Annotated in this window: 54 protein-coding genes, 1 pseudogene and 1 riboswitch (1 of these 56 cut by a window edge); of the genes and pseudogenes, 26 read left to right on the forward strand and 29 right to left on the reverse strand. The window is 63.8% G+C overall.

Annotated elements, in window-relative coordinates; all coding sequences use genetic code 11:
• A pseudogene (locus AC1DX6_RS23510) lies at window positions 1-741 on the forward strand (hypothetical protein); the annotation flags it as partial.
• A 107-nt stretch (window positions 742-848) separates the two neighbouring features.
• On the opposite strand, the gene AC1DX6_RS23515 reads toward AC1DX6_RS23510, so the two are convergent.
• Window positions 849-2,669, reverse strand: coding sequence for an ABC-F family ATP-binding cassette domain-containing protein (locus AC1DX6_RS23515; protein WP_477317758.1), 1,821 nt, complete (start codon window positions 2,667-2,669; stop codon window positions 849-851).
• A gap of 1 nt (window position 2,670) precedes the next feature.
• Complete coding sequence (locus AC1DX6_RS23520; protein WP_477317760.1) at window positions 2,671-3,315, reverse strand: thiamine diphosphokinase; 645 nt, start codon at window positions 3,313-3,315, stop codon at window positions 2,671-2,673.
• Window positions 3,316-3,402: 87 nt separating this feature from the next.
• Window positions 3,403-3,517: riboswitch (TPP riboswitch) on the forward strand.
• Between the two features lie 43 nt (window positions 3,518-3,560).
• Between AC1DX6_RS23520 and thiB the strand changes: the two genes are divergently transcribed.
• The 4 genes from thiB (at window position 3,561) to AC1DX6_RS23540 (ending at window position 8,706) form a co-directional block, all read left to right on the forward strand.
• Window positions 3,561-4,574 carry a thiamine ABC transporter substrate binding subunit gene (thiB, locus tag AC1DX6_RS23525; protein WP_477317762.1) on the forward strand — a complete coding sequence of 338 codons (1,014 nt, stop codon included), beginning with the start codon at window positions 3,561-3,563 and terminating at the stop codon, window positions 4,572-4,574.
• A gap of 8 nt (window positions 4,575-4,582) precedes the next feature.
• Window positions 4,583-6,202 carry a thiamine/thiamine pyrophosphate ABC transporter permease gene (gene thiP / locus AC1DX6_RS23530; protein WP_477317764.1) on the forward strand — a complete coding sequence of 540 codons (1,620 nt, stop codon included), beginning with the start codon at window positions 4,583-4,585 and terminating at the stop codon, window positions 6,200-6,202.
• The gene (thiQ, locus tag AC1DX6_RS23535; RefSeq protein ID WP_477317766.1) at window positions 6,199-6,978 is read left to right on the forward strand and encodes a thiamine ABC transporter ATP-binding protein; all 780 of its coding nucleotides are present in this window, start codon (window positions 6,199-6,201) and stop codon (window positions 6,976-6,978) included. Before thiP ends, thiQ begins: the two co-directional genes overlap by 4 nt.
• 321 nt (window positions 6,979-7,299) lie before the next feature.
• Complete coding sequence (locus AC1DX6_RS23540) at window positions 7,300-8,706, forward strand: M48 family metalloprotease (protein WP_477317768.1); 1,407 nt, start codon at window positions 7,300-7,302, stop codon at window positions 8,704-8,706.
• 97 nt (window positions 8,707-8,803) lie between these two features.
• Here AC1DX6_RS23540 and AC1DX6_RS23545 read toward each other — a convergent pair whose 3' ends face one another.
• Entirely contained in the window at window positions 8,804-11,104 is a 2,301-nt protein-coding gene (locus tag AC1DX6_RS23545; protein WP_477317770.1) for a caspase family protein, read from the reverse strand.
• Window positions 11,105-11,276: 172 nt separating this feature from the next.
• Window positions 11,277-12,140, reverse strand: a complete 864-nt coding sequence (locus tag AC1DX6_RS23550; protein ID WP_477317772.1) for an RNA polymerase factor sigma-32 — start codon at window positions 12,138-12,140, stop codon at window positions 11,277-11,279.
• A gap of 342 nt (window positions 12,141-12,482) precedes the next feature.
• Between AC1DX6_RS23550 and AC1DX6_RS23555 the strand changes: the two genes are divergently transcribed.
• The 3 genes from AC1DX6_RS23555 (at window position 12,483) to AC1DX6_RS23565 (ending at window position 14,823) form a co-directional block, all read left to right on the forward strand.
• The gene (locus AC1DX6_RS23555) at window positions 12,483-13,256 is read left to right on the forward strand and encodes an amino acid ABC transporter substrate-binding protein (RefSeq protein ID WP_477317774.1); all 774 of its coding nucleotides are present in this window, start codon (window positions 12,483-12,485) and stop codon (window positions 13,254-13,256) included.
• Window positions 13,257-13,387: 131 nt separating this feature from the next.
• On the forward strand, window positions 13,388-14,068 hold the full coding sequence (locus tag AC1DX6_RS23560; RefSeq protein ID WP_477317776.1) for an ABC transporter permease subunit: 681 nt from the start codon (window positions 13,388-13,390) through the stop codon (window positions 14,066-14,068).
• On the forward strand, window positions 14,065-14,823 hold the full coding sequence (locus tag AC1DX6_RS23565; RefSeq protein ID WP_477317778.1) for an amino acid ABC transporter ATP-binding protein: 759 nt from the start codon (window positions 14,065-14,067) through the stop codon (window positions 14,821-14,823). The genes AC1DX6_RS23560 and AC1DX6_RS23565 overlap by 4 nt, the downstream gene beginning before the upstream one ends.
• An 86-nt stretch (window positions 14,824-14,909) precedes the next feature.
• Here AC1DX6_RS23565 and AC1DX6_RS23570 read toward each other — a convergent pair whose 3' ends face one another.
• From AC1DX6_RS23570 to AC1DX6_RS23585, 4 genes are all read right to left on the reverse strand, one after another.
• Window positions 14,910-15,491, reverse strand: a complete 582-nt coding sequence (locus AC1DX6_RS23570; protein ID WP_112559634.1) for a CarD family transcriptional regulator — start codon at window positions 15,489-15,491, stop codon at window positions 14,910-14,912.
• Between the two features lie 368 nt (window positions 15,492-15,859).
• Complete coding sequence (fdxA, locus tag AC1DX6_RS23575; RefSeq protein WP_477317780.1) at window positions 15,860-16,198, reverse strand: ferredoxin FdxA; 339 nt, start codon at window positions 16,196-16,198, stop codon at window positions 15,860-15,862.
• A gap of 150 nt (window positions 16,199-16,348) precedes the next feature.
• Window positions 16,349-16,735: an RNA-binding S4 domain-containing protein gene (locus AC1DX6_RS23580; RefSeq protein ID WP_477318295.1), complete on the reverse strand. Its 387-nt coding sequence runs from the start codon at window positions 16,733-16,735 to the stop codon at window positions 16,349-16,351.
• 27 nt (window positions 16,736-16,762) lie between these two features.
• Entirely contained in the window at window positions 16,763-20,188 is a 3,426-nt protein-coding gene (locus tag AC1DX6_RS23585) for a helicase-related protein (RefSeq protein WP_477317782.1), read from the reverse strand.
• Window positions 20,189-20,770: 582 nt separating this feature from the next.
• Between AC1DX6_RS23585 and AC1DX6_RS23590 the strand changes: the two genes are divergently transcribed.
• Window positions 20,771-20,986 carry a hypothetical protein gene (locus AC1DX6_RS23590; protein WP_477317784.1) on the forward strand — a complete coding sequence of 72 codons (216 nt, stop codon included), beginning with the start codon at window positions 20,771-20,773 and terminating at the stop codon, window positions 20,984-20,986.
• Window positions 20,987-21,068: 82 nt separating this feature from the next.
• On the opposite strand, the gene phbB is transcribed toward AC1DX6_RS23590, so the two are convergent.
• Together phbB and AC1DX6_RS23600 are read right to left on the reverse strand one after the other, a co-directional pair.
• A complete protein-coding gene (phbB, locus tag AC1DX6_RS23595; RefSeq protein ID WP_477317786.1) occupies window positions 21,069-21,794 on the reverse strand; it encodes an acetoacetyl-CoA reductase in 726 nt (241 codons plus the stop codon).
• Between the two features lie 83 nt (window positions 21,795-21,877).
• Window positions 21,878-23,062 (reverse strand): acetyl-CoA C-acetyltransferase, encoded by a 1,185-nt coding sequence (locus AC1DX6_RS23600; RefSeq protein ID WP_477317788.1) that lies wholly within the window; start codon window positions 23,060-23,062, stop codon window positions 21,878-21,880.
• Between AC1DX6_RS23600 and AC1DX6_RS23605 the strand changes: the two genes are divergently transcribed.
• Window positions 23,043-23,249 (forward strand): hypothetical protein, encoded by a 207-nt coding sequence (locus AC1DX6_RS23605; protein WP_477317790.1) that lies wholly within the window; start codon window positions 23,043-23,045, stop codon window positions 23,247-23,249. The genes AC1DX6_RS23600 and AC1DX6_RS23605 overlap by 20 nt on opposite strands.
• Before the next feature lie 117 nt (window positions 23,250-23,366).
• Entirely contained in the window at window positions 23,367-23,978 is a 612-nt protein-coding gene (phaR, locus tag AC1DX6_RS23610) for a polyhydroxyalkanoate synthesis repressor PhaR (RefSeq protein WP_477317792.1), read from the forward strand.
• Window positions 23,979-24,039: 61 nt separating this feature from the next.
• Here phaR and AC1DX6_RS23615 read toward each other — a convergent pair whose 3' ends face one another.
• Window positions 24,040-25,179: a citrate/2-methylcitrate synthase gene (locus tag AC1DX6_RS23615; protein ID WP_477317794.1), complete on the reverse strand. Its 1,140-nt coding sequence runs from the start codon at window positions 25,177-25,179 to the stop codon at window positions 24,040-24,042.
• Window positions 25,180-25,256: 77 nt separating this feature from the next.
• On the opposite strand from AC1DX6_RS23615, the gene AC1DX6_RS23620 reads away from it, so the two are divergent.
• Together AC1DX6_RS23620 and AC1DX6_RS23625 are read left to right on the forward strand one after the other, a co-directional pair.
• A complete protein-coding gene (locus tag AC1DX6_RS23620; RefSeq protein WP_477317796.1) occupies window positions 25,257-26,345 on the forward strand; it encodes a citrate synthase/methylcitrate synthase in 1,089 nt (362 codons plus the stop codon).
• A gap of 199 nt (window positions 26,346-26,544) precedes the next feature.
• A complete protein-coding gene (locus AC1DX6_RS23625) occupies window positions 26,545-27,675 on the forward strand; it encodes a patatin-like phospholipase family protein (protein ID WP_477317798.1) in 1,131 nt (376 codons plus the stop codon).
• Window positions 27,676-27,680: 5 nt separating this feature from the next.
• On the opposite strand, the gene AC1DX6_RS23630 is transcribed toward AC1DX6_RS23625, so the two are convergent.
• A complete protein-coding gene (locus AC1DX6_RS23630; RefSeq protein ID WP_477317800.1) occupies window positions 27,681-28,274 on the reverse strand; it encodes a TetR/AcrR family transcriptional regulator in 594 nt (197 codons plus the stop codon).
• A gap of 128 nt (window positions 28,275-28,402) precedes the next feature.
• Here AC1DX6_RS23630 and AC1DX6_RS23635 point away from each other — a divergent pair, with 128 nt between their 5' ends.
• The 6 genes from AC1DX6_RS23635 (at window position 28,403) to AC1DX6_RS23660 (ending at window position 36,491) form a co-directional block, all read left to right on the forward strand.
• Window positions 28,403-28,864, forward strand: a complete 462-nt coding sequence (locus tag AC1DX6_RS23635; RefSeq protein ID WP_477317802.1) for a (2Fe-2S)-binding protein — start codon at window positions 28,403-28,405, stop codon at window positions 28,862-28,864.
• 2 nt (window positions 28,865-28,866) lie between these two features.
• The gene (locus AC1DX6_RS23640; RefSeq protein ID WP_477317804.1) at window positions 28,867-31,140 is read left to right on the forward strand and encodes a xanthine dehydrogenase family protein molybdopterin-binding subunit; all 2,274 of its coding nucleotides are present in this window, start codon (window positions 28,867-28,869) and stop codon (window positions 31,138-31,140) included.
• Window positions 31,137-31,745, forward strand: coding sequence for a hypothetical protein (locus tag AC1DX6_RS23645; protein ID WP_477317806.1), 609 nt, complete (start codon window positions 31,137-31,139; stop codon window positions 31,743-31,745). Before AC1DX6_RS23640 ends, AC1DX6_RS23645 begins: the two co-directional genes overlap by 4 nt.
• Window positions 31,746-31,901: 156 nt before the next feature.
• On the forward strand, window positions 31,902-33,035 hold the full coding sequence (locus tag AC1DX6_RS23650) for an efflux RND transporter periplasmic adaptor subunit (RefSeq protein WP_477317808.1): 1,134 nt from the start codon (window positions 31,902-31,904) through the stop codon (window positions 33,033-33,035).
• Between the two features lie 36 nt (window positions 33,036-33,071).
• Window positions 33,072-36,236 (forward strand): efflux RND transporter permease subunit, encoded by a 3,165-nt coding sequence (locus tag AC1DX6_RS23655; RefSeq protein ID WP_477317810.1) that lies wholly within the window; start codon window positions 33,072-33,074, stop codon window positions 36,234-36,236.
• A 96-nt stretch (window positions 36,237-36,332) separates the two neighbouring features.
• Entirely contained in the window at window positions 36,333-36,491 is a 159-nt protein-coding gene (locus AC1DX6_RS23660) for a DUF3309 family protein (protein ID WP_477317812.1), read from the forward strand.
• Between the two features lie 35 nt (window positions 36,492-36,526).
• Here AC1DX6_RS23660 and AC1DX6_RS23665 read toward each other — a convergent pair whose 3' ends face one another.
• The gene (locus tag AC1DX6_RS23665; RefSeq protein ID WP_477317814.1) at window positions 36,527-37,483 is read right to left on the reverse strand and encodes an NmrA family NAD(P)-binding protein; all 957 of its coding nucleotides are present in this window, start codon (window positions 37,481-37,483) and stop codon (window positions 36,527-36,529) included.
• Between the two features lie 107 nt (window positions 37,484-37,590).
• On the opposite strand from AC1DX6_RS23665, the gene AC1DX6_RS23670 reads away from it, so the two are divergent.
• Window positions 37,591-38,499 (forward strand): LysR family transcriptional regulator, encoded by a 909-nt coding sequence (locus AC1DX6_RS23670; protein WP_477317816.1) that lies wholly within the window; start codon window positions 37,591-37,593, stop codon window positions 38,497-38,499.
• Here the strand turns inward: AC1DX6_RS23670 and AC1DX6_RS23675 are convergent.
• From AC1DX6_RS23675 to AC1DX6_RS23685, 3 genes are all read right to left on the reverse strand, one after another.
• On the reverse strand, window positions 38,463-39,638 hold the full coding sequence (locus AC1DX6_RS23675) for an MFS transporter (protein ID WP_477317818.1): 1,176 nt from the start codon (window positions 39,636-39,638) through the stop codon (window positions 38,463-38,465). The two genes, AC1DX6_RS23670 and AC1DX6_RS23675, sit on opposite strands and share 37 nt — an antisense overlap.
• 435 nt (window positions 39,639-40,073) lie before the next feature.
• Window positions 40,074-40,382: a DUF1244 domain-containing protein gene (locus AC1DX6_RS23680; RefSeq protein ID WP_477317820.1), complete on the reverse strand. Its 309-nt coding sequence runs from the start codon at window positions 40,380-40,382 to the stop codon at window positions 40,074-40,076.
• 156 nt (window positions 40,383-40,538) lie between these two features.
• Window positions 40,539-41,336, reverse strand: coding sequence for an N-formylglutamate amidohydrolase (locus AC1DX6_RS23685; RefSeq protein ID WP_477317822.1), 798 nt, complete (start codon window positions 41,334-41,336; stop codon window positions 40,539-40,541).
• Between the two features lie 287 nt (window positions 41,337-41,623).
• Here AC1DX6_RS23685 and AC1DX6_RS23690 point away from each other — a divergent pair, with 287 nt between their 5' ends.
• Window positions 41,624-42,070, forward strand: a complete 447-nt coding sequence (locus tag AC1DX6_RS23690; RefSeq protein ID WP_477318297.1) for a DUF1036 domain-containing protein — start codon at window positions 41,624-41,626, stop codon at window positions 42,068-42,070.
• Window positions 42,067-43,503, forward strand: a complete 1,437-nt coding sequence (pyk, locus tag AC1DX6_RS23695) for a pyruvate kinase (protein ID WP_477317824.1) — start codon at window positions 42,067-42,069, stop codon at window positions 43,501-43,503. Before AC1DX6_RS23690 ends, pyk begins: the two co-directional genes overlap by 4 nt.
• Here the strand turns inward: pyk and AC1DX6_RS23700 are convergent.
• The 3 genes from AC1DX6_RS23700 to ykgO all read right to left on the reverse strand — a co-directional run bounded on the left by AC1DX6_RS23700 (window position 43,500) and on the right by ykgO (window position 45,479).
• Window positions 43,500-44,567, reverse strand: coding sequence for an alpha/beta fold hydrolase (locus tag AC1DX6_RS23700; RefSeq protein ID WP_477317826.1), 1,068 nt, complete (start codon window positions 44,565-44,567; stop codon window positions 43,500-43,502). The genes pyk and AC1DX6_RS23700 overlap by 4 nt on opposite strands.
• 90 nt (window positions 44,568-44,657) lie before the next feature.
• The gene (locus AC1DX6_RS23705; protein ID WP_477317828.1) at window positions 44,658-45,239 is read right to left on the reverse strand and encodes a tetratricopeptide repeat protein; all 582 of its coding nucleotides are present in this window, start codon (window positions 45,237-45,239) and stop codon (window positions 44,658-44,660) included.
• Window positions 45,240-45,353: 114 nt separating this feature from the next.
• The gene (gene ykgO / locus AC1DX6_RS23710) at window positions 45,354-45,479 is read right to left on the reverse strand and encodes a type B 50S ribosomal protein L36 (protein ID WP_006327841.1); all 126 of its coding nucleotides are present in this window, start codon (window positions 45,477-45,479) and stop codon (window positions 45,354-45,356) included.
• A gap of 205 nt (window positions 45,480-45,684) precedes the next feature.
• Here ykgO and AC1DX6_RS23715 point away from each other — a divergent pair, with 205 nt between their 5' ends.
• Window positions 45,685-46,146 (forward strand): lysozyme inhibitor LprI family protein, encoded by a 462-nt coding sequence (locus AC1DX6_RS23715; RefSeq protein ID WP_477317830.1) that lies wholly within the window; start codon window positions 45,685-45,687, stop codon window positions 46,144-46,146.
• Between the two features lie 9 nt (window positions 46,147-46,155).
• On the opposite strand, the gene AC1DX6_RS23720 is transcribed toward AC1DX6_RS23715, so the two are convergent.
• The 9 genes from AC1DX6_RS23720 to AC1DX6_RS23760 form a co-directional block, all read right to left on the reverse strand.
• Window positions 46,156-47,232: a 5-(carboxyamino)imidazole ribonucleotide synthase gene (locus AC1DX6_RS23720; RefSeq protein ID WP_477317832.1), complete on the reverse strand. Its 1,077-nt coding sequence runs from the start codon at window positions 47,230-47,232 to the stop codon at window positions 46,156-46,158.
• A complete protein-coding gene (gene purE / locus AC1DX6_RS23725) occupies window positions 47,229-47,726 on the reverse strand; it encodes a 5-(carboxyamino)imidazole ribonucleotide mutase (protein ID WP_477317834.1) in 498 nt (165 codons plus the stop codon). The genes AC1DX6_RS23720 and purE overlap by 4 nt, the downstream gene beginning before the upstream one ends.
• A 96-nt stretch (window positions 47,727-47,822) precedes the next feature.
• Window positions 47,823-48,176, reverse strand: coding sequence for a cupin domain-containing protein (locus tag AC1DX6_RS23730; RefSeq protein WP_477317836.1), 354 nt, complete (start codon window positions 48,174-48,176; stop codon window positions 47,823-47,825).
• 99 nt (window positions 48,177-48,275) lie between these two features.
• Window positions 48,276-49,481, reverse strand: a complete 1,206-nt coding sequence (locus tag AC1DX6_RS23735) for an aminotransferase class V-fold PLP-dependent enzyme (protein ID WP_477317838.1) — start codon at window positions 49,479-49,481, stop codon at window positions 48,276-48,278.
• A gap of 25 nt (window positions 49,482-49,506) precedes the next feature.
• Window positions 49,507-49,968: a RidA family protein gene (locus AC1DX6_RS23740; RefSeq protein ID WP_477317840.1), complete on the reverse strand. Its 462-nt coding sequence runs from the start codon at window positions 49,966-49,968 to the stop codon at window positions 49,507-49,509.
• Window positions 49,969-50,063: 95 nt separating this feature from the next.
• Window positions 50,064-50,858 (reverse strand): amino acid ABC transporter ATP-binding protein, encoded by a 795-nt coding sequence (locus AC1DX6_RS23745; protein ID WP_477317842.1) that lies wholly within the window; start codon window positions 50,856-50,858, stop codon window positions 50,064-50,066.
• A gap of 4 nt (window positions 50,859-50,862) precedes the next feature.
• Window positions 50,863-51,513: an amino acid ABC transporter permease gene (locus AC1DX6_RS23750; protein WP_477317844.1), complete on the reverse strand. Its 651-nt coding sequence runs from the start codon at window positions 51,511-51,513 to the stop codon at window positions 50,863-50,865.
• A 1-nt stretch (window position 51,514) separates the two neighbouring features.
• Complete coding sequence (locus AC1DX6_RS23755) at window positions 51,515-52,180, reverse strand: amino acid ABC transporter permease (RefSeq protein WP_477317846.1); 666 nt, start codon at window positions 52,178-52,180, stop codon at window positions 51,515-51,517.
• Window positions 52,181-52,251: 71 nt separating this feature from the next.
• A complete protein-coding gene (locus AC1DX6_RS23760) occupies window positions 52,252-53,133 on the reverse strand; it encodes a transporter substrate-binding domain-containing protein (protein WP_477317848.1) in 882 nt (293 codons plus the stop codon).
• Between the two features lie 125 nt (window positions 53,134-53,258).
• Here AC1DX6_RS23760 and AC1DX6_RS23765 point away from each other — a divergent pair, with 125 nt between their 5' ends.
• A complete protein-coding gene (locus tag AC1DX6_RS23765) occupies window positions 53,259-54,062 on the forward strand; it encodes an IclR family transcriptional regulator (protein WP_477317850.1) in 804 nt (267 codons plus the stop codon).
• A 34-nt stretch (window positions 54,063-54,096) separates the two neighbouring features.
• Here AC1DX6_RS23765 and AC1DX6_RS23770 read toward each other — a convergent pair whose 3' ends face one another.
• A complete protein-coding gene (locus AC1DX6_RS23770; RefSeq protein WP_258606863.1) occupies window positions 54,097-54,300 on the reverse strand; it encodes a YdcH family protein in 204 nt (67 codons plus the stop codon).
• 240 nt (window positions 54,301-54,540) lie between these two features.
• On the opposite strand from AC1DX6_RS23770, the gene AC1DX6_RS23775 reads away from it, so the two are divergent.
• On the forward strand, window positions 54,541-54,723 hold the full coding sequence (locus AC1DX6_RS23775; protein ID WP_477246239.1) for a YdcH family protein: 183 nt from the start codon (window positions 54,541-54,543) through the stop codon (window positions 54,721-54,723).
• Between the two features lie 246 nt (window positions 54,724-54,969).
• Window positions 54,970-55,186: the 5' end (the start) of a flavodoxin-dependent (E)-4-hydroxy-3-methylbut-2-enyl-diphosphate synthase gene (gene ispG / locus AC1DX6_RS23780; protein WP_477317852.1), read on the forward strand. It continues 1,037 nt past the right edge of the window; only the first 217 of its 1,254 coding nucleotides appear in the window; its start codon is at window positions 54,970-54,972; its stop codon lies beyond the right edge, outside the window.

Consider the following 55,186-nt stretch of genomic DNA (forward strand, 5'->3'; position numbering starts at 1 on the left):
GCGCCGGCGACGCCGCCCGCCGAGGGCGCCGCGCCGGCAACACCGCCCGCCGAGGGTGCTACGCCGGCTACACCGCCTGCAGCGGGCGCCGCACCGGCGGCGCCGACCGATGCCGCAGCGGCTCCGCCGGCGCCAGTTGCCGCCGCCCCGACGACACCGGCAGCGGCACCTGCCGAGACCTCGTTGCCGGTCGGCCAGAAGGCAATCTTCTATGAGGAGCGCACCAGCACGGCTCAGGGTTCGGCCGAGCCCGGCAGCATCGTCTGGTCGCTGGTGCAGGAATCGCCCGGCGGTGACCTGCCGCCGGAACCGGCGATCCGCGCCGAAGCGACCATCCCCGGCAAGGATATCCAGTTGCGCATGACCATCCGCCGCAACACCGACCAGACGCTGCCGGCCAGCCACATCATCGAGATGATTTTCCTGACGCCGGATGGCTTTGAAGGCGGTGGCGTCGACAATATCCTGCGCGTCGCCATGAAGAGCTCGGAACAGGATGCCGGCAGCCCGCTGATCGGCATTCCGGCCAAGATCGCCGACGGCTTTTTCCTGGTGGCGCTGAACGACACCAAGGCGGATGAAGACGCCAATCTGACCTTGCTCAGGGGCCAGGACTGGATCGACGTGCCGGTGGTCTACAAGACCGGACGCCGCGCTCTGCTGACCATGGAAAAAGGCATTCCCGGCGAGAAGGTGTTCGACGAGGCGATCAAGGCCTGGCAGGCGAAGACGGCGGGCTGAGGATCGAGGAATGGGTCGGCTTTCCCGGCCCTTCGCTATGGCTCCGGGCGTTCGTCGCTTCAATCGACAAATCGTTGTCGATTGATCGGCCTACGGCCGAACGCTCCTCACCCTTCCATCTCCTCGCGCAGCATTTCCAGTTCCAGCCATTCTTCCTCAAGCGCCGCCAGCGTCGCGCGCTCCTTGTCGAGGGCGGCGATGGTCTTCTGGAACGAGGCCGGATCGCGCTCGTAGTAGGCCGGATCGGCGATGTTGTTCTCCAGCCGCGAGATCGACGCCGTCACCGCCTCGATTTTTTTCGGCAGCGATTCCAGCGCGAACTTCTGTTTGAACGACAGCTTTTTTGCCGGGCCTTTTGGCGCGGATGCTTCCGTCCTGACAGCGGCAGTCATTTCGCCAATCTCTGCCTTCGCCCGCGCCTTGCGATCGTCGAGCCTGGTGCCACCGCGCTGCGCCAGCATGTCGGAATAGCCACCGGCATATTCGATCCAGCGGCCGTCGCCGTCCGGCGCGATCAGGCTGGTCACGGTGCGGTCAAGGAAATCGCGATCATGGCTGACCAGGATGACGGTGCCGGCAAAGCCGGCGACCAGTTCCTGCAACAGTTCCAGCGTCTCCATGTCGAGATCATTGGTCGGCTCATCAAGCACCAGAAGGTTTGCCGGCCGCGCCAAAACGCGGGCGAGCAGCAGGCGCGCCCGCTCGCCGCCGGAGAGCTCACGCACCGGCGTGCGCGCCTGCTCCGGCTTGAACAGGAAATCCTTCATGTAGGAGACGACATGGCGCTGCTCGCCATTGATGACGAGGTTTTCACCGCGCCCGTCGGTGAGGTATTGCGCCAACGTCTCGGCCGGATCGACAGCCTCGCGCTTCTGGTCCAGCGTGGCGATCTCCAGATTGGTGCCGAGCCGCACCGATCCCGCATCCGGCTTCATCTCACCGGTCAGCATCTTTAGGAGTGTCGTCTTGCCGGCGCCGTTTGGCCCGACCAGGCCGACGCGGTCGCCGCGCTGGATGCGGGTCGAAAAGCCCTTGACCACGGTGAGGTCGCCAAAGCTCTTCTCGATGTTTTTCGCCTCGATCACCAGCTTGCCGGATTCGGCGGCGTCGCTGGCCACCATGTTTGCCGCGCCCTCGGCGCCGCGATGGCCGCGAAAGCGCTGGCGCATGGTCTGCAGTTCGCCGAGCCGGCGCATGTTGCGCTTGCGCCGCGCCGTCACGCCATAGCGCAGCCAGTGTTCTTCGCGCACGATCTGGCGGCCGAGCTTGTGCTGCTCGCGCTCTTCCTCTTCCAGCACCACGTCGCGCCATTCCTCGAAATGGCCAAAACCCTTGTCGAGACGGCGGGTCTGGCCGCGGTCGAGCCAGATGGTGGCGCGCGACACGCGCTCGAGAAAGCGGCGATCGTGCGAGATGACGACCAGTGCCGAAGAGGTGCGGGCGAGCTCCTCTTCCAGCCATTCGATCACCGAGAGATCGAGATGGTTGGTCGGCTCATCAAGCAGCAGGATGTCTGGCTCGGGCGCCATGACGCGGGCAAGGGCGGCGCGGCGCGCCTCGCCGCCGGAGAGGTCGTTCGGCCGTTCTTCGCCGGACAGGCCGAGATGCTCCATCAGATAGGTGGCGCGGTAGGGATCGTCGGCGGGTCCGAGCCCTGCCTCGACATAGGCGCGCACGCTGGCGAAATCATCCATGTCGGGCACTTGTGGAAGGTAGCGCACGGTCGCCGAGGGCTGGCGGAACACTTCGCCGTCCTGCGGCTCGATCAGCCCGGCGGCGATCTTCAAAAGCGTCGACTTGCCGGAGCCGTTGCGGCCGACCAGCGCGATCTTGTCGCCGGCCGATGCGGTCAGCGCGGCGCCATCGAGCAGCGGCGTGCCGCCAAAGGTCAGTTTTATCCCGTCGAGATTGAGAAGCGGCGGCGCCATGTCAGCTTTCTGGAAGAGGGTAGGGGTGAGCGAGCAACAGCGCGCGGCCACCACCCAGTGCAATTTCGAGCCGGCCCTTGACCTCGTTGGAAATGGTCAGCGAGGAGCCGAAGGCAACTTCGACATGGGCGAGCGGCCATTTGGCGCCAGTGACGGTCAGGCCGGACAGATCGGAAAAGCCAAGGATCGAAAACAGCGTGCCGTCGGCATAGTCGAAACCGGCTTTGCCCGGCAGCAATGGGATGCCCTCCTGCGCGCCGCTGGTCAACAGCACCTGCGTACCGGCCTCAGCCAGCCGGAGGCTGAGCGCCAGATGCAGGAAAGCGTGGTCGGCGCGTTTGCCGCCGAAGGCGCCGGCGAGCACAAGGCTGGTCGCCCCGCGTTCGAGCGCGGCGGCGATGGCAAGTTCGCCGTCGGTCTTGTCTTTTTCCGGCGGAAACACCTGGCGGGGCACGGACGCCAGGTCATCCGGCAGATCGGCCGGCACGGAATCGAAATCGCCGACCCAGAGTTCCGGCATCAGGCCCAGCATTCGGGCATGGCCAATGCCGGCATCGGCGGCAATGACGCGCGAGCCTTCGACCTGGCGGTCGAGCAGCGGCGTGCGGATGAGATCGCCGCCAAGCAGGATGGTGAATGTGCTCATATCTGGTGGCCCTTACCAGCCCGGCACGAGAAACGGAAGGCGGCAAACTCCCACTTGCGCGGTCGATCGGCCGGGCCTATGTGTCGACACGCTCTAACGGGGTGCCGGACGCGATCTTCGCGGACCGGCTGAGAGGCAGATCTGCCAACCCGCTGAACCTGATCCGGTTTGTACCGGCGGAGGGATTAGACGCTTCGGACAGCCCGGCGCCTCAATTCCTTTCAACGCGAACGAAGGAGGCGCCGATGCGCACGCTTTTTTACTCTCTTGTCTCCGCAACAGTTCTTGCGGCATCCGTTCTTGCCACGTCCGGGCCGGCATCCGCCCAGGAAAAGCTCACCGTCTACACCTATGAGAGCTTCACTGCTGACTGGGGTCCCGGCCCTGCGGTAAAAAAGGCCTTCGAGGCCGAATGCGCCTGCACCCTCGACTTCGTCTCGGTCGCCGATGGCGTGGCATTGCTCAACCGCGTCAGGCTCGAAGGTGCCGCGACCAAGGCCGACATCGTGCTCGGCCTCGACACCAATCTCACCGCTGAGGCAAAGGCCTCCGGCCTGTTTGCGCCGCATGGCGCGGTGTCTGAAAACAACGTGCCGGGTGGCTGGAGCGACGACACTTTCGTGCCGTTCGACTATGGCTATTTCGCTGTCGTTTACGACACCGAAAAGCTGAAAGTCCCGCCCAAGAGCCTGAAGGAATTGGTTGAGGGCAGCGCCGACGAGAAGATCGTCATCCAGGATCCGCGCACCTCGACGCCGGGACTGGGCCTGCTGCTCTGGGTGAGGTCAGTCTATGGTGACAAGGCGCCGGAGGCCTGGGCCAAGCTCAAGGCGAAGGTGCTGACCGTGACGCCGGGCTGGAGCGAGGCCTATGGCCTGTTCACCAAGGGCGAGGCGCCGATGGTGCTGTCCTACACCACCTCGCCGGCCTACCACATGGTTGCCGAAAACACCGAGCGCTACCAGGCGGCGTCCTTCGAAGAGGGCGAGTATCTGCAGATCGAGGTCGCCGGTATCACCACCACAGGCGCGAAGAACCCGCTGGCGGAAAAGTTCATCGCCTTCATGACCGGGCCGAAATTCCAGGATGTCATCCCCGAGACCAACTGGATGTTCCCGGCCGGCAAGACCGACAAGCCGCTCAACCCGGCCTTTGACAAACTGGTCAAGCCGATCAAGACCTTGCTGTTCAGCCCGGAAGAGGTCGCGGCCAACCGCAAGGCCTGGGTCGACGAATGGCTGGCGGTGATGAGCAAATAGGAATCGGAATGGTGCCGGCGCGTTCGACCGATCCTCGCGTCACTGCCGGCATCATTGCGCTGGCGGCGATCGCGCTGTTGATCGGCGGCGCGTTCGCCGGGCTCGTCCTCGAAGGCGGGCGGGACCTGTCCGGCGCGGTGTCGGCCTTCGATCCCTATCTCCTGCGCGTCGCCCGCTTCACGCTGTGGCAGGCGGCCCTCTCGACGCTGCTTTCCGTCGTACCCGCGCTGTTCGTCGCCCGCGCGCTGTCGCGGCATCCGCGCTTCTTCGGACGCGGTTTCATCCTGCAGCTGTTCGCCGTGCCGCTGGCGCTGCCGGCGATCGTCGCTGCACTTGGTATTCTCGCCCTCTACGGCCGCGCCGGCTATTTCGCCGGCGTGCTCGGCACGATCGGTGGCCAAAGCTGGCCCGGCATCTATGGCCTGTCCGGCATCTTGGTCGCCCATGTCTTCTTCAATCTGCCGCTCAGTGTACGGTTGTTTCTCGAAGCGCTGGGCACGGTGCCTGCCGATCAGTGGCGGCTGGCGAGCCAGCTTGGCATGGGCGCGGCGCCGGCCTTCCGGCTGATCGAGTGGCCGACATTGCGCGCGGCCCTGCCGGGCGTCGCCGGGCTCGTCTTCATGCTCTGCATCACCTCGTTCACCATCGTGCTGATCCTCGGTGGCGGGCCGGCCGCGACGACGCTGGAGGTCGCCATCTACCAGGCGCTGCGCTTCGATTTCGATCCCGCACGGGCAGTGACACTGACGCTGCTGCAGATCGCCTTGACCTTTATCGTCGTGCTGGCCTTAATGCGGCTCGGCGCCAACACCGTTGGCGACGCCAATTTGCCGGTGGCGTCGCGTCGCTATCTTTCGGCAGGTGCTGCAGAGACCGCGCTGAATGCCACGTTGATCGTCCTCGCACTGCTGTTTGTCGCCGGACCGATGGCGGCGACCGTGATGTCAGGCCTTGGCGCCGATCTCGGCCGTCTCGCCGGTGAGAGCGCGGTGCGCCAGGCGACGCTGACCAGCGCCGTGCTGGCCTTCCTGTCGGCGCTGCTTTCGGTGGCGCTGGCGCTGTCTCTGATCATGGCACGGCGGGCGTTGTCGCTTCGCCGCCGCGTTGGCGCCAGAACGCTGCTCGAACACGCCACCGACACCGGCGCCGGTTTTGTTCTTGTCGTGCCGCCGATCGTCATCGGCGCTGGCTGGTTTTTGGCCCTGCGCACGGTCAGCGATGTCTTTGCCATTGCTCCGATCATGGTCGTCACTGTCAACGCGGTAATGGCGATGCCGTTTGCGCTTCGCGCCGTCCGCCCCGCCTATGATGCGGCGAGCGAACGCCATGAGCGGCTTTGTGCACAACTCGGCATTTCCGGCTGGAGCCGGCTGCGGCTGATCGACTGGCCGTCGCTGCGGCGGCCGCTCGCCACCGGCTTTGCCTTTGCCATGGCGCTGTCGCTTGGCGATCTCGGCGTCATTGCGCTGTTCGGCAGCGATTCCGTGCAGACGCTGCCCTATCTGCTGCTGTCGCGCATGGGCAGCTACCGCACTGCGGACGCCGCCGGCCTGGCGCTGCTGCTCGGCGTGGTTTGCCTGGCGCTGGTTCTGGCGGCAGACTGGCTGGGGCGGGGAGAAAGATCATGACGTCCGCGAACCGGGGCGCCGGCAACGAAGGAGGCGCGGCCGTACGGCTGGACAATGTCACCTTCAGCTATGCTGAAGTGCCGTTCTCATTCGACGTCGAGTTCGCCGCGTCAAAAATCACCGCCATCATAGGCGCGAGCGGCTCGGGAAAGTCGACACTGCTCAATCTGGTGGCCGGCTTCGAGACGCCGCAGTCGGGCCGAGTGCTGATCGGCGGCGCCGACATCAGCGCCGAGCCGCCCTCGGCGCGGCCGGTGTCGATGGTGTTCCAGGAAAACAACCTCTTTGCCCATCTTTCGGTGGAACGCAATGTCGGGCTCGGCCGCTCGCCTTCGCTCAGCCTGAGCGAGGCCGACCGTGCCGCAATTGCCGAGGCGCTCAAGCGCGTCGGCCTTGCCGGCAAGGAGAGACGCCTGCCGCGCGAACTCTCCGGTGGTGAGCGGCAGCGCGTCGCACTCGCCCGCGTTCTGGTGCGCGACCGGCAAGTGCTGTTGCTCGACGAGCCTTTCGCCTCGCTCGGACCGGCGCTGCGCGATGACATGCTCGACCTGGTTGTGGGCGTTCACGCGGAACGGCAGATGACGGTGCTGTTCGTGACCCACCAGCCGGAAGATGCGCGACGCATCGCTCAGAATATCGTGTTCCTGGACAACGGCGCCGTTGCGGCAACCGGGGCTGCGGCTGATTTCTTCGCCGGGGCTGGCCCGGATGCCTTTCAGCGCTATATCGGCACGGGTCCGGGCGGATCACGAGATGTTGCCCGGAAGCGGACATAATTTACGGCCAAACCGGGTAGAGGCGAGGTGGCGCTTGCTTGCCATGGTCGGAGTAGTGTGGCTAGGTCCGCCCAGTACTGGTCCGGCACAGGCCGTGATTTGCCCCTACAGCGTCGTGTCCATTCGGACGACAAGGATGCTGTAGGTTTTTTGATTTTGTGCGTGATCTCCAAGCCGCCGACGCGAACCTTCGGTTCGGGATCATGTGTTGAGAGCCGAAAGGAAGCTGTTCTGCCGACCGGCACAGACACAGTACGACGCAGTCCGCTGGCGCGCTTTCTCACGCTGGCCGGCTTGGCCGTGGCGCTGGCAAGCTGCCAGATGTTCACGCCTCCGGACGTGCAGGAATCCGGCTTCCAGCCGTCCGACAAGCCGATTACGGTCGACAATGTCGCCGCCAACAGCAAGCTCGCGGAGCTGGCGAAGGCGCAGCACCCGCGCATCCTCGCCACCTATGGTGGTGAATATTCCGATGCCAAGCTCGAACGCATGGTCGCCAAGGTCGTCGGCCGCCTGACTGTGGTGTCGGCCAACCCGACGCAGACTTATCGCATCACCATCCTCAATTCGCCCAACGTCAACGCCTTCGCGCTGCCGGGCGGCTATCTCTACGTCACGCGTGGCCTGTTGGCGCTGGCCAATGATTCGGCCGAGCTTGCCGCCGTCATCGCGCATGAGATGGGCCACGTCACCGCCAACCATGGCCTGCAGCGCCAGCAGTTGGAGGCCGAGGAAGGGTTGGCAACCAAGGTCGTCTCCGACGTGCTCGGCGACAGCCCGACCGCCAAGGCGGCGCTGATCCGTGGCAAGTTGAAGCTGGCCCAGTTCTCGCGCAACCAGGAGCTGGAGGCCGACGCCATCGGCATCAAGTCGATCGGCGAAGCGGGTTTCGACCCGTTTGCCGCCGGCCGCTTCCTGCAGTCGATGTCGGCCTATACCGATTTCCGTTCGATCAGCGGCGCCACCGACGCCAGCCTCGACTTCCTGGCCACGCACCCCAACACGCCGCAGCGCATCGATCTGGCGCAGCGCCATGCCCGCCAGTTCGGCGCGCCCGGTGTCGGTACCCGTGACCGCGATTCCTTCCTGGCCGGTATAGACGGCCTGCTCTACGGCGACACGCCGGAGGAAGGCTATGTGCGCGGCGAAACCTTCATGCATCCGGGCCTCGGCGTCTCCTTCTCGGTGCCGGATGGTTTCATCATCGACAATTCGGCCGCGGCGGTGACCGCCACCGGTCCCGGCGACATGGCGATCCGTTTCGACGGTGTGGCGATCGACAAGAACCGCCCGTTGACCGACTACATCCGCAGTGGCTGGGTTGCCGGTCTCGTCGACAGCAGCGTCAAGCAGGAGACGATCAACGGCAACGAGGCCGCGACTGCGCATGCCGGTGCCGAAGGCTGGCAGTTCGATATCGCGGTGATCCGTGCCGGCGGCCAGGTCTACCGGCTGCTGACCGCGGCACCCTCCGCCAGCACTTCGCTGGACCCGGTGGCGCGCTCGGTCAGCGGCTCTTTCCGCATTCTAAGCGCTGCCGAAAAGGCAGCGCTGAAGCCGCTGCATATCCGCGTCGTCACGGTGCAGCCGGGGCAGACCATGGGTTCGCTGTCGGCGCAGATGGTCGGCGTCGATCGCAAGCTCGACCTGTTCCGGGTGCTTAACGCGCTGTCGCCCGGAGCCGCCGTTTCGGCCGGCGACAAGGTCAAGATCGTCACCGATAAGTAAGAATCGGGCGGGCAGGCGGTGCGATAGCTCGCCAGCGGGTGGTGGCGAAGGTGGTTTCCACTCACATTGTCTGGTCGGCCGCCAATGACCGCCGCCGTCAGCCAGGGCTGCCGCCGCTGCGTTGTCCGCCACTGCCACTGCCACTGCCGCTACCACCGCCACGCCAGGGCGCGATGAATGGACCGGGTTCGCTCGGTACCGGTCCGAGAAGTTTCGGGAGGGGCTCCCTTTTGGGTTTGGCGACCTTGGGCGGTTTCGTGCGAATGACCTTTACCTTCGTGATTGTTTTCGTTTCGGGCGTGCAGGCTGCGATCGCCAGGGCATTGCGCCCAGCAGGACCGAGAATGCTCATCGCATAGATGTTCTGCCGTTCGATACCGGCCCTGAGGAAAGCCACGGCACGGGCCGAGTCGGCGGGCACGCCATTGCGGCCTTCCTTGAAGATCACGGCGAGATCGTTCATGGCATTGCTATGCCCCATCGCCGCCGCCTTGAGCAGCAGGTCCAATCCCTTGCCGGTATCGCGCTTCACGCCGAGGCCATTGAACAAGGATCGTCCCCACGCTGTCAGCGCGTAAGGGTCTCCCTTGGCGGACGCTTCTGAATAGAGGACGTTGGCTTTCGTGGTATCCGCAGTCGTCCCTATTCCGGACGAGGCGATGCGGCCGAGTTCGAAGACAGCCCGGACATGTCCCCTGTCGGCAGCCTGCTGGATTGCCTTTCTGGCTTCGTCGACCTTGTCTGACGCCAGCAAGGCACGCCCCAGTTCGTAGTGGAAGCGGGCGATGTCGGGGTAGGCCTTCACCGCCGCCTGGCAAAGCTCGACCGCGTTGCCGCCGATCTCGTTGGGCAGCAGTCCCGGGACCACGCCTTGCAGGTCGAGGGGTTCGCCTGCCGCCTGGTCGCAAGGGTCGACGCTTGGCGACAGCGTCATCGTCGCCCGTTTCGACGAATTGTTGGCTCGGATTTCGAAGCCGATCTCGACGGCAGCTGTCGAGCCGACCTGCGGCTCATAACGCAAATCACTGACTTCATTGGCCATCAGGCTCGATTGAGGCGACAGGATGCGGCCCGGTAGCGACAGCGTTCCCGTTGCCGGATAGCTGGCGAGCTTCAGGCTGATGCCTGGATCCTTTGCCGGCAGATCCAGCTTCAGCGGCACCGGGCCTATTCCGACCGGAACCTTGAAATCGCGATCCCCGATCGCCTCGGCGGCGCTGGAGATATGGATGCCGCGCTCAAGCACCCGCTGCTTCTGCTCAGCCTTGAGTGAGGCGATGATCTGCTTGCCGTCGGCGCCCTCGCCGCTCTTGACCCGCAGCACCAGAACGCCTTTGGATTCGCCACCCCAGTCGTCATGCGTGGCGTAGGCCAGCGTGTCCACTTGTTCCTGCTCGCCGACGCCCTTGGGGACTTCCATCTTCAGACGCGGCAGATCCTTGCTCTGGATCGGCTGGCCCACTTCTACGGGTTTGCCATCCAGCGTCAGCCGGCCGAGCGTCGGCGGGCTTTCAATGCTGACGGTGACCGCGCCGCCGTCGACGTCGACAGGCTGCGGCAGGTCCAGCGCGACAGGACCGACGCCGGACGGCACGACCTGCTCCAGCACCGGCGGCAGCGAGGGCCGGGTCACGCGACGCATCAGCACGACGTCGTCGATCAGCGAGGAGTTTTCCCACGGAACCTGCTTGCCATCCGTGGCCTTGACGACATCACGGCGCACCGCGGCCATGACCGTGCGTATCTCCTGATTCGGCGCCAGCGCCCTGCGCGAGAATGCCGACGAGAAGGGGCTGAGATCGCCGGTTCCGTCATAGGCGATTGCTCCCGGTTCCGTGGCAAAGGCGATCAACGTGTTCTGCGAGCTTTTGACTTGCGCGAGGCCGGTGCCGCCGGTGATGGTCAGCTGGTCGCGCAGCCAATAGTCCTTGCGTGGGAATGGATTGTTGCGGCAGGCATCGAGAATGATCACCTGGATCTTGGATTTCGAGCGCAGCTGCTCAAGCACATCATCCAGCTTGACAGCCTGGACCTCGATGTCGGCTGCATCCTTGAGCGAGGCATCGACCGGGATCAGGAAATTCTCGCCGCCGATCTGGAAGCCGTGGCCGGAGTAGTAGACGACGGCCAGATCGGCGCCGTCCGCGGCCGCGAGATAGTTGCGGAACTGCTCCTCGAACTGAAGCCTGGTGACGTCCTTGGCAAGGAACACATCGAAGCCAGCCTGCCGAAAAGTGTTCGACACATCGTCGGCGTCCTTGTCCGGATTCTTGAGAGCGGGAATGTCCCGGTACTCGGAATTGCCGATGACAAAGGCAACCCGTCGATCGGCGCGGACATCGAATGTCGTGAGGCCCAAGAGGACCAAGGCTGCAAGGATCGCATAGCATCGCAACATGACAAATCCCCATCCGCTATGACCTGTTCGGTCGCAAGAACGCACTTGCAGCGGCCGGGTCTGTAAAATGGGTCACAATCTAAAAATATATTGTAGAGGGATGCCGCCATTGCGGCGATATATTCTTATTTAATCAAAATCTTGCTTCTCTCCTCAGAGATCATACGTGCGTTCAGGCGGCCGTCGCCAGGAATTCCGGATTTTGCTCGACCAGCGCCACCTTCAGCTTTTCCATGGCGCGCGCCTCGATCTGGCGCACCCGCTCCTTGGAGATGCCCAGCGTCTCGCCGAGCGCTTCGAGCGTCGCGCCCTCGTCGCTTAGCCGACGTTCCTCGATGATCCTGAGCTCACGGGCGTTCAGCGCGCCGAGCGCCGTCTTCAGCCAACCGGACCGGCGCTCGACATCGATGGTGTCGCCGGCGACCTCGTCGGGCAGCGGATCGTCCGAAATCAGGAAGTCCATCCGCTCGGTCGCGCCGGCGTCGTCGGCGAGCGGCGCATTGAGCGAACTGTCGGGCGCCGAAAGGCGCGAATCCATCATCGCCACATCGGCTTCCGAAACGCCCAGCGCCACAGACACTTCGCGGTAGAGCGTGGCGTTGGAGATCGGCTCGGCGCCTTGCGCCAGCCGGGCGCGCAGGCGCCGCAGGTTGAAGAACAATGCCTTTTGCGCCGAACTGGTGCCGCCGCGCACGATTGACCAGTTGCGCAGGATGTAGTCCTGCATCGACGCGCGGATCCACCAGGTCGCATAGGTCGAGAACCTGACTTCGCGCTCCGGTTCGAAGCGCGCCGCCGCTTCCAGCAGGCCGACATGACCCTCCTGGATCAGGTCGCCCAGCGGCAGACCATAGTGACGGAATTTGGAAGCCATGGAGATGACCAGCCGCATATGGGCAACGGTGATCTGGTGTAGCGCGTGCTGGTCCTGGTTCTCCTTCCAGCGTAGCGCCAGGAGGTGTTCCTCGTCGCGCTCGAGATAGGGAGCTTTCATCGCCGTGCGGACCATGGTCCGGCCTGCCGTGTCTTCCATCATGCGCCGCGCTCCCTGTTACGGGCATTGCGGACGGCTTGGCGACCGCGATCCCTGGTTTGGCGTCGGGGTGGTTGAAATGGGGACGCCGCGCCCTACAACAGCCATGAACGTGCCATGCGCGGGATTGGTTCCGCCGCTCGTGTCGCGTGGGTTGTGCTGCCGGCAGGACGGTTGCAGCGACGCGAAGCCAGGCTGGTTGGCGCGAGCCGGCAGGGTTTTGAGAATTCGATTTCAGACGCGGCCTATTTTTGAAATCTGGTTCCTTATTTTGCCGCTCAGCATCTGTCAGTTTCCGGCTCTCACAATGCGCCGGACACCGGCCAAGGACGGGATCACAGAAAAATGAAATGGCTTAACTCACTCATCGTCGCCGGAACGCTGCAGGTTCTGGCTGTCACCGCTGGCCATGCCGGCGCCAATCTCGACCAGATCAAGCAGGCCGGCACCCTCAAGATCGGCACCGAAGGCACCTATGCGCCGTTCACCTATCATGACGCCTCCGGCTCGCTGGTCGGCTTCGACGTCGAGATCGCGCAGGCGATCGCCCAAAAGCTCGGCGTCAAGGCCGAGTTCCTCGAAGGCAAATGGGACGGGCTGATCGCAGGCCTCGACGCCAACCGCTACGACACCGTCATCAACGAGGTCGGCATCACCGATGCGCGTAAGGCCAAGTATGATTTCTCCGATCCGTACATCGCTTCCAAGGCGGTGCTGATCGTCGCCGGCGACAACACCGACATCAAGGGTTTTGCCGATCTCAAGGGCAAGAAGTCGGCGCAGTCGCTGACCTCGAATTTCGGCAAGCTGGCTGAAAGCAACGGCGCCGAGCTCGTCGGCACCGACGGCTTCGACCAATCGATCCAGCTGCTTTTGACCGGCCGCGCCGATGCCACCATCAATGACAGCCTGTCCTTCCTTGACTTCAAGAAGCACAAGCCAGACGCCAATGTGAAGATCGCCGCGCAGGAAGAAAACGCCGACTATTCCGGCGTCATCGTGCGCAAGGGCGATCCGGAACTGGTCGCCGCCATCAACAAGGCGCTGGCCGACATCAAGGTGGACGGCACCTACAAGAAGATCGCCGACACCTATTTCGGCCAGGACGTTTCGAAGTAGGCGTAGCCCATCGAGCTGACATGTAACGCGGCGAGCTGTCTTTGACGGCTCGCCGCTTTTCGCGTGATATGCAGCCTGCATTTGCGCTTCGATGAGCCGCTACGGCGTAATCTGGCAGGGAGATGCCTTTCGTGCCCCATTGGCTGCAACTGATGCTGGACTCGCTGCCTTCGCTATTGTGGGCAGCGCTGATCTTCACCGTGCCGCTGACGCTGCTGTCGTTTGCGCTCGGTCTTTTCGTTGGGCTCGGTGCAGCGCTGATCCGGCTGTTCGGTCCGAAGCCGCTGGTCGCGGTGGTCCGCTTCTATGTCTGGATTTTTCGCGGCACGCCGCTTTTGGTGCAGTTGTTCCTGATTTTCTACGGCCTGCCGTCGGCGGGCATCCTGCTCGATGCCTTCCCGGCGGCGCTGATCGGCTTCACGCTCAACATCGGCGCCTACACCTCGGAAATCATCCGCGCCGTCATCGGCTCGGTGCCGAAGGGACAGTGGGAAGCGGCCTATTCGATCGGCATGACCTGGGCCCAGGCGATGCGGCGCACGATCCTGCCGCAAGCCGGCCGGGTCGCGGTGCCGCCGCTGTCCAACACCTTCATCTCGCTGGTCAAGGATACGTCGCTGGCCGCCGCCATCACCGTGCCGGAGATGTTCCAGGCGGCACAGCGTATCGTTGCCACCACCTATGAGCCGCTGATCCTCTATGTCGAGGCGGCGGCGCTCTATCTGGTGCTAAGTTCGGTGCTGTCCGCGCTGCAGACGCGGCTGGAAACGCGGCTTAACCGCTATGGCGGCTTTCTGGAGGCGCGGACATGATCGGCCTCACCAGCATCGAGAAGCGGTTTGGCGACAATCTTGTGCTGAAAGGCGTCAGCGTCGCCATCGAAGAGGGCAGCGTCACCGCGCTTGTCGGCCCCTCCGGCGGGGGAAAAAGCACGCTTCTACGCTGCATCAACCTCTTGGAAATCCCGACTGCGGGCACGGTGCGCATCGGCGATGAGACGCTGGAATTCCGCCCCGGCATCAAGGTGTCCACGAGGGATATCCAGCGGCTGCGGCTGCAGACCGGCATGGTGTTCCAGAATTTCCAGCTGTTCCCGCATCGCACCGCGATCGAGAATGTCATGGAGGGGCTGGTGACGGTGCTGAAATGGCCGACTTACAAGGCGCGCGAGCGGGCGCTCGCCTTGCTCGAAAAGGTCGGCATGGCGCACAAGGCCGATGCCTGGCCGGCGACACTGTCAGGCGGCCAGCAACAGCGGGTGGCGATCGCCCGGGCGCTTGCGCCTTCACCGAAAGTGCTGCTTTGCGACGAGCCGACCTCGGCGCTCGATCCGGAACTAGCGCAGGAAGTGGTCGATGTGCTTGGCCAGCTTGCCAGCGAAGGCACGACCATGGTGATGGCGACGCATGATCTCAGGCTTGCCTCCAAGATCGCGCAGGAAGTGGTGTTTCTCGATGCCGGCGTCGTGGTCGAAAAAGGTCCGGCAGCGGTGCTGTTCAGCAATCCGGAACACGAGCGGACCAAGCGTTTCATTGCGACGCTGAAGCAGGAGGCGGGCGAGGCGTAGGTACGTGACCTCGCTTCAACCCTATTTCCAGAAACAAAAAACCCGGCGCGAGGCCGGGTTTTTCATGAATTGTGAGATCAAAGCGATCAGGCAGCTTCTTCCTGTTCGGATTCCTCGTTGTCGGCCTTGGCGCCACGCTTCGGACCCTTGTTGAGGTTCACCTCGATGAGGCGCACCGCTTCGGTTTCCGACATGCGGTTGACGGCCGCGATCTCGCGGGCCATGCGGTCGAGTGCCGCTTCATAAAGCTGACGCTCGGAATAGGACTGCTCCGGCTGGTTATCGGCGCGGTAGAGGTCGCGCACCACTTCCGAGATCGAGATCAGGTCGCCGGAATTGATCTTGGCATCATATTCCTGGGCGCGGCGCGACCACATGGTGCGCTTGACGCGGGCGCGGCCCTGAACGACCTTCAGCGCGCGCTCGACATAATCCTCTTCCGACAGCTTGCGCATGCCGATGGAGGTCGCCTTGGCGACCGGCACCTTGAGGCGCATCTTGTCCTTCTGGAAGTCGATGACGAAGAGTTCCAGCTTGTGACCCGCAACTTCCTGCTCGTCGATCGAGACGATCTGGCCTACGCCGTGCGCCGGATAGACGATGTACTCGCCGGTCTTGAAACCGTGACGCGCCGCGGTGGACTTCTTCTGCGGGGTGATCGTTGCCATACGCCGTGAACTCCTTGTGTGGTGCCAGCATTCTGCCGGCAGAAACTCGCGTGATCGGGGTTACCGACCGTTAGCCGCACAACGGATGAACCCACCGGAAAAGCCGAGACCGGCAAACCGCACAGAATGCGACCGCCCGCCCCAGATCGCTCTAGTCCGGATTGAGAAATTCACCTTTCAGTGATTTGGGGCGTTTGCGCCATAAATCGACGTTGTGTCACCGGCATGTTGGACTGATGTAACACAAAAAGTCGGAAGAATCAAGGTTTTGCTGCATTCGCGAAGGCCAAGCACTATCTCTGCCTGTCAAGGCAGTTGATGTGTCACGTCCGTTACGCAGCGTTATGCCGGCCAAACCGGCACTTTCGTCAGTCGCCTTCGCCGGGCTCGGCCGAGAAATATTTCTCGAATTTTCCAGCCTCGCCATCGAAGGATTTGGCGTCTCCCGGCGGTTCCTTCTTGGCGGTGATGTTGGGCCATTTCTCGGCGTATTCGGTGTTGACCTGCAGCCACTTTTCCAGACCCGGCTCGGTGTCGGGCTTGATCGCGTCGGCCGGGCATTCCGGTTCACAGACGCCGCAGTCGATGCACTCGTCGGGATGAATGACGAGCATGTTCTCGCCTTCATAGAAACAGTCGACCGGACAGACCTCGATGCAGTCCATGTACTTGCATTTGATGCAGTTGTCGGTCACGACATAGGTCATCGGTCGGCTCCGGGACGTCCCATTTTTGCTGGGCTTTTTTGGTGAGGTAACGCCTTTGTCCGCCGCTGGCAAGGGCAGCCATTCCCGGCGGCACCAGCGCGCCCGGAATGGAATTCCAGATCGCCGGCATGGCGAAGACCGCCCATGTTCTCAGTCTTCGCCAAACAACCGGTCGGTTTGCCTGCGCTCTTTCTTGGTCGGCCTGCCGCTGCCGGCGTCGCGCAGGGCAGGGATGGCATCGGCAACAGCCTCGCCTTTGGGCGCCGGCGGTGGCGACATATCCTCGTAGAGCGTGCGCGCCTCCTCCGCCGGACCGCGTCGCGTACCGGTGTTCAGCACCTTCCAGACGAAGATGCGCCGTTCCAGCGTGATGGTCAGGACATCGCCAGGCTTGACCATATCGGAGGCCTGCGCTGCTTTGTCGCGATTGATGCGGACGCGTCCGGCGACCACCAGCTTCGCCGCCAGCGAGCGCGATTTCACCGCGCGCGAATAGAACAGCCATTTGTCGATGCGCTGTCGGTCTCTGGCGACCACTGGGGCAACCATTGGAGCGAACCGAGCCTACTTCTTCAGCTGGTCGCGCAAGGCGGCGAGCTTAGCGAAGGGCGAGTCCGGATCGAAGCGCACCGGGCGCTCCTCGCGCGGCTTCTGCTGGAAGGCGGGCTTTGCGCCTGGCGCGCCACCCTTGCCCTCCGGCCTGCCGCCCTTCCAGTCGGGTCGGCCTTCACGGCGATCGGGACGCTCGCCCTGCGGCTTGCCCTCGCGGCGCTCTGCGCCTTCGCCTTGCGGCTTGGGCTTGAATTTCGAGCGGTCGAAGCGCGGCTTGCCGGCGCCGTCGCGCTGATCGCGGCGTCCCGGATGGGCTGGCCGATCGCCCGGCGCGCCGGCCGGCTGCCCGCTGGTGGCGTCTGCCGGCGCGTCGCTGCGCGCGGCCTGGCCGTTGCGCGGACGGCCGCGGTTTTCGTGCTGACGATTGCGTGGGCGCTGGTCGAACCGACCCTGGCGCCACAACAGGATGGGTTTTGGCGCTTCGGCCTCCGGAGCGGGCTCGCCGGGGGCGGCTTCCGCCAGCACGGCTGGCTCAGCCGCAGTATCACTTGCAGGCGAAGCCTCGGCGACCGGTTCCGCCGATGTGGCTTCAGCTTCGACGGCTTTAGATTCCGCCTCGGGCTCTGCCGATGCGGCTTCAACCTCGACGGCTTCGACCTCTACCTCAGGTTCCGCAGGGGTTTCAACTGCGGCGTCGGCTACCGGCGGCGCGTCTTCCGCGACCTCAACGGGAGTTTCCGGATGGGCGTCCGCAACGGCCTCCGCTGCTGCTTCGGCGACAGCCTCGGCTGCAACCTCGGTGGCGGCAGCCGCATCAGGCTCCGAACCTTCGGCTGGCGTCTCGACAGCCGCATCGGCAGTCGCGGCTTCCGCCGCTTTGGCTTGTTCGGCGCGGGCAGCCTCTTCAGCCGCCAACTTGGCTGCCGCAGCTTCACGCGCGGCGCTGTCCTGCGCTTCGAGGCGCGCCTTCACTTCGGCCGCCGGCTTCGGCTCGGCGCGATAGCCGAGGCCTTTGAGGATCTCTTCCATGTCGTCGGCGGTAGCGCCGAGGATCGACATCATCGGCGGCGTCACCATGAAGGCCTGGCCGTCATAGGCGCCGTCGGGGCGCTGGCCAAGGCCGGGCTTCCAGTTGGTCGCCGGACGGATCAGGTCGGCCAGCCGCTCGAGAATGTCGATGCGCACGGCGCGGCGGCCGAGATTGCGGTAGCCGGCGAGCTTGTAGAAGGTCTTGTCGAAAGCGGGATCGATGACCACCGAAGTGCGGCCGGAAGCCAACGCATGAACGACGTCGCCAAAGCCCGGCTTGTCCTTGCCGTCGTTCTTGAGCGCCCACAGCAGCGTCACCAGACCGGCCGGAGCCGGCTTGATCAGTGCCGGCACGAAGACATGGTAGGCGCCGAAGCGGACGCCGAGGCGGCGGAGCGCCGCGCGACCTTCCTGGTCGAGCGACTTCATCTCCTCGGCGATGTCGCGGCGGTTGATGAGGCCGAAATGCTCGACGAGCTGGAAGGCAATGCCACGGCCGATACCGGTGATCTGCTCGGCGTTCTTGAGGTCGACCAGCGGTTTCAGCAGGGATTCGATCTGGAAATTGACGAAGCGCTCGGCACGCGCCGCGACCTTGTCGCGGGCAGGACCGGTGAGCTGTTCGTCGGCCAGCAGCACCAGACGTGGCTTCAGCACTTCGTCGCCCGAAACCAGCGTGCCGATCGGCGCGCCAATCCAGCGCAGCGTGCCGTCGGAGCCGAGCGCGATGTCGCCGTTGGACGAGGCGCCGAAGCGTTCGGCGCGTGCCTCGAACTCGGCTGCAAGCGCCTTCTGGGCTGCCGCACGCACGGCCTTGGCGTCTTCGCCGCCGGCGCTCTGGTCGGCGGTGAAGCGGAATCCTTGCAACTCGCCGACATGGTGGCCTTCGACAAGGACGGTTCCGGTTGGGCTGATTTCGGCTTCAGGCATGGTATTTTCTCTAAGGCGCCGCATGAGGACGGAAGTCCTGCGGTCTACGAAGCGTTTCGTCAACCGCTCATGCAGCGCATCCGACAATCTGTCTTCGATTTCGCGCGTCTTTTCCTGCCAGTGTGCCTGATCGGCCAGCCAGCCGGGCCGGTTGGACACGAATGTCCAGGTGCGGATCTCGGCAATACGGTGCGACAGCGTGTCGATGTCGCCCTCGGTGGTGTCGGCGCGGCGCACCTGCTCGGCCATGTAGTTCTCGTCGACATGGCCGTGCCTGGCCAGGTCCATGTAGATCGAGGCGATGAGGTCAGAATGCTGGGCCGGCGCGATCTTCCGGTAGTCGGGCAAGGCACAGGCTTCCCATAACAGCGCCACGCGCTTGGGGTCGGTGGCAAGCGCTCTTATGTCGCCGTCACGCGACAGATGCTCGAGCGCCTGTGCGTCGACCGCCGGCAGTGCCCGGGTCAGGCCTTCGACCGGCGCGTTGGTCTCGATCGAGCGTTTCAGCGCATCGAGGCTGGCGAAATCGAAACGGGCAGAGCGCCACTGCAGCACCTTCACCGGATCGAACTCATGGCCTTCGATCCGCTTGACCAGTTCCTCATCGAGCGGATCGACCTGGCCGGTGACGCCAAAGGTGCCGTCGCGCAGATGCCGGCCGGCGCGACCGGCGATCTGGCCGAGCTCGGCCGCCGTCAAATTGCGATACTGGTAGCCGTCGAATTTGCGGTTCTGGGCAAAGGCAACGTGATCGAGATCGAGATTTAGGCCCATGCCGATGGCGTCGGTGGCGATCAGATAGTCGACATCGCCCGACTGGAACAGCGCCACCTGCGCGTTGCGGGTGCGGGGCGACAGCGCGCCGAGCACGACGGCGGCGCCGCCCTGCTGGCGGCGGATCAGTTCGGCGATGGCATAGACCTCGTCGGCGGAGAAGGCGACGATTGCCGTGCGCCTGGGCAAACGGGTCAGCTTCTTCGAACCGGCATAGGCGAGGTGCGACAGCCGCGGCCGCGTCACCACCGAAACGCCCCTCAGCAGCTTTTGCAGGATGCCGTGCATGGTGGCGGCGCCCAACAGCAGCGTCTCCTGGCGGCCGCGCAGATGCAGGATGCGGTCGGTGAAGATGTGGCCGCGCTCGAGATCGCCGGCCAGCTGCACCTCGTCGATGGCGACGAAGGCCGCGTCGGTCTCGCGCGGCATGGCTTCGACGGTGCAGACGGAATATCTGGCGCCTGGCGGCTGGATCTTCTCCTCGCCGGTGATCAGCGCCACCTTATGGGCGCCGACCTTCTCACAGACACGGGCATAGACTTCGCGGGCCAGTAGCCTGAGCGGCAGGCCGATGATGCCGCTTTCATGCGCCACCATGCGTTCGATGGCGAGATGGGTCTTGCCGGTGTTGGTCGGGCCGAGCACGGCGGTCACGTCGCGGCCCGACAAGATCAGCGGCTCAGTGTGTTTCGGCTGGATGTTCATCGGCCTGGAAATGAGGCTTTCTGCGTCGCGTTGTCGGGAGCGCGCCCCAAAGTGGCGCGTATGACAGGCGACACATAGGGATTTCGTGGGCGAAGCGAAAGCGGAATGTTCCAGCCTGCTGTCCGAGGGTCGCGCTCGAGGGCTGAATCCGTCCCCGGTTAACAGTTGGAACGAGTCTGGAACGAATCGGCGACGAATCAGTGACTCCTGCAGATTCAGCTTTTGTTCACGGCTATATGTGGATTTTGCGACCAGGAGTCTCACCACATGCTGAATCGCTGGAACTGGCCCGATTCATGCAAGCGAACGCAGATGTTAACCTTTGCCGGTGAAAGATCGGATCCTGACGGCGGACCTCACCCAAGATTATGAAATTGTTGATCTTTCCTAACGCGCCTTAATCATTTGGAGGGTGATTTCGGCCTCCGCCGTTAACGTTCCGGTCAAAGCCGGAACGAATCGGCGACGAATCGGCGATGACGAGATTTTCCCGGTTTGTTCACCCCAACATCTTGTGTTGTGAACAGGTTTTCCACCGAGAATCCACAGGCTTGCTAACAGGTTTCGCACAGGCGGCGGCTGTTGCCGTTAATTTCTGCGTACCGGAGTGGCACAGATCGGCATCGCCGGGCGCTTTCGCTGGTCAACCTCAATCCATTCCTGAAGCGTCGCATCGCCTTGAAGCTGTCAGGCCTCAGCCGGACGCCGCTTGCCCGGCTGCCGGCACCGTCGCGCGACCCAGGTCCGATGACCCAGGCCAAGCCTGCAGCCAAGCCAGGGCTGAAGCTTGCCGCCTGACAACCGCGATCGTCCGGTCCCAGTGATTCCGGTACCGGCCGTTGGGCCGGTACATCATTGGTCGGCGAGGGACGCCAAAGCCTCAGGCGAAATACTGGCCGCCATTGGCCGAGATGGTCGAACCGGTGATGAAGCCGGCCTCGTCGGAAGCGAGGAAGACGACGCAGCGCGCGATCTCCTCGGGTTCGCCGAGGCGGCCGACCGGGATCTGCGGGATGATGCGTTCGTTGAGCACTTTTTCGTCGATCGCCTTGACCATCTCGGTGGCGATGTAGCCGGGGCAGATGATGTTGACGGTGATGCCCGCGCGAGCCCCCTCTTGAGCAAGCGCCTTCGAGAACCCGATGTCACCGGCCTTGGCGGCGGAATAGTTGACCTGCCCGGCCTGACCCTTCTGGCCGTTGATCGAGGAGATGGTGATGACGCGGCCGAACTTGCGGTCGCGCATGCCGCCCCACAGCGGATGCGTCATGTTGAAGACGCCCGACAGATTGGTGTCGATGACCTCTTTCCACTGCTCGCGCGTCATCTTGTGGAACATGCCGTCACGGGTGATGCCGGCATTGTTGACCAGCACCGAAACCGGACCAAGGTCGGCTTCGACCTGTTTGATGCCGGCGGCGCAGGCATCATAGTCGGCGACCGACCATTTATAGGTCTTGATGCCGGTTTCTGCGCTGAACTTCGCCGCAGCCTCGTCATTGCCGGCATAGTTGGCAGCAACCGAATAGCCGGCATTCTTCAACGCGATCGATATCGCCGCACCAATGCCACGCGATCCACCCGTGACGATTGCAACCTTGCTCATGCGCTTCCCCTTTTTGATAGCCCTGTTGTCGGGCTTTTCAGGCACTGGATAAAGAACGGGCGGCTTGCGCCGCCCGGATAATGCTACAGGGCTTCAACGCACATGGCGACACCCATGCCGCCGCCGATGCACAGCGTGGCAAGGCCCTTCTTGGCGCCACGGCGGCGCATTTCGAAGACCAGCGTGTTGAAGACGCGGGCGCCGGAGGCGCCGATCGGGTGGCCGATGGCAATGGCGCCGCCATTGACGTTGACGATCGAGGTATCCCAGCCCATGCCCTTGTTGACGGCACAGGCCTGGGCGGCGAAGGCTTCGTTGGCCTCCACCAGGTCGAGGTCCTTGACCGACCAACCGGCCTTCTCCAGCGCCCGCTTCGAGGCTGGGATCGGTCCGGTGCCCATGATCGCCGGATCGACGCCCGCGGTTGCCCATGATGCGATGCGAACCAGCGGGGTGATGCCGCGCCGGACGGCTTCGGCTTCGCTCATCAGCAGGGCGCCGGCGGCGCCGTCATTGATGCCGGAGGCGTTGGCGGCGGTCACCGTGCCGTCCTTGTCGAATGCCGGCTTGAGCTTGGTCATGGCGTCGATCGTGGCGCCGTGGCGGATGTACTCGTCCTGGTCGACAATGGTGTCGCCCTTCTTGCCCTTGACGGTGAAGGCGACGATCTCGTCGGTGAACTTGCCGGCCTTCTGCGCGGCCTCGGCCTTGTTTTGCGAGGCCAGCGCGAACTGGTCCTGATCGTCGCGGGTGATCTGGAACTGGCGAGCGACGTTTTCGGCGGTGTTGCCCATGTGATAGCCGTTGAAGGCGTCCCACAGTCCGTCCTTGATCATGGTGTCGATCAGCTTGAAGTCGCCCATCTTGACGCCGGCGCGCAGGTGCTGGGCGTGCGCCGAAAGCGACATCGATTCCTGTCCGCCGGCGATGATCACCTTGGCATCGCCAGCGGCGATCTGCTGCATGCCAAGCGCGATGGCGCGCAGGCCCGAGCCGCAAACCTGATTGAGGCCCCAGGCCGTGGTCTCCTTGGGCAGGCCGGCATTGATCGAGGCCTGGCGGGCGGGGTTCTGTCCTTGCGCGGCGGTCAGCACCTGGCCGAGGATGACTTCGTCGACCTCGCCCGGTTCGACACCGGCACGCGAAAGCAGTTCCCTGATGACGACGGCGCCGAGCTCATGCGCCGGCGTGTTGGCGAAGGCGCCGTTGAAGGAGCCGACGGGCGTGCGCGCCGCACTGGCGACAACGATGGCATTGGCTGCGGACATTTTCTTCTCCAGACTTCGAGCTGTGGTGTTTTTTTGGCTATGGTTGGGGACTTTTCTTGCCCTTTCCATGATCCAAGTCAAACCGGAAATGGGCATGCCGGCCATGCGCCGCAAGCATGCCGCGCTTGCGCACGACACGGGCCCCGCCTTTGCTGCGCAGCATAATCACCCTGCCATGCAGCATTAATTGATGCCGCACTGCACAAACCACTTGGAATTATGACGCTTTTGCGCATATCCTCGAAAGAGGCGCAATCGTTACCGGCTGCTTACTCAGGTGTGCCGGTGTCCGGGGAGGATACTGATGGCCGCGAAAGACGATCCGATCATTATCAAGAAATACGCCAATCGCCGTCTCTACAACACGGGCACCAGCACCTATGTGACACTCGAGGACCTGGCCGACATGGTCAAGAAAGGCCAGGAGTTCACCGTTCAGGACGCCAAGACCGGCGACGACATCACCCATCCGGTGTTGACCCAGATCATCTTCGAATTGGAGAACAAGGATGGGCAAAACATGCTGCCGATCCCGTTCCTGCGCCAGCTGATCGCCTTCTACGGCGACCAGATGCAGCAGATCGTGCCGAGCTTCCTCGAACAGTCGATGATGGCCTTCTCCAAGGAACAGGAGCGCTTCCGCGAGCAGATGAAGGGCGCGATCGGCAAGTCGCCGCTGGACATGATGAAGATCGCCACGCCGATCAAGGCACTGGAGGAGCAGACGCGCCGCAACATGGAAATGTTCCAGAACGCCATGCGCCTGTTCACGCCGTTCCCGCCTGGTGGCCCGAATGGTGCCGCCGCGGCGCCGGTCGAGCCGGCCAGGAAAGAGGCGCCAGAGAAGCCCGACGACCTTCAGGAGCTGAAGGAACAGATCGCCGCCATGCAGCGCAAGCTCGACACCATGTCGTGAGGCCTGGGGCTCGCGGATCGAAGGATCTCGCGAGTGATCGAAAATCCTGTAACCCGGAAAGCTATAGCAACGGTCCCTCATAGCGGGCGCGCGGCCTGATCAGGCCGTTGCTGGTGACCTGTTCGACGGCGTGCGCGGTCCAGCCGATGCTGCGGCCGAGCGCGAACAGGCGGAACGGCGCATCGGGCGGCAGACGCAGGCTGCGGGTCAGCGCCGCCAGCGCGAAATCGATGTTCGGGTGCAAGCCCGTTGCGGCAAAGGCCGCGTCGCGCAGCCGTGAGAACCCACGATCGACCTTGAAGGCGGCCAGCAAGGCTTCAGCCCTGGGATCGCCTTCGGGGTAGAGCGGATGGCCAAAGCCAGGCATTGGCCTGTCATGACCAAGCCAGCGCTCGACAGCCGCGCCCGGCCCCAGCCTTTGCGCATCCTCCGCGAGGATCATGACCGCCTCGCCGGCGCCGCCATGGCGCGGGCCCGAAAGCGTGGCGAGGCCGGCCAGCAGGCAAGCGGCAACTGGCGACCCGGTGGAGGCGGCGACGCGCGCTGCGAAGGTCGATGCATTCAATTCATGATCGGCCAACAGGACGAGCGCCCGGCGGATCAGGGCTGCGCCTGCGGCGTCAACGGACCAGCCTCGCGCCAGTCTTGCGTGGAGGGCAGCCGTTCCGGCAACCGCGCCCAACGCCTGCGCGATAACTCCGATGGCGCCAGCCGCATCCTGATGCAGCGAAGCCGGCTTGCGTCCGAGCGAGGGTCGGCCCTCGGCCGCCAGCAAGGCCAGTTTGGCGAAGGCAGCCGGCCGGCCGCGTTCGTGGCCGCTGTGAGGGGTCGGCGAAGCGAACGACACAGGACCATCGGATGCCCATAGCAGCCTTGCCGTGTCCTCCAGCGAGGCCTTCTCGGAGAGCGCAACCGCATCCTGGCCGCGATAGACGAGGCGGCCGTGCACGATGGTCGAAATCCCGGTGGCAATCGCCGGCTCACCCCAGGCTATGGCACTTTCGGCGATGGCCTGCGGCGTTCGTCCGCGCGCCCGGCGGGTCGCCAGCGACGCAATGTCGTCGGCGCGATACTGGCTGCGGCGCGGATCGACCTGGTCCGGCCGCATGCCGATGCGGCCGCGGCTGACATAGGCGTAGAGCGTCTGCGGGCGCACTTTCAGGCGCTCCATCGCTTCTTCCCGAGTCAACCACTCCGACATGTTGATTCACTTGATCAAGATTGATGGTTGGATCGCCCACCATTATCTCCAATCAGGAAATGGTCAAGGAGACAGTCATGGCAAACGGGCTCGATGACGTGGTGGCGGCGGAGACAGTGCTTTCCGACGTCGATGGTCTTGGCGGTCGTCTCACCATCCGCGGCCATTCGCTGCCGGAACTGGCTGGCCGCTGGCGCTACGCGCAGGTGGTTCGCCTGTTGCTCGACGGCTTCTTCGAGGATCTTCCGGGCGATGCGGAACTGGCGGAGAGGATCGGCGCGGCGCGCGTTGACGTCTTCCAGCGCCTTCATCCGATGCTTGCCTCGCTGGCGCCGCTCGACATCTACAGCGCTATGCGCGCCGGCATCGCCATGCTGCCGGACGGCGACACATTGACGGACGCGCTGCGGCTGATCGCGGCGCCTGCGGTGCTGACGCCGGCGCTGTTGCGGGCCAAGCGGGGCGCACCGGCGATCGCTCCCGACCCACACGCCGATCATGCCGGCGACATGTTGAGGATGCTGACCGGCACTGCCGCGTCGCCGGCGTTGGCCACGGCGCTCGACAGCTATCTGGTGACCGTCTGTGATCACGGCCTCAACGCATCGACCTTCGCGACGCGCGTGGTGGCGTCGACACAGGCCGGCCTGACGTCGGCGGCGTTGGCCGGGCTCAGTGCCCTCAGAGGTCCGCTGCATGGCGGGGCGCCTGGTCCGGTGATCGAGATGCTGGACGCAATCGAGGCGCATGGCGACGCCGCCGCCTGGCTGCGCGACGAGGTCGCGCATGGCGAACGCATCATGGGTTTCGGTCACCGCATCTACCGGGTGCGCGATCCGCGCGCCGACGTCTTGAAGGCGGTGGTGCGGCAACTCGGCAGCCAAGGCAAAACCGGTCGCCGGCTGGCCTTCGCCGAAAAAGTGGAGCAGGCCGCGCTCGACGTGCTCCGGATCGCCAAGCCGTCCCGCTCGCTGCAGACCAATGTCGAGTTCTACACCGCGCTGCTGCTGGAGGCGGCGGGCTTTCAAAAAGAGGCGTTCAGCAATGTCTTTGCTGCCGGGCGGATGGCCGGCTGGATTGCGCACGCGCGTGAGCAACAGGCGACCGGACGGCTGATCCGGCCGCAGTCGCGCTATATCGGGCCGGTGCCCGACCTGGTGGCCTGAGGCTCCCTGTTTCGACGGATGCCGCCGCCGCTTCAAAGCGGGGCCTGTCTTCCATGACCAAAATTTCATGTGATCACGCGACCGTGTTCGTGTTCTTGCCTTGGTCAGGACTTATATGCTGCACTGCAATATAAGCCCGCTGTAATGAACTGCTCCGATCCCCGGGCAAGAATGCAGCATCCAGACAGACAGGAACGCCATGACGAAAAACGGCAAGGCGGAGGAAACCAAGAAGATCAACATTGCGCTGCAGGGCGGAGGCTCGCACGGGGCTTTTTCCTGGGGTGTGCTCGACCGGCTGCTGGAGGATGGCAGGCTCGATATTTCAGCGGTTTCCGGCACCAGCGCCGGCGCCATGAACGCGGTGGCGCTGGCCGACGGCTTTGTGCGCGGCGGCGTCGAAGGCGCGCGGCAAAAGCTCGACGATTTCTGGCGCGCGGTGGCGGCCAAGGGCCGCTTCAGCCCGGTGCAGCGCATGCCGTGGGATGTCGCCTGGGGCAATTGGTCGATCGAGAACACGCCTGGCTATTTCTTCTTCGACACCATGTCGCGGGTGTTTTCGCCCTATGTCGCCAATCCGCTCGGCCTCAATCCGCTGCGCGACGTGGTCGAACAGGAGATCGATTTCGCCAATGTGCGCGCCTGCAAGTCGATGGAGCTGTTCATTTCCGCGACCAATGTCGAGACCGGCCAGTTGCGCGTCTTCTCGGACGGCGAGATCGACCTCGACACGGTGATGGCTTCGGCCTGCCTGCCGCAACTGTTCCAGGCCGTCGAGATCAAGGGCGTGCCCTATTGGGATGGCGGCTATGGCGGCAATCCGGCGCTTTATCCGTTCTTCAAGACGGCGGCGACCGAGGATGTGCTTCTGGTGCAGATCAATCCGGTGGTGCGCGAAGGGACGCCGAAGAGCGCCAACGAGATCCAGAACCGCATCGACGAGATCACCTTCAATGCCGGGCTGCTGCGCGAATTCCGCTCGATCGCCTTCGTCAAGGAACTGATCGCCGCCGGCCGCTTGCCGCATGGCGAATACCGCGACATCCGCATGCACCGCATCGATGCCGACGAGGCATTCAAGGACCTGTCGGCATCGTCCAAGGTCAACGCCGAATGGGCCTTCCTGGCCTATCTGCGCGACCTTGGCCGGACCGCCGCCAGCGACTGGCTGGAGGAGAATTACGACGCCGTCGGCAAGCGGCCGACGCTCGATCTCTCCGGCGAACTCGATGACGGTTTCAAGCCGGTGCGCGGCCCGGCACCGGGACGGCGGGTCAAGGAGTTCTTAGCCGCGCGTATGAAACCTGGGACGGTGCGGCGTCAAGCATAGTCATTTCATGCCTTCAGGGCGAGATCGATCACCCTGATCAGCGCCGCCGCTGCCCGCCGTTGCTCATCCGGATTGCTGATGCGTGTCTTCATGCCTTCCAGCCCGTCGAGCAGCATGTCGGCCAAAAGCCGTGCCGACAGGCCCTTGGCGGCGAGGTCGACGCCGTTCAGCCTCATTTCGGTCTCGATCGCTTTTGCGATGTGTTCGACAAGGCCGCCACGCCAGCATTCGACGAGGTCGGCGACGCTCGACTTCATGTCGAGCAGCTCGGCACCGTGCGGAGAGGCGTGGACGGCGCCCATCATGGAGATCAGTGCGGCGTCGACAGCACGCATCATGCGTTCGGCGAAAGTGCCCTTACTTTCAAGTTCGCTCTTCGCCTGCTCGACTGAGCGGCCAAGCAGCATCAGGGCGATAGCGCGGAAAATGTCGGTCTTGTTCTTGAACAGGAGATAGAGCGCCGGCCGCGACATGTCGGCGGCACGCGCGATATCGTCCATCGTTGTGCGGGAAAAGCCATAGGCCAGAAACACCTTCATCGCGCCCTCCAGAATACGGGCGCGCTTGGGGTCGGTGGCGATGTCTTCGATCTGATTCACGGGCTTAACACTATCCTGTAAAAGCTCTGTTGACAAAATGACGTAATTTGTCAAGTTGTCCCTGACGCAGTACGGCCTCGTATGGCCGTCTCGTCATCGGGCAATGCAAGACAACGAAGGGTATCCCCATGCGCCTCACTGTCGACGGGCAATCATTCGACATCAATGCTGATCCCGAAATGCCGCTGCTGTGGGCGTTGCGCGATCTCATCGGCAAGACGGGGCCGAAGTTCGGCTGCGGCATCGCTGCCTGCGGTGCCTGCACCGTGCATGTCGACGGCCAGCCGGTTCGCGCCTGTTCGCTTCCGGTCGGCCAGGTCACCGGCGCAGTAACCACGATCGAAGGCATCGGTGCCGACGGCAAGCTGCACCCGGTGCAGCAGGCGTGGCTGGAAGAGCAGGTTGCGCAATGCGGTTATTGCCAGGCCGGCCAGATCATGAGCGCGGTGGCGCTGCTCGATGAGGTCGCCGACCCTAGTGACGCCGACATCGACAACGCCATGGGCGGCAATCTCTGCCGTTGCGGCACCTATCCCAAAATCCGCTCGGCCATCAAAAAGGCTGCAGCGCTCAAGACGGCGGGGATCTGATCATGGCCAGTGTCGGAAAGATCGCCCGCCGCACGTTTCTCATAGGTGCGGCCGCTATCGCAGGCGGCGTCGCCGTCGGCTACTATTATTACCGTAAGCCTTTTCCGAATCCGCTGGAGGGCGATCTCGCGGCGGGCGAAGCGATATTCAATCCCTATGTGAAGATCGGCGCCGACAACACCATCACCATCGTCGCGCCACGCGCCGAGATGGGGCAAGGCGTGTCAACGACGCTTGCCGTCATGGTCGCCGAGGAGCTCGATGTCGGCCTCGAACAGGTCAAGGTCGAGCACGGCCCGGCCTCCTACGCCTACTACAACGCGGCGATCCTCCAGGAAGGCGGCCCGTTCGCCTTCTTTGACGAGAGCATGACCGCTGAAGCGGTGCGCTCAGGCCTTGGTGTGGTCGGAAAGCTCCTCGCCCTGCAGGGCACAGGCGGCTCGTCCTCGATGCGCGACGGGTTCGACAAGATGCGGCAAGCGGGCGCGGCCGCAAGGCAGATGCTGATCGCGGCGGCGGCGCAGAAGCTCGGCGTTTCCGTCAACGAACTGGAAACCGCCAACGGCACGGTCCTGCACAAGGCATCGGGCAAATCGGTCACCTATGGCGAGGTTGCTGCAAAGGCCGCGGGCATGGTGCCGCCGGCCGAGGTCCGGCTCAAGGACAAGGTCGACTGGAAGCTGCTCGGCAAGCCGCAGAAACGCGTGGACATGCTGGCCAAGGTCACCGGCGCGCCGATCTTCGGCATCGATGTCAGGTTGCCGGACATGCTTTACGGCACGGTGAAGATGAGCCCGCGCTTCTGGTCAAAGCCGGTCAAGGCGGACCTCGCCGAGGCGGGAAAGATGCCCGGCGTGATCAAGATCGTGCCACTCGAAACGAACTACGGCCATGGCTTCGGCATCATCGCGGAAAACACCTGGGCGGCGTTCAAGGCGGCCGATGCGATCGAAGCCAAGTGGGCCGATCCTGAATATCCGCTGGACAGCGCCGCCATCTCCGAAGTGCTGAAGCAGGCGCTGGGCACCAAAGGTTCGGCGCTGCGCGACGATGGCGATGTTGACAGTGCTTTCGCCGATGCGCCGCGCGAAAAGATCATCGAGGCGGACTATGCCGTGCCCTATCTGGCACACGCGACGATGGAGCCGATGAATGCCACGGCGCGGCTGAAGGATGGCGTCCTCGACATCTGGTGCGGCAACCAGGCGCCGACGCTGGTGCGGCAGCTCTGCGCCAATGCCCTCGGCATAGAACAAGACAACGTCACGGTGCATACCACCTTCATGGGCGGCGGCTTCGGCCGTCGCGTCGAGATGGATTATGCGCTGTGCGCCGCATTGATGGCGAAGGATGCCGGCGGGCGTCCCATCAAGGTGACCTGGACGCGCGAAGAGGACATGCGCCACGACGCCTACCGGCCGGCTGCCATCGGCAAGTTCCAGGCGCGGCTTGGCGACGATGGTATGCCGGTCGCCGTCGATATGAAGATCGCCTCGCCATCGGTGATCGCCGGCACCTTGCGCCGGCTGTTTCCCTCGATCTCGCCGATCGGTCCAGACAAGACAATCGTCGACGGCGCCTACGACCAGCCCTACACCATCCCCAACTACCGGGTGAGCGGTGTTGCGGCGCCCGTCACCATCCCCGTCGGTTCATGGCGATCGGTCGGCAGCTCGATCAACGGCTTCTTCCATGAGGGGTTTCTGGACGAGATCGCGGCCACCGGAAAAATCGATCCGGTCGAAATGCGCAAGAAATTGATGGCCGCCTATCCCTCGGCGGTGAAGGTGGTCGAGAAAGTCGCCACCATGGCGAAATGGGGCGAGGCATTGCCCGCTGGCAAAGCCAGGGGCATGGCCTTCACGCTTTCCTTCGGCAGTTGGGTCGGCGAGATCGTCCAGGTCGCCGATACGCCGGCCGGTATCCGCATCGAGAAGGCATGGATCGCCGCCGATGTCGGAACCGCGCTCGATCCCGGCATCATCGAGGCGCAGCTCATTTCCGCCGCCATCTATGGCCTGTCGGCGGCGATGGGGCAGGAGATCACCTTCGCCGACGGCATGGTCGAGCAGTCGAATTTCCATGATTTCGACGGCATGCGCATCTTTCAGTGCCCGGTCTTCGAGGTCGCCATCCTGGAGAATTTCCACAAGATGGGTGGTGTCGGCGAAGTCGGCACGCCGCCGGCGGCGCCCGCACTTGCCAACGCCATTTTCGCACTCACCGGCAAGCGCATCCGCACGCTGCCCCTGTCGAAGGCGGTGACCTTCGCATGAAAAAGTTCCTCATCATGCTGACGCCTGCTGCCATACTGTTTTCGGCAGTGCCTTTCGCAACTGCACAAGAAAGCCAGACGCCACCGCCGGTGACGATTGACACGGCCAAAGGCTTGCCTGAATGGGACAAGATCTTCGCCGTGTTTTCGCATCCACGCTGCGCCGACTGCCATGTCGCGGATGACCGGCCACGCTGGTCCGGCGCGCACTATGGCGGCGTGCGCGTTCACGCCTTCAACGTCCAGCGCGGCGCCGACGGTTCGGACTTCGGCAATCCGGGCCTGCGTTGCACCACTTGCCATTTCTCCAGCAATTCCAATGCATTGCATGGACCGCCCGGTGCCGAGAACTGGCGTCTGGCACCGGCCGAGATGGTCTGGTTCGGAAAATCCTCGGCGGACATCTGCGCCCAGATCAAGGACCCCGCCCGCAATGGTGGCCGCAGCTTGCAGGACGTAGCCCTGCATGTCCGCGACGACAAGCTGGTCGCCTGGGGCTGGGCACCGGGAGCGGATCGTGAGCCGGCGCCGGGCTCGGCGGAAGCGACTTATGCGGCGATCGAGAACTGGATGGCGGCGGGTGCGCCTTGCCCGGTGGCACCATAACCCATCAACTTTTCTGACTATTTTGCAGTGCAACTTTGATGTAGAAGCGCGTTTCGCCGTTCACGGCAAATTGAACACGGCCTTGCGCGCACCCATATCGGCAGCGCGCCCGAGTAGAAGACGCGGCCTGGCCATGCCCCGCACAGTGGAAAAACGATGATGAAGATCAGGTTTCACAAGCTTGCAGCCATTGTTGTGCTTGTCGCCTTCGCGGCGTGGGTCGGGACGGGCGTGTTTTCGTCCGTCGGCAGCGCGTCCGCCGACAACAAGCCCAAGGCAGCTGAAGTCGAGCAGCCAAAGCCGCCGGTTCGCACTGTGGCCGTGGTGACGCCGCCGCGCGCCACCTATGCACGCGCCATCCGCATTTCGGGATTGACCGAAGCCGACAAGCGCGCCGTGCTGGCGACGCGGGTGGCTGGCGTCATCGCTGAACTGCCGGTCAAGCAGGGCCAGCACGTCAAGGCTGGAGATCTGGTGCTGATGCTGGCCGCCGAGGAGAAGATTTCGGCTGTCGACAATGCCAAGCAGCTTTTGGTGCAGCGCCAGGCCGAACTGGAAGCGGCCCTGCGGCTGATGAAAACCGGCAATCTGCCCAAGCTGCAGCTCGATACCGCCCGCTCGAACCTGACTTTGGCGCAGTCGCAGCTGGAAGCCATGCAAGCCGAGTTGGACCGCAATGAAGTGAAGGCGCCTTTCGACGGCATCATCGACCGCGTGCCGGTGGAGCTTGGCAGCGCCGTCATGCAGGGCGGCGAGGTCGCCACCATTCTCAGCCTCGATCCCATTGTTGCCCGGGGCGAGGTCAGCGAAAGCGATCTCGGCTATCTGAAGATTGGCGACAAGGCGAATGTGCGGCTGGTCAGTGGCCAGATCGTCGACGGCACCGTGCGCTATATCAGCCGTGATGCGTCGTCGGCCACCCGCACCTTCCGCATCGAGGTCGCCATCCCGAATGCCGACGGCGCTCTGCCGGCCGGCATGACGGCGGAAATTTCGCTCAGCGCGCAGCCGACCGATGCGGTCATGCTGCCGCGTTCGGTGGTGACGCTCGGCGACAAGGGCGATCTTGGCATCCGCGCCGTCGACAAGAACAACAAGGTCGTCTTCTACCCGATCGATCTTGTCGACGATTCGCCAAAGGGCCTGGTGCTCGGCGGCATTCCCAAGGATGCCCGCATCATTGTGCAGGGACAGGACCTGGTGACCGAAGGCGATACAGTCAAGGCCGTCGAAGCCGATCCGGCGATGATCAAGAAGCTGATCGGCGAAGCCACCGGCGCGACCCAGTAAACGGCGCAGCACTACAGGCAACGGGAAACTTTGCGAATGGGTATCGTCGGTTTTGCGATCCGCAATGCGCGGCTCACGCTGTCCTTCATGATCTTCTTCATCGTGGCCGGCGCGCTGTCCTATATGTCCATCCCGAAGGAAGCCGAGCCGGACGTCCAGATTCCGATCATCTATGTCAGCCTGAGCCTTCAGGGCATCTCGCCCGAGGATTCGGAACGGTTGCTGCTGCGTCCGGTCGAGACGCGCATGAAGAGCCTTTCCAACGTCAAGGAAATGCGCTCGGCCGCCTTCCAGGGCGGCGGCTACGTGCTGGTCGAATTCAACCCCGGCGCCAATCTGTCGACGGCGCTGGAGGATGTCCGGGCCAAGGTTTCGGACGCCAAGCGCGACCTGCCGCAGTCGGCCGACGAGCCCACCATCAACGAGGTCAACCTTTCGGAATTCCCGGTTCTGGTGGTGACTTTGGCTGGCAACGTGCCGGAAAGGGCGCTGACGGCGGCGGCGCGCGACCTGCGTGACCGCATCGAAGAGGTTCCGGGCGTGCTCGAGGCCGATCTCGAAGGCGCACGCGACGATCTGGTCGAGGTCATCGTCGATCCGGTTAAATTGTCGTCCTATGGACTGCAGCTCGACCAGCTCATCGCCGGTGTCGGCGCCTCGAACAGCCTGGTTGCGGCCGGCAACATCGAGGGCGCCGAGGGCAAATATGCGGTCAAGGTTCCGTCGCTGATCGAGACGCCGGAAGATGTCGCCAACCTGCCAGTAATCGCCGGCCCGAACGCCGTGGTGCGCGCCCGCGACATCGCCACCATCCGCTCGACCTACAAGGACGCCGAGACGATCACCCGGCTCAACGGCAAGCCGGCCATCGCCATCGAAGTCAAGAAGCGCATCGGCGCCAACCTCGTCGAAACCGTCGACGCGGTGAAGGCGATCGCCGACGAATATGCCAAGAAGCTGCCCGAAGGCAGCGTCGTCTCCTACAGCCAGGACAAGTCGACCTCGATCCGCCAGTTGCTCGGCGACCTGCAGAACCATGTGATGATCGCCGTCATCCTGGTGTTCATCGTCATTCTCTATGCGCTGTCGGGTCGTGCCTCGCTGCTGATCGGGCTGGCGATCCCGTCATCGTTCCTGCTCGGCATATTGATGCTGTCGCTGCTCGGCTTCACGGTGAACATCGTGGTGCTGTTCAGCCTGATCCTGGCCGTCGGCATGCTGGTCGACGACGCCATCATCGTCACCGAATTCGCCGAACGGCGAATGACCGAGGGCATGGACAAGAAAGAGGCCTATGCGCTGGCCGCCAACCGCATGGCCGGGCCGGTCATCGCCGCGACCATGACACGCATTGCCGCCTTCTCACCACTGCTGTTCTGGCCGGGCATCGTCGGCGAGTTCATGAAATACATGCCGATCACGCTGATCGTGACGCTCGGGGCCTCGATGCTCTACGCGCTGGTGTTCACACCGACACTGGGCGCCATCTTCGGCAAGGCGCACAAGGAGCCGGAACACAAGGACGGCCTGTATATGGGCACGGTCAAGCTTGCCGTGCGCCATCCGATCATAACGCTGCTGCTGACGGTCGCGCTGCTGGTCGGCTCGGTCTACACCTATGTCCAAAAGGGCAATGGCGTCGAATTCTTCCCCAACGTCGAACCGGATTACGGCCTGCTCTACGTTCATGCGCGCGGCAACCTCTCGCTGGACGAGATGAACGCGGCCGTCGGCCAGGCGGAAAAGCGGATCCTCGGCTGGCCGGGCATCAAGTCGGTCTACACCCGCGCCGGCAAGGCGAAGGGATCGGCCAACAACGACGTCGCCGAGGATGTCATCGGCGTCATCCAGTACGAGTTCGTCGACTGGCGCCAGCGCAAGCCCGCCAATGACGTGCTTTCCGACCTGCGCGTTGCCATGGCCGGCATTCCCGGCGTCGATGTCGAAGTCAGGGTGCCGGATGCCGGCCCGCCGACCGGCAAGCCGATCCAGGTTCGCCTGTCGGCGACCGATCCTGCCGGCTTGAACGACAAGGCCCGCGAAGTGGCGAAGATGCTGAAGGCAGTGCCCGGCGTCATCGACATATCGGACGGCCTGCCGCCGCCCGGAATCGACTGGGCGCTGAAGGTGGACCGCGCCAAGGCCGCGCAATATGGTATCAGCCCAGCCTCGGTCGGCACGGTCGTGCAACTGGTCACCACCGGGTTGAAGCTGTCCGAGTATCGTCCGGCCGGGGCTGACGACGCCGTCGACATCAGGCTGCGGCTGCCCGAGGATCGCCGCACGCTGGCGACGCTGGACCAATTGCGGGTGCAAACCGCGCAAGGGTCGGTGCCGATCTCCAATTTCGTCAGCCGCGAACCCGAACTGACAACCGGCATCCTCAACCGCATCGACGCGCAGCGAACGGTCATCGTTCAGGCGAATCTGGCGACCGGCACCCAGCCGGCGGAGGCACAGGCAGAGGTCAAGAAGAAGATGGCCGAAATGGAGCTTCCGGGCATACGCTGGAAGCTCGCCGGCCAGGACGAGGAGTCGGCAAAAGCCTCGGCCTTCCTTGGCAAGGCCTTCGGCGCCGCGATCTTCATGATCTGCATCGTGCTGCTCATGCAGTTCAACAAGTTCACCAGCGTGCTGATGGTGCTGTCCTGCGTGGTCATGTCGACGATCGGCGTGCTGCTCGGGCTGCTGATCACCGGCCAGCCGTTCGGCATCGTCATGTCGGGCATTGGCGTCATCGCCTTGGCCGGCGTGGTGGTGAACAACAACATCGTGCTGATCGACACTTATGACCGGCTGCGCGAAGAGGGTTGGGACAAGATGGATGCGGTGCTGCAGACCTGCCGCGAGCGTGCCCGCCCGGTGGTGCTGACCGCCATGTCGGCTATCCTCGGCGTGCTGCCGATCGCCTTCGGCCTCGGCCTCGAAATCTTCCACCACGAGACGACGATCAACGCGCCGTCGACCCAGTGGTGGATTTCGCTGTCGTCGGCGATCGTCTTCGGCCTGTCCTTCGCCACCATCCTGACGCTGGTGGTGACGCCGGCAATGCTGATGGTGTTCACGCGCAGCAAGAACAGCCGCTTCTATGCGTTTTTCCGGCGGCTGTTCCGGCGCGACAAGAAGCCCGATGCGGTCGCAGGGCCGAGCCCGGGTCCGCTTGACGAACCGGCAATCGCCTTCCCGAAGGCCGCCGAATAGCGGCATTCGATCAGCCAGACAAAAAGGCCGTCCGGAACAACCGGGCGGCCTTTTGCATTCTTAGCCATGAGGGCAGTTCAAGGCGAGGGAATTTCCATGACGGTCAGCACCATTCTCATCATCATCCTGATCCTCATTCTGATCGGCGCCGTGCCGGCATGGCCGCATTCGCGGTCCTGGGGCTATGGTCCCTCGGGGATCGCCGGCTTCATCCTGGTGGTACTGCTGATCCTGCTCCTGATAGGCAGGATCTGAAGGTCGGGCTGTACCTGGCGGTCGTGCCAGCTCTTTCAGGCTGCGATCCTGTCTATGCCATCGAGTTTCAGATCGGCGATCGCCTGCCGGATGGCGTCGACTGGATCGGTGGCTGGCAACTTGCCAACGACCCGCTCCAGCTTTTCGCCGCTGAGCCCATGCGGCGTCCGCCAGAGGTAGGACATCTTGACGATTTCGCGCATCATCGGGCTGAACAATGCCGCCGCGCGCAACGCGATCCATGGCATGCCCTTCGATACCAGCTTGCGGCCGCTGGCGGCTTCCGCCGCCGCCTTCATCTGGTTGCCGGTCAGCGTGTGGCCGGCGAAATGGAACCGCTCGTAGACGCCCAGGCCTTTGCGCTTTTCGGCCAGCGCGACGAACGCTTCTCCGAGATCGGGCAGGTAGGCGAAGGCGTGCGGTATATCCATCGGCCCACCCCATGTGAAGATGTTCTTGCGCAGCTTCGAAAGGATGATCAGGTCGAGCCAGCTTTCTGGTCGCGTGCCGCCATAGAAGTCACCGGCTCGAAGCACGATCGTCTGGACGCCGCGCTCCTCTGCCTTCCTGCGGAAAAGCTCCTCCATCGCGATGCGGATTTCGGCCTTCTCCGTTGACGGGACTTCCAGCGCGTCCTCCGTGGTGCCAACACCGATGCCGTAGCCGAAATTGTAGACGTTCCCGGGCAGCATGTGGGTCGCGCCCGCGATCTCCGCCGCCGCAATGACGTTCTCGGCCATCGGCAAGACTTTCTCGGCCCATTCCGTGTAAAGCGGGTTCAAGGCGTTGAGGATGACATCGGCGCCCTTGCAGGCTTCGATGAGGGAGGCGCGGTCGGTGGCGTCCGCCTGAACGACCTCCACGCCCGGCGCCAGGGACGCTGCCTTGGCGTTGCGCGCCAGCCCCTTCACGCGCCATCCAGCGGCAACGAACGCACGTGCCGCTGCATCGCCAACCCTGCCAGCCGCACCCAGAACAACCACGGTCTGCATCTCTCTTCTCCTGTTTCCATCTTTCGGTGAGAGGAAGATCGGATATTTGCATGTGAATTGAAATTCGCTAGGATTGGCACATTGATATTCAATGATGAATAAGTGAGATGCCCGATCTCGACTGGAATTTGATCAAGAGCTTCGTCACCGTGGCGGAATCCGGCAGCCTGTCGGCCGCCGCGCGCAAGCTGGCGGCAAGCCAGCCGACGCTTGGCCGCCACATTGCCGAGCTGGAGCAAGAGCTTGGCGTCACGCTGTTTCGGCGCGGCCGGCGTGGCTATGCGCTGACGGAAGCCGGAAGCACGCTCTATGAGCGCGGCAAGATGGTCAGCGAGCAGGCGAGCGCCTTCTCGCTGATGGCGCTGGGTTCGACAGAAGCGATCGAGGGCACGGTCCGCATCGCCGCCAGCGAAGTGGTGGCGGCCTATGTGCTGCCTGAGATAACGGCGCGGCTCGGTGTGGAGGAACCAGGGGTCGAGGTCGAGGTCGTCGCCTCGAACCAGGTCGAGAATCTTATGCGCAGGGATGCCGATATCGCCATCCGCATGATCCGGCCGGTGCAGAATGAACTGGTGGCGCGCAAGGTCGCCGACGTTCCGCTCCGCGCCTGCGCGGCAAAATCCTATCTCGAGCGGCGCGGCTGTCCGCTTCGGCCGAGCGATCTGGTCGGGCACGATCTGATCGGCTTCGACCGCAGCGACGAGATCATCAGAGGCTTTGCCGAATTCGGCGTGCCGCTGAACCGCGGTAGCTTCCGTTTCAGGTCCGACAACCAGATCGTGCTGTGGGAGGCGATGAGGGCGGGAAACGGCATCGGCTTCGGCCAGGAGCCGCTGATCGAGCGCGACCCGCTGATGGAGACCTTGCTGCCGGGCCTGCCCTTGCCGTCGCTGCCGATTTGGCTCGCCATGCATCGCGATGTGCGCACCAGCGTACGCATTCGCCGCGTCGCCGATTTTCTCTACGAGGAACTGAAACGCTACTCGGCCGGCGCCGGAGCGAACTCAGCACGGTGAGCCAGTCCGGCCATCAGCAGCACGATGACCAGCAGCCCTGACAAAGCGACGAAGATCGGACCGAAGCTCGAGTGCTCGGCAACGAAGCCGATCGCCGTCGGCGCCACCAGAATGCCGGAATAGCCCATGGTGGTGACAACGCTCATGCCGGTGCCCGACGACATGCCTTCCTGGTTGCCGCCGGCGGAAAAGATGATCGGCACCATGTTGGCGATGCCGAAGCCGCAAAAGGCAAATGCCGCGATGGCGAGCCAGGGCGACGGCGCCAGGCCGGCGACCAGCATGCCGGCAGCGGCGACAAGCGCCGAAACGCGCAGCGTCATCACCGCGCCGAAGCGGTTGCGCACGCCATCGCCGAGGAAGCGCATCAGCGCCATGACGCCGGAAAAGGCGGCGTAGGCGAGGCCGGCGATGGCAAGGTCGGCGCCGAGTTCCTGGCGAAGATAGAGCGCCGCCCAGTCGAGCACGGCACCCTCGGAAATCATCGTCAGCAGCGCCATCAGCCCGACCAGATAGACCAGCGGATTTGCCGGCAGCGTGAATTTCTGATGCTCGGCCGCCGCCGGTTTGTCTTCGGCGATCAGATGACGGACCGCCACCGCGATCATGGCAAAGGCAATTGCCGTCACCACAATTGCGTGGGCGAGGTGGCCATAATTCTGGATGGCATAGCCGCCAAGCGCCCCGCCGGCGAAGCCGCCGAGGCTCCAGAAGCCGTGCGAGGACGACATGATGGCGCGCGACAATCGCCGTTCTACCGCCACCGCATTGGCGTTCATAGCGACGTCCATGCCGCCGATCGAACCACCGAAGATGAACATGGCGATGGCCGCCAGCGGCACATTGGGCGCCAGCGCCACGACCAGCAGGCCGATGCTGCCGCCCAGGCCGAACCAGCGCAGCACGGTGCGCGAGCCATGCCTGGAGATCAGATGCCCGCACCAGGTCATGGCCGCGACAGCGCCGGCGCCGAACAGGAGGATCAGCAGGCCGAGCGTGAACTTCGAGATATCGAGACGGGTCAGGAACACCGGGATCTGCGGCGCCCAGCTGCCGGTCAGGAAGCCATTGGCGAGGAAGATCGCCGCTACGGCCCAGCGCCCGCGAATGGCGCTCTGCATGACGTTTTGCGCGTCCATAAGGTCGAATCCGCTGCGGAATTGGCTTTGCGCGGCAAATTAGATCGATTCAATTTCCAGTCAAGCTCCGGTTGTGGGGAATGCTTGGACCAAAGGTTGAAACAGGACCGGGATCGTTCGTGCGGACTACCGCCTTCGGAGATTGGTAGGAGCGCCCCTCCCTTCGTCATCCACGGGCGGAGCAAGGAGCGTAGCGACGCAGCGCAGACCCGAGGATCCATGCCGTGACGTCTGTGCGATGCTAACGGTGCAGAACTCGGCTCTGGCGCGCGCGGCCATCATTCTGAACCGTTGTGCTCTTTGACGACCCTCATGGCATGGATCCTATGGTCTGCGCCGCGTCGCTTCGCTCCTTGCTTCGCCATAGGATGACGAACGCGTAGGCCCGAGCCAATCGCGGACGCCTGGTTGCCCGCAGGCATCGCTTGCCGGGCGCTAATGGTCCCTCGGCCGTCTTGCCTCGAATTCGGCCTTCTTGGCGTCGGAGGCTTCAGTCTGGTTCAGCGCCTGCCATTCGGCATAGGGCATGCCGTAGACGATTTCCCGCGACTGATCCTTGGAGAGATCGACACCTTCGGCGGTCGCGGCATCGCGGTACCAGTTGGACAGACAGTTGCGGCAGAAGCCGGCGAGGTTCATCAAATCGATGTTCTGCACATCGCTGCGCTCACGCAGATGCGCCAGCAGCCTGCGGAAGGCGGCGGCCTCGAAATCGCGTTGCTGCTCGTCGCTGAGTTTGGTCATCGAAACCTCCTTACCCAGAGACTATTTGGAAATTCTACTCTGGCGGCCATCTGATGGCGTTTTCTGTGCTTCCGGTGCTCACGGACCAATGTCCGCTGCGCTCCGGTTCTCGAAACACCACCATATGACTCGCCAGAGCGAATTTCGAAACAGTCTCTAGAGCGGCCCGGTGCGCGAGCCGAACATTTTCACCTGGTGTATATCGGGACGACGGTCGATCGCGTCAACGATCGGCGCCAGCCGTTCGGCCCATTCGAGCGCGCCCTTCTGGTCCGATATCAGGTCCTGACGGATCTCGATCAGCACATGGGCAAAACCGTTGACGATGGCATGCTTGAACATGGTGTCGCCGCGCAAGGCGCCGTCATAGGGCTCGTTGTCGCCGACGACGAGGGTCTTGTCGGCGGCAAGCATGTCGATCAGCGGCCGCGCCACGCGGTCGTCGAGGTCCCACAATATGCCGACATGCCATGGGCGCTCGACGCCCTGCATGGCCGGGGTGAAGGAATGCACCGAGAAGATGAAAGGCGCCTTCGCGGAGGCCTGCGCCACCGAGGCGATCATGGCGCCGACCGCGTCATGGTAGGGCCGGTAGAAGCGGTCCAGCCGCCGTTCCCGCTCTTCGGGAGCGATGGGATAGTTCCCCGGCACCAAGGTGCCGTCATAGAGTTGGCGAATGAGCGTCGGGTCGTCTTCGCCGCGATTGGGGTCGATCAGCAGCCGCGAAAAATTGGCGATCACCGCCGGCACGCCGAGCAGCGCCGCGAGTTCACGCGTCACCGCTTCAACGCCGATGTCGTAGGCGATGTGGCGCTCGAACTCCGCTGCCGGCAGGCCGAGGTCGCCATAGTCCTCGGGCAGGTCGCGACGGGCGTGGTCGGCCAGAAGCACGATGCCGCGCTTGCGGTCGCCTTCGACGATATCGAAAGGCGCGAAAACTGTGGATCGGGTCATCGGCGGAAGATGTCTGTTCGCTGGCTTCGGGGGAGGGTGGTATCGTCTTTCCACGAAGAGGACGCTTGCGCAATGCCGTTGTTTGGCCACGGTTTCTGCGAAAATCCGGCAAAGGGCGACAGACCACGCGCCGGAGGCCTTTCTAAATCGATTGGAATTGGACAAAACGGCGCGTTGACATGCGCCCGGACTTTTCCGAAAAGGGGCGTTGAGAGATGCATATGTGGTTCTTGAGGGGTTTTTGGATGGGTTCCGCCGGCAGGCCGCGCGTGCGCTATGCCTTCGCCATGCCGCTCCTGACCCTTACCATGGGCCTGTCCGCGTTGGTTGCGGCCTCGCCCGCCCGCGCCGACTTCCGCGTCTGCAACGCAACGCAGAACCTGGTCGGTGTCGGCATCGGCTACCGCGCCAAGGCCGGCTGGATCACCGAGGGCTGGTGGCACATCGAAGGATCGAGCTGCAAGACGCTGATCGAAGGTCCGCTGTCATCAAGGTTTTACTATCTTTATGCAGAAGACGCCGAGCGCGGCGGGCGCTGGGATGGCCCGATCAACATGTGCGTGGCCGAAAAAGAGTTCAAGATCGCCGGCGTAACCGATTGCGTCGCCCGGGGCTTCCAGCGCGCCGGATTCCAGGAATATGACACGGGTGAACAGGCAAGCTGGATGGTCCAGCTGACCGATGAGCCCGCAACGGGAGGCGCCCCAGCCGCCCCGGGAACAAACAGTCAATGAGACGTAGCCGTAAGGTCAAGATCCTCGCCACCATCGGTCCAGCCTCCTCGTCCGAGGAGATGCTGAAGAAGCTTTTCGAAGCCGGCGCCGATGTGTTCCGCATCAATATGAGCCACACCGACCACGATCTGATGCGCACGCTTGTCGGTCGCATCCGCGCGGTCGAGGAAGCGGTTGGCCGTCCGATCGGCATCCTCGCCGACCTGCAGGGACCCAAATTGCGCGTTGGCAAGTTCGCCAACGGCAAGGAGGTGCTGACTGTCGGCCAGACCTTCACGCTCGACAACAATCCGGAACCCGGCACGTCGACGAGGGTCTATCTGCCGCATCCCGAAATCCTGAGCTCGGTCGAGGCCGGTCATCGTCTGTTGATCGATGACGGCAAGCTCGAATTGAAAGCGGTGAAGAGCGACGGCAAGGCGATCGTCTGCACCGTCATTGCCGGAACCACCATTTCCGACAAGAAGGGCGTCAGCCTGCCCGACACCGACCTGCCGGTCGGCGCGCTGACCGACAAGGATCGTAAGGACCTCGATGCCGTGCTGGCCACCGGTGTTGACTGGGTGGCGCTGTCGTTCGTGCAGCGGCCGGAGGATCTGGCCGAGGCACGCAAGATCGCGCGGGGCCGCGCTCTGATCATGGCCAAGATCGAAAAGCCGCAGGCCGTCGCCCGGCTGGCCGAGATCATCGAACTCTCAGACGCGCTGATGGTCGCCCGCGGCGATCTCGGTGTCGAGATGCCGCTCGAAGCCGTGCCCGGCATCCAGAAGCAGATCACGCGCGCCGCGCGCCGCGCCGGCAAGCCTGTGGTGGTCGCCACGCAGATGCTGGAATCGATGATCACCGCACCGGTGCCGACCCGCGCCGAAGTCTCCGACGTGTCGATCGCCGTGTTCGAAGGTGCCGACGCGATCATGCTCTCGGCGGAGTCCGCGGCCGGCGCCTATCCGGTCGAAGCGGTGGCGATGATGAACCGCATCGCCACCAAGGTTGAGACCGACCCGACCTATGCCGGCATCATCAACGCCCAGCGCTCGGAGCCGGAAGCGACCGGCGCCGACGCCATCTCGCTTGCCGCGCGCGAAATCGCCGAGACATTGAAACTGTCGGCGATCATCACCTACACGGCGTCGGGCACCACCGGCCTGCGCGCCGCGCGCGAGCGGCCGCAAGTGCCGATCGTCGCGCTGTCGCCGATCCTCAACACGGCGCGGCGGCTGTCGCTGCTGTGGGGCACGCATTGCGTGGTCTCACCCGATGCGGTCGACCTCGACGACATGGTCGACCGTGCCTGCCGCATCGCGCTGGAGGAAGGGTTCGGCAAGCCGGGCGACCGCGTCATCATCACGGCCGGCGTGCCGCTGCGCACGCCCGGTTCGACCAACATGCTGCGCATCGCCTATATCGGCTCGGACTCGCAGGCCGGCCACTAGGTCGGCGCGAGTTCGGCCTCAGGCACTTTGAGGTCGGCGCATTTGCCGGCGCCATAGGCGTCGGCGGCGATCCGCGCTTCAACGGTCTTGGCCATCGCCTGCAGGTCCACGTTCTTGCCGGCCACCTTTTCGATCGCGCCGACGACCAGATCGGGCGCGATCCAGTCCGGCTTGTGGCCGAGATTGTGGACCCAGACCAGTTCGGCGCCGGGGATGTCGCGCACCAGCCCGACCGAATGGATCGTGGCATAGACCACCTTGTCGCGATCACCCGAGATAACCACGGTCGGCGCCTTGATCTCGCGGTAGTGCGGCGAGGCGTCGAGCGCATAGCGATACAGCCCGGCGACATCGGTGGCGTTGGCGCGGAAGGCCTCGGGTCTGAGCACCAGCGGGATGGAGGCCATCTCGACGTAGTTGTCCGGCACCTTGTTGGGGGCAAAAACGCAGGTGGTGGCGTCGTTCATCTGCAGTGTCCCCGCCGGATAGGTCAGCGTCTCGGAAAACAGCCAGCCGACGACCGGAAGGGTGGTCAAACTGTAATACCAGGACGTGGCGCCGCCCGGCCAGGGATGGCTGACGGGCGAAACGAAGACGAGGCCAAGCGTCTTGTCCTGGTGTTCGCGGCCAAAGGCTGTCGTCACGGCGCCGCCGAAGGAATGGCCGACGATCATGGCTTGTCTGATACCGAGATGGTCCATCAACGCCGCTATGGTGTTGGCCTGCGCCGACGGGGTCTCGTTGTTGCCAGGCCCACGCCCGGACCAGCCGTGACCTGGCCGGTCGAAGAAAACCATCTCGGCGCGGCCCTCGAGCAAGGGTCGCAGCGGCAGCATCTGGTCCCGGAGATTGGCACTGGCGCCGTGGATAAAGATGATCGGCGGCAGCTCGGCATTTTGCGGCGCGGGAACATGAACGTAGTGAATGCGGGCGCCATCGATGTCGGCAAATTCGCCGCTTGGCGGATTGCGGCGTTCGATCAGCCACGAGCCGGCGCGGGTAACCCCGACAAGCGTAAGGACAAGCGCCATCAGGAAGGCGAGCGCGGCGTAGATCAGGTTCATGGGGGATATACGGGCCGAAGCGGAATTAGTTCAGGGATATGCCGATATTCAGGTGAGGCCGGCTTGCGAATAGCTGGGCGATAGGGAGCATCAAATGCCTTCGCCGGCAAGCTCTTCCGAAAGCGTCGCGACCTGATCCTGGGCGCTGCGCATCATCGGATAGATGCCCAGCACCTTCTGCCAGGCTTCGAGCGCCGATTGTTTGTGACCGGTCGCCGCCATGATCTGCGCCAGGCCCGAAAGCGCGCCGAAATGGCGTGGTTCCAGTTGCAGCGTGTGGTCGATGTCGGACATCGACTTTCCAAAATTCTTCATCATGTAGTGCACGGTGGCGCGCCGGTTCCAGCCTTCGGCATAGGTCGGCTGCAAGGTCACCACCTGATCGAGGAAATCGAGCGCGACGTCGAATTTCTGGTTCTCGATCGCCTTCTGCGACCACAGCATCATCAGGTCGATCGAGGCGCTGCCGGATTGGAACCATTCGCTCCAGATGTGCCCGGCAATGCGCTCGGCGGCTTTTTCGTTGCGTTCGCGCTTCAGGTCGGCGAACAGCTGGTCGAGCCTGGCTGCCTTGGTCTCGGCAACCGGAGGATCGACCGGGTCGTCCGCCCACGCGGGCAGGACAGCGCTGGAGAGGAAAAGGGCGGTCAGAAATCCAAAAAGAATCCGCATCGCCGGAATCTAACCCCGGACGGCGGATCTTCAAACTGAAATTAGCGTGAAAGGGCCGGCAAGCCGGCAATAAACATCATGCGGGCGGAGGCAGAGAGCCTCCGGCCGAAAAACTCAACCCTGGCGCGCCTTGTAGCGCGGAGCGGTCTTGTTGATGATGTAAACGCGGCCCTTGCGGCGAACCAGCTGGTTGTCGCGGTGACGCGCCTTGAGCGCCTTGAGCGAATTCTTGATCTTCATGGTCTTGCCCGTCGGTCTGGGCCCGTCTCGGGCCGAATTATTAAGGCGCGCTCAGAAAGCGCGCCTTGAACTTGTGCGTGGCTCATAAACGAGGAGCCTTGTCCGTGTCAACCGCAAGCGTGCTCATAGACGATGGGAACGCCTCGCGCCATCAAATATCCGCCATCCGCACCTTGCATCCTTGCGCCACCTAGGCCCGGCTGGAATGATGCCGACGCCGCGAAGTGATTTGGAGACCATCATGCGCCGAATTTTTCTGCCTGCCTGTCTTGTGATCCTGGCGGCGGCCTCGGCCGCGCGTGCGGAAGATTGCGACCGCAACGACGACAGCCAGCAGATGATGAACATCTGTGCCAGCGAAGACTTCAGTGCGGCCGACGCGAAGCTCAACGAGACCTACCAGAACCTCATCGGCGCAAGTGATGCCAACACCGGGAAACTGCTGCAGACCGCGCAACGCGCCTGGATCGTCTTTCGCGACGCGGAGTGCGAATACACCACCGCGGGCAGTGAAGACGGCTCCATCCATCCGATGGAGGTTTCGGAATGCCTGACGCGGTTGACCAACGACCGCATCACGCAGCTTACCGCTGCTACGAACTGCGACGACGGCGATGCGAGCTGCGCCAGCCCCGACGAGGACGAGGGCGAAGGCGACGTCCAATAGTCCTGTTTTTCAGTTCCTGCGACTGATCCGGGTGAAGTGGCCCATCTTGCGGCCCGGGCGCGCCTCGGCCTTGCCGTAGAGATGCAGCATCAGATCGGGTTCGGCGAGCAGCGCCGGAACGCGCAGGATATCGTCACCGATCAGGTTTTCCATGACGCAGTCCGAATGGCGGCCAGGATTGCCGAGCGGCAGGCCGGCGACGGCGCGGATATGTTGCTCGAACTGCGAGACGGTCGCTGCGGCTTCCGTCCAGTGACCGGAATTGTGGACGCGGGGCGCGATCTCATTGGCAAGCAGCGAGCCGTCGGCAAGGACGAAAAACTCGACGCCGATGACACCGACATAGTCGAGCGCCGCGAGTATCTTTGCTGCCGCAGCTTGCGCTGCCGCAGCCGTCTCGAGCTTTATCCCGGCAGGCAAGGTCGAGCTGTGCAGGATGCCGTGGCGGTGGACATTCTCAGCCGGATCGTAGGCGGCGACAGCGCCGTCTTGCCCGCGCGCCGCGATCACTGAAATCTCGCGCTCGAAGGCGACGAAGGCCTCGAGGATCAGCGGCACGCCGCCCATTGCCTCGCAGGTGCCGGCAAAGCCGCCGGCTTCCATGTTGCGGAAGACGCGCTGGCCCTTGCCGTCATAGCCCATGCGCCGGGTCTTCAGGATGCCGCTGCCCTCGAATTTCTTCAGCGCCACCGTCAGTTCGTCGTCTGTGTCGACCGGGCAGAAATCAGCGGTGGGGATACCGATGCCGTTGAGGAATTTCTTCTCGGCGACACGGTCCTGTGCCACCTCCAGCGCCCGCGCCGGCGGATAGACCGGAACCTTTGCGGCAAGCGCGCTGGCGGCCGCGACCGGAACGTTTTCGAATTCGTAGGTGACGACAGCGCTGACTGCTGCCAGTTCCGCAAGAGCGGCTGTATCGTCATAGGCGGCCGTGATCTGCCGGTTGGCGACCTGTGCGGCCGGACAATCCGCTTGCGGCTCCAGCACCACGGTGCGGTAGCCAAGACGCGCAGCTGCCATGGCCAGCATACGGCCGAGCTGACCGCCGCCGATGATGCCGATGGTCGATCCCGCCGGCAAGCTCACGGCGTGTCCGTCGGCTCGGCGGCGACCTTGGCGGTCTGCGCGGCACGCCAGGCATCGAGCCGGACGGCGAGCTTGTCGTCGTAGAGCGCCAGCACGGCGGCGGCCAGCAGCGCGGCGTTGGCAGCACCGGCCTTGCCGATGGCCAGCGTGCCGACCGGAATGCCGGCCGGCATCTGGACGATGGACAGCAGCGAGTCCTTTCCGGACAGCGCCTTCGATTCCACCGGAACGCCGAACACCGGCAATGGCGTCATCGCCGCGGTCATGCCCGGCAGATGGGCCGCGCCGCCGGCGCCGGCAATGATCACCTTGTAGCCGGCCCCCTTGGCCCCCTTGGCGAAGTCATACAGCCGGTCAGGCGTGCGGTGGGCCGAGATGATCAGCCGGCGGTGCGGGATGCCCAGCGCCTCCAGCGTTTCGGCGGCATGGCGCATCGTCGCCCAGTCGGACTGGCTGCCCATGATGATGGCGACGTCGGCGCGGTGATCGTTCAAGCTTTTGCTCCCCGGCGGCAAAGGCGCGCATTAGCGGAATTCGCGCAAAGCCGCAAGGAACAAGCACTTGCCGGTCGAGACAAAGGTTTGCGGGGATCAGTCGACCCTGACGACGAAGTGCTTGGTCACCGGCTCGATGATCTTCCACGTGCCCTTGAAATCGGCTTCCACCACGAAAGCATCGCCGGGGCCGACTTCGACGGGCGTGCCGCCATCGGGGGTGATGATGATGCGGCCGGCGATCATGTGCACGAACTCATAGTCGCTGTAGGTCGCGTGATAGGTGCCCGGCGTCGCTTGCCATGTGCCCGACATGACCTTGCCGTCGGCGGTGGTGTGCCGGACGGCGGTCTTCATGGTCGGCTTGCCCTCGACCACGACCCAGCCCGCGAGATCACCGGCCTCCGCATTGTCGACGGCGCCGAATTTGAGGATGGTCTTGTTTGTCATGGTCGGGCTCCTGTGCCGGCATTGGCTGCCGGTTGATAGCCGATGCACCCGGTGCGGGCAACGCGGATGCGGTGCCTAGCATCGGTCCAGCCGGCCAGTCTAATCCGGCCAGCGCAAGGCGCCGGAAGACTCCTTGCGAGGGGACTTCATCGCGTCCTTGGGACGGTCGCGTGCGGTCAGCACGGCGCGCAGGCGTTCGGCGACGATCTCCGCCTCGCCTGGGTGAAGATTGCAGGGGTCGAGGAAGAAGTGGCCGCGCTCGACCTCGTGGTTGCGCACAATGATCGGCGGCGAGCCGGCGGCAAGCGCCGAGGCAAGTCCGGCGGCGCTGAAGCGACTTTCGGGTGAAACAAAGATCTGCAGCCGGTCGAGCGGATTGGCGGTCGGATCGGGAATGATGATTGCCGCGATGCCGGGCAGTCCCTGCAAGGCATCCTTCCAAAGATGTAGCGCTGCGTCCTCGCGCTGGCGGATGCCGGCATGGTCGCGTTTTTCCCAGACTTTCAGTGCCGTCATGGTGCCGGCGATGCTCTCCTTGCCGACCTTCATGGCGCGGGCCACGCCGCGGTTCTGCAGATAGGCGGTGCGCACCAGCTCCTTTCGTCCGGTGACGATGCCGCTGGTCGGGCCAGAGAGGAATTTGTGGCCGCTATAGACAACGATGTCGGCGCCGCGTGCCAGGAAGCCACGCAGATCGTATTCAGAGGCAGCGTCGACGATCACCGGCACGCCCTTGGCGTGGCAGATCTCGCAGAATTCCTCGAGCGACAGCATGCCGTACTGCACCGTGTGATGGGCAACGACATAGAGGCCGGCGGCGGTGCGTTCGTTGATCGCCTCGCGCACGTGATAATCCTGCGTGACGCTGACGGTGCCGGCGGGAATGGTCTTTGCTCCAGCCAGCCGGATCGACTGGTCGATCGGCGCGCCGTAATTGACGATGTGACCGAGCTGGACGATGACCTCCGACTTGAGGCCCTCGGTGTTGTCAGGCAGCCGCTCGATGGCGAGAAGGTTGGTGCCGGTCATGGTGCCGGCTATGGCCATGGTGATGCCGCTGGCGCAGCAAGCGGTGATGAAGCCGGCCTCACCGCCGGTGAGGCGGGCGATGACCGTGCTTGCGGCGCGCTGCAAATCATCCATCTCGACCCATTGCGAGGCGATTTCCGCCATCGCGCTGATCGCTTCCGGGACGATGATCGAGGCGCCGAGCGTCGTCATCGTGCCGGAGACATTGATGATCGGGCGCAGGCCGAGCCGTTCGCGGATTGTGGTGTTGGAGCCGTCAGCGGAATAGGTTTTCATCTCGGCAGATCCATTTCTTGCAAAGTCAGACGGCGATCTCGACGACCGCCTCGATTTCGACTGTGATGTTGCCCGGCAGCGAGCCGACGCCTATCGCCGAGCGGGCGTGCCCGCCGATACTATCGAAAACAGCGGCGAAAAGATCGGAGCAGCCATTGACCACCGTGGGGTGGTCGCTGAACGTCGGGACGGCATTGACGAAGCCAAGCAGCTTGACGATGCGGACGATGCGACCGAGGTCGCCGGCTGCGGCGTGCATGACGGCGAGCAGGTTCAAGCCGGTGAGACGGGCATGGTCATAGGCCTCCTCGACCGTGACGTCGTCGCCCACCTTGCCGGTGCAAAGCGTGCCGTCGGCGCGCAACGGCCCCTGGCCGGAGAGGAAGATCAGCCGTCCGCTCTCGGCATGGGTGACGAAATTGGCGATCGGTGTCGGCGGCTCGGGCAGCGTCAGGCCCAGTTCGGCGAGCCGGATGTAAGGCGTCATAAAAGGCTCCTTGCGGCTTCTCTTTGTTCTACGCAACTCCGGACGGAAAACCGCTTACACTTTTCCTGGAGTTGCTTTTGGGTCGCCGTCCGATGTCAGAAATGCGAGGCGCGGAAGCGCGCCAGGAAGCTGCGTAGGCGCTCGTTGTCGAAGCCCTCCGCCAGGATCTCGGCAGGCGGGCCTACGGCGCTGACGCCGCCATCGGCCATGAAGACGATGCGGCTCGAGGCGTCGCGGGCAAAGGCCATCTCGTGGGTGACCATCAGCATCGTCATGCCGTCCTCGGCTAGGCTGCGCACGACCTCGAGCACCTCGCCGACGAGCTCGGGATCGAGCGCCGAAGTGATCTCGTCGAGCAGCAGGATCTTTGGCTCCATCGCCACGGCACGGGCAATGCCGACGCGCTGCTGCTGGCCGCCGGAAAGCTCGGCCGGCAGGCTGTCGGCCTTGTGGGCGAGGCCGACCCGGCCGAGCCAGTGTTCGGCAATGGAGCGCGCCTCGGCCTCGCTTTTTCCGCGCACCTTGCGCAGGCCAAGCATGATGTTGCCGGCGGCGGTCAGATGCGGAAACAGGTTGAAGCCCTGGAACACCATGCCGGTCTCGGCGCGCATCGCCGCCAGGTCGCGCTCGCTGCGGCGCTGGCGTGTTCCCGCCTCGCGGTAGCCAACCTCCTTGCCGTCGATGCGGATGGAGCCGCTGTCATAGCTCTCGAGAAAGTTGACGCAGCGCAGCAGCGTGGTCTTGCCGCTGCCGGACGGCCCGATGACCGTCACCACCTCGCCGCGTGTCACCTCAAGGCTGACGGAGCGCAGCACGGCGACGGTGCCGAAGGCCTTGGAGACATCGCGGACTTCAAGCAGCGCGGGGCTGGCGTTTGTGGCGTCGGACATCGTGCTATTCCCGAATGAAGGAGAAACGCCGCTCCAGCCGCCGGCTGGCCAGCGAAAGGGCGTAGTTGACGGCGAAATAGATGAGCGCGCCGAGGATATAGAGCGGCATCGCCTCATAGGTGCGGCCAATGACCTGGTTGATGGCCTGCATCAGGTCGGTGATGCCGAGCAGCGAGACCAGCGCGCTGCCTTTGACCGCATCGGTGACGCCATTGATCCATGGCGGCAAAAAGCGCCTGAAGGCCTGCGGGAAGATCACATAGGTGAGCCGTTGGCGAAAGGTCAGCCCGATCGCCATCGCCGCTTCGGATTGCCCCTTCGGGATGGAGCCAACCGCACCGCGCAAATACTCGACGACTTGCGCCGTCTTGAACAAAGTGAGCGCCAGTACGGCTGCCCAGAACGACGCCAGATGAATGCCGACAGCAGGCAAGCCGTAATAGACGAAGAAGATCAGCACCAGGATCGGGATGCCGCGGATGGTGTCGCTGAAGGCGCGCACGACCCAGCGCAGCGGCGTTGGGCCGTAGACCAGGCCGACGCCCATCGCCACGCCGGCGATGAGCGACAGCACCACGACCAGCAGCGACACCCACAAGGTGACGGCAAAGCCCTGGGCGAGGAAAGGCAAGGCGTAGAGGATCTGGGTGAGCATGTCAGCGTGCCGCCCTGAATCGGCGCTCGACGAGGCGCAGTGCGAAAAGCAGCGCATAGCCGGTCAGCAGGTACATCGCCGTCGTGACCAGGTAGACCTCGACGATGCGGAAGGTGTTGAAGTTGATCCATTGCGCGCCGTAGGTGAGTTCGGGCACCGAAATGACCGACGCGATGGACGTATCCTTGAACAGCGAGATGAAGGTGTTGGAAAGCGCCGGCAGGGTTATGCGCAGCATCGTCGGCAGGCGCACATGCAGCAGCCTTTGCCAGGGCGTCAGGCCGATTGCCTTGCCGGCGTCGAGCTGTCCGCGCGGCACCGCTTCGAGCCCTGAGCGAAACACCTCGACCAGATAGGCGCCGCTATAAAGCGACAGCGTGGCGACGAACGAGGTCTGGGCGCTGTAGGCGAGATCGACGACCGTCGGCAGCCCGTAGAAGACCAGGTAGACGAGCAGGATCAGCGGCACGTTGCGGATGAACTCGACATAGGCGGCGATGATGCCCCGCACCACGCGCCCGGCCGACACATACCAGACAGCCAGAACCAGGCCGATGATGATGCCGATCGCGATCGAGATGACGGCGAGCTCGAGGCTGAGCAGTAATCCGCCCCAGAGCTTGTCGAAATGCCGCCAGATCAGGTTGAAGTTGAGGGCATAGCCCATGCGTGCGCCTTCGTGCCAAGGGCCGTCGGGAGATGGAAGGGCGCTGGACGCGCCCCTCCATCCGATACAGGTCAGATGGCCGGGAAGCCGGGATGGCGAGCCGGCGGCTCCTGTCCGAAATAGTCCTTGAACGCGGCGTCGTAGAGTGCGTTTTCGTGGCCGAACATGGCGATGGTGAAGGTCGAGTTGACGAAGGTCAGCCAGTCGAGGTCGCCCTGCCGCAGAGCTGCGCCATAGAGCATGCTGAGCCAGCTCTTGCCGGCGTCGAAGTATTTGTCCGGATTGCGCGAGGCAAGCCAGCGCACCGTGGACAGATCGACGGCGGCGGCGTCTACACGCTTCGATTCCAGCGCCTGCAGCACGTTGGCCTGGGTATCGATCTGCATGACCTGGCATTCCGGCAGGACCGAATGCACCTGTGCCTCGGCATCGACATTTTGCAGGATGGAGATGCGCGTCGCGGCACCACCGGCAAGCAGCTTGTCGAAGGTCTTGTTCTCGGCGGTGGGAAGGCTCAGCAGGGCGACGCCCTCGACGTAATAGGGCCTTGAGAAGTTGACCAGCTGCGAACGCTGGGCGCTCATGGTCATGAACTGGATGGTGATGTCGACCTTGTTGGTGGTGACGTTTGGAATGCGCTGCGCCGGGTCCTGCATGACGAATTCGACCTTGGTCGGATCGTCAAAAAGCCCCTTGGCCAGAATCCGCCCCATGGTGATGTCCATGCCGACGAGCTCACCGGCGTCGTTTTCGAAGTGCCAGGGTGCGTTGGTGCTGCCGGTGCCGACGATCACCTTGCCGCGATCGAGAACGGTGCGCAGCAGGCTGTCGGGTGCGGCCTGGGCCGCCGCCTTTCTAACATCGACCGCGGTTGCCGCGCTCATCACGCCGGCCGTTGCCAGTCCGGCCATGCCCAGCTTCAGAAAATCACGTCTCTTGGATGTGTCGTTCACTGCGACCTCCTTTTCGTGTTGTGTTCCCCTTTGCAGACACATGCGTCAGCTGATTTCGCTAAATTGTCTCTTACAAAAGACACATGTATCCTATACAAGACAGATACTAACACGGGGAATCGACAATGCAAGATGGCAATGGCCTGGCGGCCGTTTCGGATATCGGTGCGGACGAAGACAGGATTTCGGGCTCCCGCGAGAAGGGCCTCACGCGGGTGCTGCAGATACTCGAGTTCCTGCACACGACCCAGCGGGCCATCGGCATCGGCGACCTCGCCAAGGGGGTGGGCGCGCCGCGCTCGACGACCTACACGCTGGTGCGCTCACTGGTCGATGCCGGCCTGCTGGAAATGGCCGGCGACGGCAATCGCGTCTATTTCGGCAAGAAGCTTTATCTCTACGGAATGGATTATGTCCGGGGCAACGACCTGCTCAGGCGAGGCCGCCAGGAGGTCGACAACCTGTCGCGCGAGACCGGCGAGACCTCCGAATTGTGCATGCTGCAAAGCGGCCGCTACACCATCGTCCACTCAAGCCCGGGCACCAGGCCGTTCCGCATCAGCTCGGCCACGGGTTTGCAGATCCCGCTGCCGTGGACCGCTTCCGGGCGGCTGCTTCTGGCGGGTTTCGAACGAGCCGTGATCGAAGGCATGGTGTCCGAAGATGACCTCGTGCTGCCGGATGGCCGCAAGCTGAAGCTGGACGACTTCATCGCCGACATCGCTGTCGCGCAGACCACGGGCTATTGTGTCACGTCGGGCCTTGTCGACGCCTACACCAAATGCCTGGCCGCGCCGGTGCTTTCGGCGTCCGGCAAGGTCGAGGCGACGATGTGCCTGGTGGTGCCGATCGACACCTCGACGGAGAAAACCGGCGAGCTCATCACCCTGCTGCGTGAACGCGCAAGGAAGCTTTCGATCGCGGGATAGGCCGCTTTGTCCGGGCGCGCCCGGCAAACGCGGTTCAGGCAATGATGTCGGGGATGATCTTGTCTTCCAGCGCCATCAGCCGGTCCTTCAGGAACAGCTTCTTCTTCTTCATGCGCTGGATCTGCAGGGGATCACAGCCCATGGCGATCATCGCATTGATGGCCGCATCGAAATCGGCGTGTTCTTGCTTCAGCCGAGAAAATTCGAGGCGGACATCAGCCTGTTCCTGGTCGGACATTATCTACCGTCTGCACGTCTGCGGCGCCCAAAATGGGCCTCATTGGGCGGGACCGGCGTCTTTTTGCAAGCCGGCGCGCAGCCCATATCACATTTCACATTGTCGTGGAATGCTACCACGCAGCATTCGACATCGATGCCGGATGGTGGCAGACTGTCACCGTGCCGTCACAGAAGCGAGCCGGCGGTGGACGCGCTTTGGCGGCTGCAATCGAGGAAACCATGAAAGGGAGAACCAATCATGTCTCTTGCTTCCCATCTTGATGAGTTGCAGCGGAAACACGGCGACATCGAACGCGAGATCGATGATGCAATGAACCATCCATCGGTCGACGACCTCGAAATCGTGAATCTCAAGCGGCGCAAGCTGGCACTCAAGGACGAGATTGAAAAACTGAAAGCGACGAAGCCGACAACCCATTGACGTTTCACAGCTGAGATAGCCGCTTCTCGCGGTGAATTGTCTTGCCGGCGGCAGGTGCTGTCGCCGGAAGTGGTTGTGTTCGACGCCAAATTTCCAACATCCATACCTCTGGCTGCGCCGCCGCGAAAGGCTGCGTGCCTGGATCGCGCGAGCAATTTGATCGCCCAGTGGCGACCTGTCGCCATTGACAAGCCATCTTTGCTCCTCCACCTCATGCCCGGACCTTCCAGATAAAGGCGGCCGGCCATGACCGGATATTTTTCTTCTCCCTTCCCGCGCCGCACATCGGTCGGCGTCGATGTCGGCGGCGTGACCGTCGGCGGCGGTGCACCGGTCGTCGTGCAGTCGATGACCAACACCGACACCGCCGATATCGACCAGACTGTCGCGCAAGTTGCGGCGCTGCATCGCGCCGGCTCCGAGATCGTGCGCATCACCGTCGATCGCGACGAGAGCGCTGCCG

Source organism: Mesorhizobium sp. P2_C4, assembly GCF_056404575.1.

Excerpts from the sequence above, each read along its gene's own strand:
- AC1DX6_RS23675 (WP_477317818.1), bottom strand. The coding sequence starts at position 39,638 with ATGGACGCGCAAAACGTCATGCAGAGCGCCATTCGCGGGCGCTGGGCC.
- AC1DX6_RS23660 (WP_477317812.1), top strand. The coding sequence starts at position 36,333 with ATGACGGTCAGCACCATTCTCATCATCATCCTGATCCTCATTCTGATC.
- AC1DX6_RS23570 (WP_112559634.1), bottom strand. The coding sequence starts at position 15,491 with ATGGCAACGATCACCCCGCAGAAGAAGTCCACCGCGGCGCGTCACGGT.
- phaR (WP_477317792.1), top strand. The coding sequence starts at position 23,367 with ATGGCCGCGAAAGACGATCCGATCATTATCAAGAAATACGCCAATCGC.
- AC1DX6_RS23690 (WP_477318297.1), top strand. The coding sequence starts at position 41,624 with ATGCCGCTCCTGACCCTTACCATGGGCCTGTCCGCGTTGGTTGCGGCC.
- thiQ (WP_477317766.1), top strand. The coding sequence starts at position 6,199 with ATGACGTCCGCGAACCGGGGCGCCGGCAACGAAGGAGGCGCGGCCGTA.
- AC1DX6_RS23620 (WP_477317796.1), top strand. The coding sequence starts at position 25,257 with ATGGCAAACGGGCTCGATGACGTGGTGGCGGCGGAGACAGTGCTTTCC.
- AC1DX6_RS23750 (WP_477317844.1), bottom strand. The coding sequence starts at position 51,513 with ATGCTCACCCAGATCCTCTACGCCTTGCCTTTCCTCGCCCAGGGCTTT.
- AC1DX6_RS23775 (WP_477246239.1), top strand. The coding sequence starts at position 54,541 with ATGTCTCTTGCTTCCCATCTTGATGAGTTGCAGCGGAAACACGGCGAC.
- AC1DX6_RS23655 (WP_477317810.1), top strand. The coding sequence starts at position 33,072 with ATGGGTATCGTCGGTTTTGCGATCCGCAATGCGCGGCTCACGCTGTCC.
- AC1DX6_RS23615 (WP_477317794.1), bottom strand. The coding sequence starts at position 25,179 with ATGTCGGAGTGGTTGACTCGGGAAGAAGCGATGGAGCGCCTGAAAGTG.
- ykgO (WP_006327841.1), bottom strand. The coding sequence starts at position 45,479 with ATGAAGATCAAGAATTCGCTCAAGGCGCTCAAGGCGCGTCACCGCGAC.
- AC1DX6_RS23730 (WP_477317836.1), bottom strand. The coding sequence starts at position 48,176 with ATGACAAACAAGACCATCCTCAAATTCGGCGCCGTCGACAATGCGGAG.
- AC1DX6_RS23705 (WP_477317828.1), bottom strand. The coding sequence starts at position 45,239 with ATGCGGATTCTTTTTGGATTTCTGACCGCCCTTTTCCTCTCCAGCGCT.
- AC1DX6_RS23745 (WP_477317842.1), bottom strand. The coding sequence starts at position 50,858 with ATGTCCGACGCCACAAACGCCAGCCCCGCGCTGCTTGAAGTCCGCGAT.
- thiP (WP_477317764.1), top strand. The coding sequence starts at position 4,583 with ATGGTGCCGGCGCGTTCGACCGATCCTCGCGTCACTGCCGGCATCATT.
- AC1DX6_RS23600 (WP_477317788.1), bottom strand. The coding sequence starts at position 23,062 with ATGTCCGCAGCCAATGCCATCGTTGTCGCCAGTGCGGCGCGCACGCCC.
- fdxA (WP_477317780.1), bottom strand. The coding sequence starts at position 16,198 with ATGACCTATGTCGTGACCGACAACTGCATCAAATGCAAGTACATGGAC.
- AC1DX6_RS23755 (WP_477317846.1), bottom strand. The coding sequence starts at position 52,180 with ATGGGCTATGCCCTCAACTTCAACCTGATCTGGCGGCATTTCGACAAG.
- AC1DX6_RS23665 (WP_477317814.1), bottom strand. The coding sequence starts at position 37,483 with ATGCAGACCGTGGTTGTTCTGGGTGCGGCTGGCAGGGTTGGCGATGCA.
- AC1DX6_RS23545 (WP_477317770.1), bottom strand. The coding sequence starts at position 11,104 with ATGTTGCGATGCTATGCGATCCTTGCAGCCTTGGTCCTCTTGGGCCTC.
- AC1DX6_RS23685 (WP_477317822.1), bottom strand. The coding sequence starts at position 41,336 with ATGACCCGATCCACAGTTTTCGCGCCTTTCGATATCGTCGAAGGCGAC.
- AC1DX6_RS23625 (WP_477317798.1), top strand. The coding sequence starts at position 26,545 with ATGACGAAAAACGGCAAGGCGGAGGAAACCAAGAAGATCAACATTGCG.
- AC1DX6_RS23585 (WP_477317782.1), bottom strand. The coding sequence starts at position 20,188 with ATGAACATCCAGCCGAAACACACTGAGCCGCTGATCTTGTCGGGCCGC.
- AC1DX6_RS23555 (WP_477317774.1), top strand. The coding sequence starts at position 12,483 with ATGAAATGGCTTAACTCACTCATCGTCGCCGGAACGCTGCAGGTTCTG.
- AC1DX6_RS23640 (WP_477317804.1), top strand. The coding sequence starts at position 28,867 with ATGGCCAGTGTCGGAAAGATCGCCCGCCGCACGTTTCTCATAGGTGCG.
- AC1DX6_RS23650 (WP_477317808.1), top strand. The coding sequence starts at position 31,902 with ATGATGAAGATCAGGTTTCACAAGCTTGCAGCCATTGTTGTGCTTGTC.
- AC1DX6_RS23735 (WP_477317838.1), bottom strand. The coding sequence starts at position 49,481 with ATGAAAACCTATTCCGCTGACGGCTCCAACACCACAATCCGCGAACGG.
- AC1DX6_RS23680 (WP_477317820.1), bottom strand. The coding sequence starts at position 40,382 with ATGACCAAACTCAGCGACGAGCAGCAACGCGATTTCGAGGCCGCCGCC.
- AC1DX6_RS23645 (WP_477317806.1), top strand. The coding sequence starts at position 31,137 with ATGAAAAAGTTCCTCATCATGCTGACGCCTGCTGCCATACTGTTTTCG.
- AC1DX6_RS23565 (WP_477317778.1), top strand. The coding sequence starts at position 14,065 with ATGATCGGCCTCACCAGCATCGAGAAGCGGTTTGGCGACAATCTTGTG.
- AC1DX6_RS23550 (WP_477317772.1), bottom strand. The coding sequence starts at position 12,140 with ATGATGGAAGACACGGCAGGCCGGACCATGGTCCGCACGGCGATGAAA.
- AC1DX6_RS23520 (WP_477317760.1), bottom strand. The coding sequence starts at position 3,315 with ATGAGCACATTCACCATCCTGCTTGGCGGCGATCTCATCCGCACGCCG.
- pyk (WP_477317824.1), top strand. The coding sequence starts at position 42,067 with ATGAGACGTAGCCGTAAGGTCAAGATCCTCGCCACCATCGGTCCAGCC.
- AC1DX6_RS23540 (WP_477317768.1), top strand. The coding sequence starts at position 7,300 with ATGTTCACGCCTCCGGACGTGCAGGAATCCGGCTTCCAGCCGTCCGAC.
- AC1DX6_RS23635 (WP_477317802.1), top strand. The coding sequence starts at position 28,403 with ATGCGCCTCACTGTCGACGGGCAATCATTCGACATCAATGCTGATCCC.
- thiB (WP_477317762.1), top strand. The coding sequence starts at position 3,561 with ATGCGCACGCTTTTTTACTCTCTTGTCTCCGCAACAGTTCTTGCGGCA.
- AC1DX6_RS23770 (WP_258606863.1), bottom strand. The coding sequence starts at position 54,300 with ATGTCCGACCAGGAACAGGCTGATGTCCGCCTCGAATTTTCTCGGCTG.
- AC1DX6_RS23605 (WP_477317790.1), top strand. The coding sequence starts at position 23,043 with ATGGCATTGGCTGCGGACATTTTCTTCTCCAGACTTCGAGCTGTGGTG.
- AC1DX6_RS23765 (WP_477317850.1), top strand. The coding sequence starts at position 53,259 with ATGCAAGATGGCAATGGCCTGGCGGCCGTTTCGGATATCGGTGCGGAC.
- AC1DX6_RS23670 (WP_477317816.1), top strand. The coding sequence starts at position 37,591 with ATGCCCGATCTCGACTGGAATTTGATCAAGAGCTTCGTCACCGTGGCG.
- AC1DX6_RS23515 (WP_477317758.1), bottom strand. The coding sequence starts at position 2,669 with ATGGCGCCGCCGCTTCTCAATCTCGACGGGATAAAACTGACCTTTGGC.
- phbB (WP_477317786.1), bottom strand. The coding sequence starts at position 21,794 with ATGAGCAAGGTTGCAATCGTCACGGGTGGATCGCGTGGCATTGGTGCG.
- AC1DX6_RS23715 (WP_477317830.1), top strand. The coding sequence starts at position 45,685 with ATGATGCCGACGCCGCGAAGTGATTTGGAGACCATCATGCGCCGAATT.
- AC1DX6_RS23700 (WP_477317826.1), bottom strand. The coding sequence starts at position 44,567 with ATGAACCTGATCTACGCCGCGCTCGCCTTCCTGATGGCGCTTGTCCTT.
- AC1DX6_RS23740 (WP_477317840.1), bottom strand. The coding sequence starts at position 49,968 with ATGACGCCTTACATCCGGCTCGCCGAACTGGGCCTGACGCTGCCCGAG.